Source organism: Agromyces indicus (genome assembly GCF_031432295.1).
Classification (GTDB): domain Bacteria; phylum Actinomycetota; class Actinomycetes; order Actinomycetales; family Microbacteriaceae; genus Agromyces; species Agromyces indicus.
This window is the reverse complement of record NZ_JAVKGS010000004.1, coordinates 1-57,671: the sequence shown is the minus strand read 5'-3', so window position 1 is coordinate 57,671 and position 57,671 is coordinate 1. Positions and strand designations below refer to the sequence as shown.

Genomic DNA, 57,671 nt, shown 5'->3' with positions numbered 1-57,671 from the left:
CATCGGCCTCGGCGTGATGCCCATCTACCGCTTCGGCACCGACGAGCAGCGCGCGAAGTGGATGCCCGACCTCGTGGCGGGCCGCGCGCTCGCGGGCTTCGGCCTCACCGAGGCGAACGCCGGCTCGGACGCGGGCGCCACCGAGACCACGGCCGTGCTCGACGGCGACGAGTGGGTCATCAACGGCTCGAAGCAGTACATCACCAACTCCGGCACCCCGATCACGAAGATCGTCACGATCATCGCCGTGACGGGCGAGGAGACCCGCCCCGACGGGTCGGTCAAGAAGGAGCTCTCGGCCATCATCGTGCCGAACGGCACCCCCGGCTTCGAGGTGCTGCCGGGCTACGACAAGGTCGGCTGGAACACCTCCGACACGCACCCGCTGAAGTTCACGAACGTGCGCGTGCCGAAGGAGAACCTCGTGGGCGAGCGCGGTCGCGGCTACGCGAACTTCCTCCGCTGCCTCGACGAGGGCCGCATCGCGTTCGCGGCGCTCGCGACGGGCGCGGCGCAGGGCTGCCTCGAGCAGGCGATCATCCGCGCCAAGGAGCGGATCGTGTTCAACACGCCGATCGCGACGCACCAGCACATCCAGTTCATGATCGCCCGCATGCAGGCGCGCGTGCACCAGGCCCGGCTCGCCTGGTACGACGCGGCCCGCAAGATGGACGCCGGCCTGCCGTTCAAGATGGAGGCGTCGCTCGCCAAGCTCATCTCCAGCGAGGCCGCCATGGCCAACGCCCGCGACGCGTCGCACATCTGGGGCGGTGCCGGCTTCCTCAACGAGAACGTGGTCGCCCGCCACTACCGCGACTCCAAGATCCTCGAGGTCGGCGAGGGCACCACCGAGGTGCAGCTCATGATCATCGCGCGCGAACTCGGCCTCGCCGGGTAGCGTTCGAGACGAGCGGATGCCGCGGCGGCCGTCGCGGCGGAAGGGAGCCAGCGATGGCGGGTGCGACCCCCACGGCGAACGAGACCCCCGGGATCCCCGAGGTGACGAACGAGGTCGTGCAGCGCGGACTGTGGTTCGAGGAGTTCGAACCCGGCACGCGGTACCTGCACCGGCCGGGCCGGACCGTGACCGAGGCCGACAACGTGCTGTTCACGACGCTGACGATGAACACGCAGGCGCTGCACCTCGACGCCGCGTGGTCGGCAGGGCAGCCGTTCGGCGAGCGGCTCGTGAACTCGATGTTCACGCTCGCGACGATCGTGGGCGCGTCGGTGACCCAGCTCACGCAGGGGACCATCGTGGCCAACCTCGGGTTCAGCGAGGTCGCGTTCCCCGCGCCGCTGCACCACGGCGACACGCTGTACAGCGAGACGATCGTGGTCGACAAGCGGGAGAGCTCGTCGCGGCCCGGGCAGGGGATCGTCACGCTGCACCACATCGGGCGCAACCAGGACGGCGTGGTGGTCGCGAAGGCGACGCGCAACGTCATGATGTGGTTGCGCGAGGCGGGGGAGCGCCAGGCGGGGGCGGGCGCATGAGCCACCCCGCGTTCCCGTTCGGCCCGGCGCTGCTGTTCTGCCCGGCCGACCGACCCGACCGCTACGCCAAGGCGGCCGAGCGGGCCGACGCGGTGATCCTCGACCTCGAGGACGCGGTCGCCGAACCGGCCAAGTCGGCCGCGCGCGAGTCGCTCGTGGCGAACCCGATCGACCCCGACAAGGTCATCGTGCGCGTGAACCCGGCGTCGACACCGCATCTCGTCGACGACCTCCAGGCGCTCCGTCGCACCCCGTACCGCACGGTGATGCTCGCCAAGGCCGAGGGCACCGCCGACCTCGTCGGCCTGCACGGCTACGACGTGATCGCCCTGTGCGAGACCGCGCGCGGCGTGCTCGCCGCCGCGGAGATCGCGCACGTGCCGATCGTCTCGGCGCTGATGTGGGGTGCGGAGGACCTGGTCGCGTCGCTCGGCGGCGGGTCGAGCCGGCACGCCGACGGCCGGTATCGCGACGTCGCGCAGCACGCCAGGTCCCAGGTGCTGCTCGCGGCGGGCGCGCACGGCGTCGCCGCGATCGACGCGGTCCACCTCGACCTCGCCGACGCCGAGGGCCTCCGGGCCGAGGCGGAGGACGCCGCAGCGCTCGGGTTCCGGGCGACCGCGTGCGTGCATCCCGACCAGGTCGCGGTCGTTCGCGAGGCGTACGCTCCCGACCCGGAGCGGCTCGCGTGGGCACGGGCGCTGCTGGCCGAGGCGGCGGTGCGCGAGCGCGACGGCGTGTTCTCGTTCCGGGGGCAGATGGTCGACGCGCCGCTCATGCGCCAGGCCGAGGCCGTCGTGCGGCGGGCGCGGGCGTAGCCGACGGATGCCGCGACGCGTCGCCCGTGTGCGGGGCGCGCGCCGCGGCATCCGTTCTCGGTCACACCGCCACGTCGCGGCGGCGGAACACCAGCCAGCCGAGGACCAGCAGCACCGTGGACACGGCGAACAGCAGCCAGGTCAACTCGCTCCAGCCGTTCTCGAGCGGCGCGTCCGCGTACGCCCAGCTGTACGGCGACCAGTCGTGCAGCCACCGGACGTCCTCGCCCTGGTTGCCGAGCGCGTTCATCGCGTAGCCGTACACGGCGATCCCCGCGCCCGCGCCGAGCGACCAGGTGCGGCGGCCGGTCAGGCCGCCGACCGCGATGGCGGCCGCGGCGCTCAGGGCGACGAGGCCGAAGTAGGCCACGGCGGTCGCGACGAGGTCGCCGAACTCGATGCCGAGCTCGGACGGCTCGTTCAGGATCATCACGACGACGACGCTCACGAGCGCGAGCCACGCGAGCTTGACGAGCACGGCGGCCGTCCGCTCGGCGTAGAGCTGCCCGCGGGTCACGCCGTGCGCGAGGGTGAGCTCGAGCTGGCCGTTCTCCTCGTCGTTCGCGATGGCGCCGGTGCCCCAGCCGACCGCGGCGATCGTCGCGAGCACGAAACCGATGAGCCCGTAGAACGTCGCCTGGACGTATCCGGGGCCCGAGCCGATCTGGTCGTACCCGAGCGACTGCACGAGCTCCGGCGGCATCATGTCGACGATCTCCTGCAGCTGGCCGTTGCCGCCGAACGACGGGTAGAGCGGCAGGTACAGGAACAGGGCGACGAGCAGGCCCCCGGTCCAGCCGAGGAGCCCGCGCCAGCCGTCGGCGAGCGAACGCCGGAAGAGGGGGAGGACCGTGTTCATCGCCGCGCCCCCTTCCGCGTCGTGCCCTCGGCGTCGTCGCCGGCGTCGGCGTCGGCCGTGAGGTCGGTGCCGTAGTAGGCGAGCACCATCTCCTCGAGATCGGGCTCCTCCACCGTCAGGTCGACCACGTCGAGCCGGGCGACGGCCTTCACGAAGGCGTCGACGTGGGCGTCGAGGGTGGCCGAGAACGCGACGGTGCCCGGACCGTCGCCCGCCGGGGCCACGCCGCTCACGCCGGGCAGCGCGTCGAGCGTCGCACGGGCCGCCGCGGCATCCGCTTCGGCCACGACGAGTCGGACGTGCCGCACCGCGTCCTCGCGGAGCGCGGCGACCGTGGACCGCTCGACGATGCGCCCCTGCTTCAGGATCGCGATCTCGTGCGCGGTCTGCTGCACCTCGCTGAGCACGTGCGACGACAGGAAGACGGTCTGGCCGTTCGCCTTCGCCTCGTGCAGCATCGCGTGGAACTCCTGCTGCACCAGCGGGTCGAGCCCGCTCGTCGGCTCGTCGAGCACCAGCAGCTCCGGCTCGTGCATGAAGGCCTGGATGAGGCCGATCTTCTGCTTGTTGCCCTTCGAGAGGCTGCGGACGGGACGGCCGAGGTCGACGCCGAGCCGGTCGGCGAGCGCGTCGACGGCACCGGGACGCACGGGCCCCGAGATCTCGGCGTAGTGCGCCAGGAGCTCGCGCCCCTTCACCCGCGTCGCCAGGTGCAGCTCACCGGGCAGGTATCCGATCCGTCGGCGGAGTGCGGCCCCGCCGAGGCGCGGCGTCTCGCCGAGCACCCGCAGCTCGCCGGCGCTCGGCCGCAGGATGTCGAGCAGCAGGCGCATCGTGGTGGTCTTGCCGGCGCCGTTCGGTCCGATCATGCCGAAGACGCTGCCGCGCGGGATGTCGAGGTCGATGCCGTGCAGGGCGGTGTTCGCGCCGTAGCGCTTGACGAGGCCGCGCGTGGTGACGGCCGCGTCGGTGGTGGTGTCCATGGAGGTCCCTTCGAGTCGATGACGAGAGCGGATGCCGCGCCTCAGTGGCGCGCGGCGTCGTCACCGGTCGGCGGGTCGGGGTCCTGGTTCGGGTTGCCGGGGCCCTTGTCGGAACGCACCCGGTCGGCCGGGACGGCCGCCTCGGGGTGGGCCACCGCGTGGCCGTCGCCGACGTCGGCGATCGCCGAGCGGGCCGCATCGAGGATGCGGGTGTCGGCGTAGAGGCCGTGGGTGTAGAGCTCGAGCGTCGGCAGCGTCATTCGCCGTACGGTCGCGGGGTCGTCGAGCGGGGCCCCCAGCACGCGCGCGAGGTGCTCGCGCAGCAGCAGCGGGGCGAGCCCGTGCACGGTCACGAGCACGGCCCGGAGCTCGGGGTCGGAGCTCTCGCGCATGGCGCCGGAGGCGACCCCCTCCTCGAGCATGGCCCGGGTCTCGGCGAGCAGGAGGTCGAAGAGCCGGTCGCCGCCGCCCGTGCCGTCGGCGAGCATCATGCCGACGTAGTCGAGGTAGCCGCGGAAGCGTCCGGGGTCGTCGAGCCATTCCCGGATCGTGGAGGCGACCTCGGTGTCGCCGAGGCGGGCCTTCTCGCCGATCAGCTGCGCGACCATCCACTCGTCGCAGGCGCGGCGCAGTCCCTCCTTCGAGCCGAAGTGGTGGATGACGAGGCCGGCGCTCACGCCCGCGTCGCTCGCGATCTCGCGGACGCTCGTGCGCGCGAAGCCGTGGCGTCCGAACCGCGCTACGGCGGCGGCTCGGATGCGTGCGACGGTGGTCGCGTCGGCGGCGGGGATTGAACGCACGTTCAGGATGCTAAACGCTTGTTCAATGCACCGCAAGAGGCGTTCGGCCCGCGTGCGCCCGCGCGGTCAACCGAACGGACGATGCGGCTCCGGACCGCCTCGGGGACCGTGTTCACCAACGTTTCGATAACGCTTCACCCGATCCGTCGGGGGTCGCTCCGAGACGCCGCCTACTGTCGAAGGCAATCCTGGGGAGGAGGATCGCGTGGCGCGGAAGCACGCACAGCACGGAGCACGGCGGGCCGGGGGCCGGCCGGGCGCCGCCACGGCGTGCGCCGCCGACGAGCTGGATCGCGTGCCGGCCGAGACCTCGGAGCCCAGCACCGCGGAGCCGCCCACCACCGCGGAGATCCAGACGAACCCCGTCTCCGGCCCCATCACGGTGCCGTATCGCGTCGAGCTCGGCGACTCGGGCGTCGAGGTGCACTCGCTCGGGCTGAGCACCGGGGCGCTCGACCGGGGCGCCGATGCCCACGCCGCCGACCTCCTCGACCGCTTCGCCGGCCTGGGCGGAGACCTCATCGCCGTCGCCGACGGGCCGGCGGACCCGGCCGCGGGTGAACGCCTCGTCGGCGCCTGGCTCGCCTCGCGGGGCACGCGCGACCGCGTGCGCCTCATGACCCGGGTGCGACGCAGCCCTGGACCCGCCCGGCCCACGACCCGCAAGATCACCGACGCGGTCGACGCCTCGCTCGGACGTCTCGGCACCGACCGCATCGACCTCCTCGCCTACCACGACGACGACCCCGAGACGCCCCTCGAGGAGATCCTCGGCGCGCTCGACGCGCTCCTCGCCTCCGGCAAGGTGCTCGCGCTCGCCGCCGCGGGCTGCTCGCCGGAGCGCCTCATCCAGGCGCGCGTGCTCGCCGCCGACGGCCTGCCCCGCTTCCAGGCGCTGGCGACCCCGTACCACCTCCTGGCACGCCGCGGCTTCGAGGGCGCGCTCGGCGTCGTCGCCCGGGCGCAGGGGCTCGCGGTCCTGCCGCAGTCGCCCCTCGCGGGCGGCGTCCTCGGCCGGCGGTTGCACCGACGCGGCGAGCCCCACGACGCGACCGCGGCACGGCACCAGCACCGGGCGGGGCGCCGCGCGACCCGCGTGCTCCGGGTGCTGGGCGAGGTCGCCGCCGCCCACGGCACCGATCCCGCCGCGGTCGCCGTGGCGTGGCTGCTCGCGCGGCCGGCCGTCGCCGCCCCGGTCGTCGCCGTGCGGCGCCCCGACCAGGTGGACGCCCTCATGCGCGCCGCGTCGCTGGTCCTCACCCGGTCGGAGCTCGTCGAGCTCGACCGGGCCTCGGCCTGAGTGCGAGCCGGGCGTGCTCCGCCGCGCCGTGGCCTAGGCTGGGTGGCGTGAACGGCGCCGTCGACCTTCCCCTCGGTACGCCCGAGCTCGAGTTCCGGGCCGCCGGAGACACCCTCGTCCGCCGTTCGGTCCTGCCGTCCGGCATCCGCGTCCTCAGCGAGCGCGTGCCCGGCAGTCGGAGCGCGACGATCGGCTTCTGGGTCGCCGTGGGCTCCCGCGACGAGCACCCGTCCGACTCCGGTCACCCCGCCACGTTCGGCTCCACGCACTTCCTCGAGCACCTGCTCTTCAAGGGCACCGCCGCGCGCACCGCGCTCGACATCGCCGTCGCGTTCGACGCGGTCGGCGGCGAGCACAACGCCGTCACGGCCAAGGAGTACACCTGCTACTACGCGAAGGTGCAGGACCGCGACCTCCCCATGGCGGTCGAGGTGCTGGCCGACATGTTCACCTCCTCGCTGCTCGACCCCGACGAGTTCGAGAGCGAGCGCCGCGTCATCCTCGAAGAGCTCGCGATGGCGGGCGACGACCCGGCGGATGTCGCGAGCGAGCGCTTCTTCGAGGCCGTGCTCGGGCGGCATCCGCTCGCCCGACCCATCGGCGGCGACCCGGAGACGATCGGCGCTGCGACGCGTGACGCCGTCTGGGAGCACTACCGCGCGAACTACCGTCCGCAGGACCTCGTCGTCACCGTCGCCGGAGCCGTCGACCACGACCGCGTCGTCGCGGACCTGAGCCGCGCGCTCGCCGCAGCCGGGTGGCGGCTCGACGACGAGGGCGCCCCGGTCGAGCGGCGCGACGGCGGGCCCGCGACGCTCGTCGCCACCACCGCGCTCACGGTCGTCGAGAAGCCCAACGAGCAGGTGAACCTCGTGCTCGGGGTACCCGGTCTCGTGGCGACCGACGACCGCCGCGCCGTGCTCAGCGTGCTGAACACGGTGTTCGGCGCGGGCATGTCGTCGCGGCTGTTCCAGGAGGTGCGGGAACGGCGCGGCCTGGCCTACTCCGTCTACTCCTTCGCCCCCGGCTACTCCGACGCGGGCGTGTTCGGCATGTACGCCGGCTGCGCGCCACGCAACGCCGCCACGGTCGCCGCGCTCATGCGCACCGAGCTCGAGCGCCTCGCCCACCACGGCGTCACGCCCGACGAGATGGAACGCGCCGTCGGCTACCTCGGCGGCGCCTCGGCGCTCGCGCTCGAGGACAGCGACACGCGGATGTCGCGGCTCGGTCGCGCCGAGCTCGCGCTCGGCGAGTTCGCCGACCTCGACGAGGCGCTCCGTCGCGTCGCCCGGGTCACGGCCGACGACGTGCAGGCCCTCGCAGCCGATCTCGCCGCGCGTCCCGTGTCGCTCGTCGCGGTCGGGCCCGTCGACGAGCACGCGTTCCGATCGGTCGTCGACCAGCCCGAACCCCGAACCGACGTCGCCTGAGCGACGCCCGACCCCCAGGAACCCACGTGCCCCACCACCTGTACCTCGTCCGCCACGGCGAACAGCTCGACGCCGAGCACGGCCTCCCGGACGGGCCGCTGTCGCCGCGGGGCCGACGGCAGGCGGAGCTGCTCGCCGAACGGCTCGGCGGGATCCCGTTCGACCACGCGTGGCACTCGCCGCTGCAGCGCGCTGCTGAGACCGCGAAGATCATCGCGGGCAAGCTCCCGGCCCTGCACCCGGAGCCCTCGGCCCTGCTCTTCGACTGCGTGCCGTCCGGTCCCGGGCCCGACACGCCCTCGGCGTACGCGCCGTTCTTCGGCTCCTACTCGGAGCTCGACTTCGAGGCCGGGCAGGCGCAGATGGCCGACGCGCGGGCGGAGTTCCTCAGCTCCCACCGCGAGGACCGCCACGACCTGCTCATCACCCACAACTTCGTGATCGGCTGGTTCGTGCGCGAGGTGCTCGGCGCACCCGAGTGGCGCTGGGTCACGATCAACCAGGCCAACTGCGGCCTGACGGTGCTCACCCAGCGAGCGCCGGGCCGGCCGTGGAGCCTCGTGGTGCACAACGACCTCGCCCACCTGCCGCCGGAGATGCGGACTGGGCTGCCCGACCTGTACTCGCTCTGACCGGTCAGGCGCGAACGCGCTTGCCGTACCAGTTCGTCGCGTTCGGGTTGGCGTTGTAGGGCGGGATGTCGACGTAGCCGCTCGATCGGTAGAGCCCGCCCGCGGCCTCGAGGCTCGCGTTCGTGTCGAGGACGAGCTCAGCGGCGCCGAAGCCGACCGCGCGCCGCTCGAGCTCGAGGAGCAGGCGGCGGCCCTCGCCGCGGCCCCGACCCGCGGGCGCCAACCAGAGGTGCTTGACCTCGAAGCGCACCGTGCCGTCGTCGGCGTCCGCGATCCGCCGCACGCCGCCGCAGCCCACCGCCTCGCCGGACTCGTCCTCGACGATGAGGAAGACGCCGGCCGGCGGAGTGAACTGGGCCGGTTCCGGCCACGTCGGGCGGTACGCGCCCTGCTCGGGCGGGAAGCCCTCGGCGCGCTCGGCGAAGTACGCGTCGAGCAGGCGGTGCGCGTCGGGGTCGGTCACGTCGGCGTCGCGGAAGCGCAGCATCCGCTCAGCCTACGACCGCGGGGACCCGCACTCGGACGTCCGCTGCGACGGGCGGACCGCGGCGGCGCGATTGCTAGGGTGATCGACGTGACGATCAGGGTGGCGGTGGCCGGAGCGACCGGGAAGATGGGGCGGCTCGCCGTCCGGCTCATCGAGGAGGCCGACGACCTCGAATTGCACGCCGGGCTCGACTCCGCATCGAACCTCGACGAGCTCGACGGCGCCGACGTGGTGCTCGACGTCACCCACCCGGCCGCGAGCCAGGGCATCGTCGAGGCGGCCATCGAGGCGGGTGCCGCGGTCGTGGTCGGCACCTCGGGATGGTCGAACGAGCGCATCGCCGAGGTCGAGCGCCGGCTCCGCGACCTCGACGAGGCGCCCGGCGTGATCTTCGTGCCGAACTTCTCGGTCGGCAGCGTGCTCGGGTCCGCGTTCGCCGCGTTCGCCGCGCAGCACTTCGACTCGATCGAGATCGTCGAGGCCCACCACGCCGGCAAGGTCGATTCACCCTCTGGCACGGCCGTCCGCACGGCCGAGCTCGTCGCGGCCGCACGCGGCGACGCCGGCCCGGTCGCCGCACCGCACGCCGACCAGCGTGCGCGCGGGCAGCTCGTCTCCGGGGTGCCGGTGCACAGCCTGCGCATGTCGGGCCTGCTCGCCGAGCAGCGCGTGATCCTCGGCGGCGACGGCGAGACGCTCACGATCGCGCACTCCACCATCTCCTCGTCCGCCTACGAGACCGGCATCCTGCTCGCGCTCCGTCGCGCCGCGACGTCGGAGGGCGTGACGGTCGGGCTCGACGCCCTGCTCGGCCTCGAACTGCCCGGCGCGCGATGAGCGGAGCGAAGCTCGGCGCCGTCGTCATGGCGGTGCTGCTCGGCGTCTACCTCGTGCTCGTCGGATGGCGCGCCGTGCAGTTCGTGCAGACCGGCGAGCCCGTCGCCGTCGTCATGGGCGTCGCCCTCATCGTGCTGCCGGTGCTGGCGGCGTGGGCCATCTGGCGCGAACTCCAGTTCGGCGCGCACTCGCAGCGGCTCGTGCGGCAGCTCGAGGCGGAGGGTGCGCTCGACCTGGGCATGCCGCTCCGGCCCAGCGGGCGCCCCGAGCGGGCGGCGGCGGATGATGCGTTCCCCGCCTTCCGCAGCGCGGTCGAGGCGGAACCCGACTCGTGGCGTGCCTGGCTCCGGCTCGGCCTGGCCTACGACGCGGCGGGGGATCGGCGCCGAGCGCGCCGGGCCGTGCGGCGGGCTATCGAGCTGGAGCGCGGTCGAGGTTGAGCATCGCGTCGATGGCCGACTCGACCGTCACGTGGCGGAACCGGTAGCCGTCGTCGATGAGGCGCTGCGGGCGGACCTTCTGGCTGGACAGCAGCAGGTCGTCGGCCGCGTTGCCGAGGCCCAGTTCGAGCAGCTTCTCCGGCACGGGCAGGCCGTAGGGCCGGTGCATCCGCTCGGCGAGCGCCGACATGATCCGGTCGGCGGTCGCGGGCGTCGGACCGACGAGGTTCACCGCGCCGGACAGCTGCGAGTCGAGCAGGTGGACGATCGCCCCCACCTCGTCGTCGATCGCGATCCACGGCCAGTACTGGCCGCCGGTGCCCAGCCTGCCCGAGACGCCGAAGGTCGTGAGCGTGCGCACGCGCTGCATCGCCCCGCCGCGTCCCACGACGATGCCCGTGCGCAGGAGCACGGTGCGCGTCTCGTCGGGTGCGAGCTTCGCCGCCGCCTCCCACCGGCCCACGACGTCGGCGAGGAATCCCTCGCCCGGGCTCGAGTGCTCGGTGAGCAGCTCGCCGGGGCGGTCGCCGTACACGCCGACGGCCGAGCCGCTGAGGAAGACGGCGGGCGGGCGCTTCGCCTTGCGCATCGCGTCGGCGAGGGTCCGCGTCGCGGTCACGCGCGACTCGAGGATCTCGTCGCGCCAGCGCCGCGTCCACGGCAGCCGGGCGAGCGAGGCGCCCGACAGGTTGAGCACCGCGTCGACGCGCTCCATCACGGTGAAGTCGATGATGCCCGATCCGGGAGACCACGTGACCTCGTCGTCGCTCGTGGCCCGTCGCCGGACGAGGCGCACGACCTCGTGGCCCGCATCGGCGAGGCGGGCCGTGACGGCGGAGCCGATGAAGCCGGACGCGCCGGCGACGAGGACGCGCACCGCTACGCGAGCTCCGCTTCGATCGTGATCGCGGTGCCGGCGAGGGCCTTGGAGATCGGGCAGTTGGCCTTGGCCTCGTCGGCGATGCGCTCGAACTCGGCCTCGGAGATGCCGGGCACCCGGGCGCTCACGAGCAGGTGGCTGCCCGTGACGCCCTCACCCGGCTGGAAGGTGACGGCCGCGGTGGTCTGGATGCTCTCGGGAGCGTGCCCGGCCTCGGCCAGCGCCAGCGAGAACGCCATTGAGAAGCAGGCCGAGTGCGCGGCGGCGAGCAGTTCCTCGGGATTGGTGGTGCCGGCCTCGCCCTCGGAGCGGGCCTTCCAGTTGACGTCGAACTCGGCGAGCTTCGAGGAGTCCAGGCGCGTCGTGCCCGATCCCTCGAAGAGCGTGCCCGTCCAGACCGTGGTCGATTCGCTCGTCAGTGCCAATTGGTCCTCCTCCTCGAGCCGGTGCTCCAGCCTATCGAGCGGATGCCGCGCGCGGCAGTGGCCGCGGTCCGCGCGTCACGCGTGACGGATGACGCGGGCCCGGACCAGCAGCAGGTACACCTGGCATCCGAGGCAGTAGGCGAACGCGGCATTGAGGAACGCGGCGAGGAACGCGACGGCGGCGGCCACCGGCACGGCGAGCGGCAGGCCGACGAGGCCGAGCACGACGCCGGTCCCGGTGACGATGAGGCCGATGAGCTGCGCGAAGGTCGGAGGACGCGGGTCCTCGAGCTCGTCCGGCGGGTCGAGGCGCGGCCGAACCGCGGCGCGGAACAGCAGTCCGAACGGATGCCGCGCCACCCCGGCGATCGCACCCCACGCGAACAGCAGCGCGATCGCGGCGAGGAGCGCGAGCGCCACGGCATCCGCACCGCCGAAGCCGAGCACCGCGGTCACGAGCAGCAGCACCGCCGTGAGCGCCGCGGCGAACCGGGGACCGCGAGGGTCGATGCCGCGCGGCGAAGCCGCCGGGCCGTCGGTCGGCGAGTCAGGCGCGCTGGGGGACACGGTTCCTCCGGGTGAGGTCGTCGATGAGGGTGCGGAGCTCGCCGGTCCGCGGCACGCCCGCGATCCGTCCGGCGATCCGCCCGGCAGCGTCGAGCACGAGGACGGTCGGGGTCTGCCGGACGTCGAAGCGGTCCGCGAGCGGGGCGTCGTCGGTGAGGTCGATCTCGACGTGGCGCACGTCGGCGTCGTGCGCGTCGGCGAGGTCGCCGAGCGCCCGCGCGGTGCCGGGGCACCGGCTGCAGTACGACGTCGAGAACTGCACGAGCGTCGCATCGGTTCCGAGCGCGTCGGGCGCGAGGCCGAGCGCCTCCGCCGCGCCCGAGGTGCCCGGCGTGCGGGAGCCCGCCCGGAGGCGGCCGTCGCGCGACCGGACGACCAGCCCGATGAGCGTCGCGAGGGCGGGCAGGCCGATCCCGGCGACGAGGGCGGGCACGAGATCCATGCGCAGGATCGTACGCGCGCGCGGCTCGGAGGATCCTGCGTGTGACACCGGGTGACGGGGCCGCGCGAGGCGGACCGTCGCGGGAGTCGCCGCGTCGCGGCATCCGCTCGCCCGACCGGGCGTAGCCTTGACGCCGTGGCCAGCGCGATCCCGACTCCGTACGAAGACCTGCTCCGCGACGTGCTCGAGCACGGCACGCCGAAATCCGACCGGACCGGCACGGGCACCCGCAGCGTGTTCGGCCGGCAGATCCGGTTCGACCTCGCGCAGGGCTTCCCGCTCATCACCACCAAGCGCGTGCACTTCAAGTCGATCGCCTACGAGCTGCTCTGGTTCCTGCGCGGCGACTCGAACGTGCGGTGGCTGCAGGAGCACGGCGTCACGATCTGGGACGAATGGGCGGATGCCGCGGGCGAGCTCGGCCCCGTCTACGGCGTGCAGTGGCGCTCGTGGCCGACGCCGTCGGGCGAGCACGTCGACCAGATCGCTCAGGTGATCGAGCAGATCCGCACGAACCCCGACTCGCGTCGCCTCATCGTGTCGGCGTGGAACCCCGCCGACATCCCCGACATGGCGCTCGCGCCGTGCCATGCGCTGTTCCAGTTCCACGTCGCCGACGGGCGCCTGTCGTGCCAGCTGTACCAGCGCAGCGCCGACCTGTTCCTCGGGGTGCCGTTCAACATCGCCTCGTACGCGCTGCTCACGCACATGGTCGCGCAGCAGGCCGGGCTCGAGGTCGGCGACTTCGTCTGGACGGGCGGCGACTGCCACATCTACGACAACCACGTCGATCAGGTTCGCGAGCAGCTCTCCCGCGATCCGTACCCGTACCCGACGCTGCGCCTCGCACGCCGGCCCGAGTCGATCGACGACTACCGGTTCGAGGACTTCGAGGTGCTCGGCTACGAGCACCACCCCGCCATCCGCGCGGCCGTCGCCGTATGAGCGCCACGCACTCGGGTGCCGCGGGCGAGCCGCCCCGGATCGGACTGGTCTGGGCCGAGGCGCACGGGGGAGTGATCGGCGCGGGCGGCGGCATGCCGTGGCACGTGCCCGAGGACCTGGCGCACTTCAAGCGCACCACCGTCGGCGCACCCGTGCTGATGGGCCGGCGCACCTGGGACTCGCTGCCGCCGCGCTTCCGGCCCCTGCCGGGACGGGCCAACATCGTGGTCACCCGGCAGGCCGACTGGCATGCCGAGGGCGCCGTGCGCGCGGCATCCGTCGACGAGGCGCTCGCGCTCGCGGCATCCGATGCCGACGAGTGGATCTGGGTCATCGGCGGAGCCGAGCTGTTCGCCGCCACGATGGGCGTCGCCGACCGCCTCGTGGTCACCGAACTCGACCTCGACGTCGACGGCGACACCGTCGCGCCGGGGCGCGGGCCCGAGTGGCGCGTCGTCGCCGCCGACCCGGCCGACGGATGGCGCACCTCGACGAGCGGCATCCGCTACCGCTTCCTCACCTACGAGCACTGACCCGCCGCCGCACGTCACCGCGCGCGCTGAAGGAGAACCCGGTCGACACGCCGCCGGCGCGACGGCGCGCCGCCCCGGATCTCCTTCGCTGCGCACCGCCGACCCGTCCTCCACATCCCGCCGTCCGACGCTCGGACGGCGCCGGCTCCGCCCTCGGCCGGTGGCCCGGTGCGCTGGCGCGCCACACTCGGCACGTGCCACCGTCATGTCCGACTCAGCGTGCCTGCGACGATCTCGGCGGCGTGGCGCGCACGTCCGACGTCCTGCGACGCGCAGGCGCCACCCGACGAGACCTCGACCGCGCCTTGCGCGACGGTCGGCTGGTCAGGCTGAGAACCGGGTGGGTCGCGCTCCCCGGCGTCCCGGCGGCGATCGCGACGGCCGTGGCGCACGGCGGCGCGCTCGGGTGCGTCTCGCGCCTGCAGCTCGACGGGTTGTGGTTGCTAGCCGAGCACCCGCGGGTGCACGTGGCCATGCGCCCGAACGGCCGCGCTCACACGCACACGTCCTGCGCGTGCGTCGCTCACTGGCACGACGTGCCGCATCGGGCAGGTCGGGTGTCGCTCGTCGACGCGTTGACCCAAGCCCTCGGATGCCTCGGGGCCGAGGAGTTCTTCGTCGCGCTCGAGTCGGCGATGCGGAAGCGGCTCCTCACCGCGCGGTCCCTCGCGACGCTGCGGGCCCGCATGCCGGTCGACCGCCGATGGCTGGTCGACTTCGCCCGGTGGGACGCGGACAGCGGCCTCGAGTCCCTCCTCCGCCTCCGCCTGCGGCGCCACGGCATCGAGCTCGCGTCGCAGGTGCACGTGCCGGGCGTGGGCATCGTCGACTTCGTGCTCGGCGACCGGCTCATCCTCGAGCTCGACGGGAAGCGGAACCACGACGGGGCGAGCCTGCGGCACAAGGACCTGGTGCGTGATGCGGTGGCGGCATCCCACGGATTCGACACCCTCCGGTTCGACTACGCGATGCTGGTGCACGAATGGGACCTCGTGGAGGCCGCGATCCTCGCCAAGCTCGATCACCGCCTGCACCTTCGCCCCCGGCCAGCCCGTCGGCGGCGCAAGGTGGAGGAGATCTCGAGCGGCGCGCCGAGCGGCGACGGCGCGCCGCGCGACATCTCCTTCGGTGTGCACGACGCCGCCGCCGCACGCGGTGGGCACGGCGCCGACTCGGCCCGGCGGGGCCGCACCCGATAGCCTGTAGGGCGTGACTGCAGAGAACCCGTTCGGCCAGGTGCTCGTCGCGCTCGTCACGCCCATGACGGCGGACGGCGAGGTCGATTGGCCCGCCGTCGAGAAGCACATCGACGACGTGATCGTCGCCGGCGCCGACGGCATCGTGGTCACCGGCACCACGGGCGAGACGTCCACGCTCACCGACCCCGAGAAGATCCGCCTCGTCGAGGTCGGGAAGGACGTGGCCGGCGGCCGCGCGAAGATCATCACGGGCGGCGGCTCCAATGAGACCGCGCACGCCATCGAGCTCTACAAGAAGAGCGAGGCGGTCGGCGCCGACGGCATCATGATCGTCACGCCGTACTACAACAAGCCGACCCAGGCCGGCATCCTGACCCACTTCCGGCTCGTCGCCGACGCGACCGACCTGCCGGTCATCCTGTACGACATCCCGGGCCGCACGGGCGTGCCCATCAAGTACGAGACCATCCTGCGCCTGGCCAAGCACCCGAACATCCTCGCCGTGAAGGACGCCAAGGGCGACTTCAGCGAGGTGAGCCGGGTGCTGAACCAGACCGACCTCATGTACTTCTCGGGCGATGACGCGAACGTGCTGCCGCATCTCGCGATCGGCGCCACGGGACTGATCGGCGTGACCGCGAACATCGCGCCCGCGCCGTACCGCACCATCGTCGACGCCGTGAACCGCGGCGACCTGAAGACCGCGACCGCCGAGCACCAGCGGCTCGAGCCGCTCGTGCGCGCCGTCATGACGCACGTGCCCGGCACGGTCGCGGCGAAGTACATCCTGCACGGCCTCGGCCGCATCGGCAGCCCGCGCGTGCGCCTGCCGCTCGTCGGTCCCGAGGAGTGGGAGGCCGCGCTCATCGAGGACGAGATCGACCTCGTGCAGGGCATCCCCGGCGTCGACTTCCACAACTTCCGTCCCGACCGCAACGCCGCCGCCGGCGGCGCACTGCCGAAGGTGGCGGGCACCACGCGCTGACGACGGCGCCGGCGCGACGCGTCCGAGCGCGCCGTCCGCCCCGAGACATCCGCGGCCCCGAGGGTCGCACCGAACTGAACACCGTGAACGTGAGGAGGGCACATGCCCGACGAAGTCATCGACCCCGCACCGCTCGACCCCGGGACGCTCCGCGTCATCCCGATCGGCGGCCTCGGCGAGGTCGGCCGCAACATGACGCTCTTCGAGATCGACGGCAAGCTGCTGATCGTCGACTGCGGCGTGCTCTTCCCCGAGGAGCACCAGCCGGGCGTCGACCTGATCCTGCCCGACTTCGGGTTCCTGCGCGACCGCCTCGACGACGTCGTCGCCGTCGTGCTCACGCACGGCCACGAGGACCACATCGGGGCCGTGCCGTACCTGCTGAAGCTCCGCGCCGACATCCCGCTCGTGGGCTCGCAGCTCACGCTCGCGCTGGTGGAGGCGAAGCTCAAGGAGCACCGCATCCAGCCGTACAGCCTCACGGTGAAGGAGGGGCAGCGCGAGAAGCTCGGGCCGTTCGACCTCGAGTTCATTGCCGTGAACCACTCGATCCCCGACGCGCTCGCCGTCGCCATCCGAACGGATGCCGGACTGGTGCTCGCCACGGGCGACTTCAAGATGGACCAGCTGCCTCTCGACGGCCGGCTCACCGACCTGCGCGAGTTCGCACGCCTCGGCGAGGAGGGCGTCGACCTGTTCATGGTCGACTCGACCAACGCCGACGTGCCGGGCTTCACGCCGCTCGAGCGCGCGATCGGGCCCGTGCTCGACGAGGTCATCGCGCGCTCGCCGCGTCGCGTCATCGTCGCGAGCTTCTCGAGCCACGTGCACCGCGTGCAGCAGGTGCTTCACGCGGCGCACCAGAACGGTCGGCGCGTGGCCCTCCTCGGCCGCTCGATGGTGCGCAACATGACGATCGCCGCCGAGCTCGGCTACCTCGACGTGCCGCCGGGCGTCCTCGTCGACTACAAGAAGGCGGGCGACATCCCCGACGACCGCATCGTCTACATGTCGACGGGGTCGCAGGGCGAGCCCATGGCCGTGCTCTCGCGCATGGCGAACCGCGACCACCAGATCGAGGTGGGGGAGGGCGACACGGTCATCCTCGCCTCGAGCCTCATTCCGGGCAACGAGAACGCCGTCTACCGAGTCATCGACGGGCTCACGAAGCTCGGCGCGAACGTCGTGCACAAGGGCAACGCGAAGGTGCACGTCTCCGGCCACGCCGCCGCGGGCGAGCTGCTCTACTGCTACAACATCCTGCAGCCGCGCAACGTCGTGCCGATCCACGGCGAGTACCGGCACCTCGTGGCGAACGCCCGCCTCGCGCAGGACACCGGCATTCCCGCCGAGCGCACGTTCCTGGGCGAGAACGGCACGGTGTTCGACCTGCGCGACGGTCGCGTCACCGTGGCGGGCCAGCTCGACCTGGGCTTCGTCTACGTCGACGGCTCGACGGTCGGCGAGATCACGGACGCAGACCTGAAGGACCGCCGCATCCTCTCCGAGGAGGGCTTCATCTCGGTCATCATCGTGGTCGACGCCAACACCGGCAAGGTCATCGTCGGCCCCGAGATCCACGCGCGCGGCTTCGCCGAGGACGACGCGGTGTTCGAGGACGTCAAGCCGAAGATCGTGGCCGCGCTGGCGGATGCCGCGCACCACGGCGTGCGCGATCCGCGCGCCCTGCAGCAGACGGTCCGCCGCACGCTCGGCAGCTGGGTGAACCGGCGCCTGCGCCGTCGGCCCATGCTCGTGCCGCTCGTCATCGAGGCGTAGCCGGTTCGTCGGCGACGAGCGGATGCCGCGGCATCCGCTCACTCGAAACATCGCCGTAACACCTCGCGCGTACCCTCCGCGCATGGCGGAGTTCACGATCCGGCCCGCCGCGCCGGCCGACGGCGGGTTCCTCGCCGACATGGTCGTCGAGGCGGCGAACTGGCGCGCTGGCGCGAGCCGGCCACGTCCCGTCGTGCTGGCCGATGCGCGGCATGCCGCGTACGTCTCGGGCTGGCAGCGTCCGGCCGACCGCGGGGTCGTCGCGGTCGACGCCGACGATCGCCCGGTCGGGGCGGCCTGGTACCGCCTGTTCGGCGCGGACCGGCCCTCGATGGGCTTCGTCGCGACCGGCGTGCCGGAGCTCGTCATCGGCGTGCGCCCGATGTGGCGCGCGCAGGGCGTGGGCCGGGCGCTGCTTCGCGCCCTCGCCGACGACGCCCGCACCGACGGGTACGCCCGGCTGGCGCTCAGCGTCGATCACGACAATTTCGCGCGCGACCTCTACCGCTCGGAGGGGTTCGCCGTCGTGGCCGCCGACGCCGGACGGGTGACGATGGTGCGCCGACTGCGCTGAGCACCGGTCGCCGTCTGTCGCGCGGGTGCGCGCCGCTCCGGGCGACACTCGACCGGCCTGCCGGGCCGCGTCGGCGGCGGGCCGTAACGTGGAACGCATGGCTACGAGCACCAAGTCGAACGGGCGCGCCTCGGGCGCGTCCGGCCGCGGCTCGTCGACGCGCACCGCGCCCACCAAGAAGCTGCCGGCGCAGCGATCGTCGACGCGCACGACGCGGACCGCGACGCCCGCCGCCGAGCAGCCCGGGCTGCTGGTGCGGGCCTGGATGGGTCTCGCCCACCTCACGGGCGCCGCGGCGAGGGCGCTCGGCCCCGAGACCCTCGCCCGCGAGGAGCGGCGCGACGGCCTCCCGTTCTTCCTGGTGCTCCTCGCGATCACGGGTGCGATCGTCGAGTGGTTCCTCATCAACGACCCGGTCGCTCGCACGCTCGACGCCTACACCTTCGGCGGGCTGTTCGGTCGCGTGGCGTTCGCGCTGCCCGTGATCATGCTCATGTTCGCCGTGTGGCTGTTCCGCCACCCGAGTTCGGTGCACGACAACACGCGCATCGGCATCGGGCTCGGCATGCTCCTCATCACCGTGTCGGGGCTCTGCCACCTGCTGGGCGGTCGACCGTCGCCGAGCGCGGGCATGCCAGAGCTCGCGACCGCGGGCGGCATCCTCGGCTGGATGCTCGCCCAGCCGCTCATCTTCCTCATCACCGACGTCGGGGCGGGCATCGTGCTCGCGGCACTCGGCCTGCTGTCGCTGCTGATCCTCACCAAGACCCCGCCGAACCGCATCCCGCAGCGGTTCCGGCAGCTGTACGAGTGGCTGTTCGGCGCGGCCGAGCACGGCGAGGCCGAGCCCGCGACGGCCGAGGTCGCCGAGAAGCCCAAGCGACGGTCGAAGAAGGACCGCGCCGAGCAGGTCGAGCTCGACGGACTCGACGGCGACGATGACGAGCAGCCCGGCGGCGGGCTGCTGCCGTGGTGGCGCCGCAACTCCTCCAACCGAGAAGAGGATCCGGAGTTCGACGGCGGCGGCGTGGACGGGCTCACCGACGTCTTCGGCGAGGGATCGGCCGCCGGCAGCTTCGACTCGCCCCTCGAGGGCGAGCGGGCCACCTCCGACGCCTACGGGGCGGGCGTGCTCGACGACCTCGAGCGCGCCGAGTCCGCGCTCCAGCGGTTCACGGGCGAGGTGCCGCACGGCGGCACGGGCCTCCGCGGCGACGACGCGGGGGCGACGCAGGCGATCGTCGGGCTCGAACCGGCGGTGGCGGCCGGGGTCGTGTCCGTCGGCGGCGACGGGGCGGGCGAAGCGGATGCCGCGGCATCCGTCGACGCACCGCCGGCCATCGAACCCGACCGCCCGTACCACCTGCCGGCCGCCTCGACGCTCGCCGCCGGCGCACCCGCCAAGACCCGTTCGGCGGTGAACGACGAGGTCGTCCGGCAGATCACGGGCGTGCTCGAGCAGTTCGGCGTCGACGCGAAGGTCACCGGGTTCTCGCGGGGCCCGACCGTGACGCAGTACGAGATCGAGCTGGGGCCGGGCGTCAAGGTGGAGCGCGTGACCGCGCTGTCCAAGAACCTCGCGTACGCGGTCGCGTCCAACGAGGTACGGATCCTCTCGCCGATCCCCGGGAAGTCGGCGATCGGCGTCGAGATCCCGAACGCCGACCGCGAGACGGTCACGCTCGGCGACGTGCTCCGATCGGGCGCCGCCGTGAACGCGAAGCACCCCATGACGATCGGCGTCGGCAAGGACGTGGGCGGCGGCTACGTCGTCGCGAACCTCGCGAAGATGCCGCACCTGCTCGTCGCCGGTTCGACCGGCTCCGGCAAGTCCAGCTTCGTGAACTCGATGATCACCAGCCTGCTGATGCGGGCCAAGCCCTCCGAGGTGCGGATGGTGCTCATCGACCCCAAGCGCGTCGAGCTCGCGCCGTACGCGGGCGTCCCGCACCTGATCACCCCGATCATCACGAACCCCAAGAAGGCCGCCGAGGCGCTCCAGTGGGTCGTGAAGGAGATGGACATGCGGTACGACGACCTCGCGTCGTTCGGGTTCCGCCACATCGACGACTTCAACAAGGCCGTGGTGAACGACGAGATCGTGCTCCCCGCCGGGTCGGAGCGCAAGCTCAAGCCGTACCCGTACCTGCTCGTCGTGGTCGACGAGCTCGCCGATCTCATGATGGTCGCCCCACGCGACGTCGAGGATTCGATCGTGCGCATCACCCAGCTCGCGCGCGCGTCGGGCATCCACCTGGTCCTCGCCACGCAGCGGCCCTCGGTCGACGTGGTCACGGGCCTCATCAAGGCCAACGTGCCCTCCCGCCTCGCGTTCGCGGTGACGAGCGTCACCGACTCGCGCGTCATCCTCGACCAGCCCGGGGCCGACAAGCTCATCGGCCAGGGCGACGCGCTGTTCCTGCCGATGGGCGCGTCGAAGTCGATCCGCGTGCAGGGCGCCTGGGTGACCGAGACCGAGATCGACCGGGTGGTCAAGCACGTCACCCGCCAGGCGCGGCCGGAGTACCGCAACGACGTCGCCGCCGCGGTCGAGAAGAAGGAGATCGACTCCGACATCGGCGACGACCTCGAACTCCTGCTCGCCGCAGCCGAGCTCGTGGTCTCGACCCAGTTCGGCTCGACCTCGATGCTCCAGCGCAAGCTGCGTGTCGGCTTCGCCAAGGCCGGCCGGCTCATGGACCTGCTGGAGTCGCGCGAGATCGTCGGGCCGTCCGAGGGCTCCAAGGCGCGAGACGTGCTCGTCACCCCCGAACAGCTGCCCGGGGTGCTGGCGAAGCTCCGCGGCGAGGAGCCCGCCGCCCCGGCGGCTCCGCCGGCCCCGCCGGCGCCGCCGGTCGCGGCACCGGGCTCAGTGTCCGGAGCGTCCGCACCCGTCGCGCCGTCGGCCGCGCCGCCGGCGGAGGACGACCGCTACGACGACCCCGTGGGACGCGCGACCGACGGTCTCGAAGAGGTCGAGGGCGGATCCGACGAGGACGCGTGGGGGCTCACCGGCCGTGACTGAGTCACGGGCCGGAGGGCCCGAGGCGGAGGGCGACCGCCGCACTAGGCTGTGGCCATGACCTCACCGGCCGCACCCGCACGCTCGGCGAACTGGAACCTGCCGAACGCGATCACGGTGGTCCGGATCGTGATGGCGCCGGTGTTCTTCTGGCTGCTGCTGGCCGACGCGGGGGCCGACGGGCCGATGCGCTGGTGGGCGGCAGCGATCTTCGTCGTGGCCATCTCGACCGACTGGGTCGACGGCTGGCTCGCCCGCCGCAACGGCCTCGTGACCGACCTCGGCAAGATCCTCGACCCCATCGCCGACAAGCTCCTCACGAGCGGAGCGCTCGTGTGCCTGTCCGTCCTCGGCGAGCTGCCGTGGTGGATCACGCTCGTGATCATCGTGCGCGAGGTCGGCATCACCGTGTGGCGCCTCGTCGAGCTGCGTCGCGGAACGGTCGTCCCCGCCTCCTCGGGCGGCAAGCTGAAGACGCTCACCCAGGCCATCGCGATCTCGCTGTTCCTGACTCCGCTCTGGACGCTCGTGGGCGACTGGATCGTCTGGGTCAACTGGACCTTCATGATCCTCGCGCTGGTGCTCACCGTGTGGTCGGGCCTCCTCTACGTGCGCGACGCGTTCCGGCTCGCCCGCGAGCACCGGGCCGAGGCGCGGTGACCGGGCCGGCCGAGGTGGGGCCCGAGGCGCCGGCGACGGATGCCACGGCGCTCATCACCCGGCTCGTGGCATCCGGCCGCACCGTCGCGTGTGCCGAGTCGCTCACGGGCGGCCTGCTCGCGGCGACGCTCGTCGACGTACCGGGGGCATCGAACGCGTTCCTCGGCGGCATCGTCGCCTACGCCACGGAACTCAAGCGCGCCCTCGTGGACGTGGACGCCCACCTGCTCGAGGAGCGCGGACCCGTGGACCCCGAGGTGGCCGAGCAGCTCGCCGACCACGTGCGCACGCTCTGCGCGGTGGACGGTCGGCCCGCCGACCTGGGGATCGGCACGACCGGCGTCGCCGGCCCAGACCCGCAGGACGGCCATGCGCCGGGCACGGTGTTCGTCGGGATCGCGTCGCCCCGCGGCATCCGCTCGGTGCGCCTGACCCTCGCCGGCGACCGTGCGGACGTGCGCCGTTCGACGGTGGCCCGCGCCCTCGCCGAGGCGCTCTCGGAGCTCGACGAGATCGGTGCCCGAGCCGCGGAATAGCGGACGTGAACAGCCTGTTACAGCAGTCAGGTTCACAAGAAAAGTCCAGTGTGCGACGCTAGGCTCGGTACATCGGGAAGAGGCGCTAGACTGACCTCCCCGCACCGGCCCGCGAGGGCCGCAGGCATTTGAGAGGGAGGTTCCGATGGTTCTGGTTCGACAGGAGATCGGCGACGTGCTGAGGGACTTCCGCCTGCAGAAGGGCCGCACCCTCCGTCAGGTCGCCAGCAAGGCGAGCGTCGCGCTCGGGTACCTCAGCGAGGTCGAGCGCGGACAGAAGGAGGCCTCGAGCGAGATCCTCGCGTCGGTGGCCGAGGCGCTCGACACGCCCATCTCGGTGATCATGCACGAGGTCGGCGACCGCATCGCGGTCCTCGAGGGTCTGAGCACCCCGTCGGTGCCCGACAGTCTGCCCGACGACCTCGTCGCCGAGTTCGACGCGGACATGATGGTCCGCTGACTCGCACGTCCATCCAAGCCCGATCACTGCGGCCGGTCCTCGGACCGGCCGCAGTCATGTCCGGAGGGGTCCAGTGAGGCGGAGCGAGTTCAACCTGGCCGTGGAGCAGGAGTTCGGCGCGGGGTACGGGAGCGTCGTCGTGAACGACCTGGTGCTGCCCGAGGTCGGCGGACGCACCGCGGCCGAGGCGCTGGACGCCGGCGCGGCGCCGCGCGACGTGTGGCTCGCGCTGTGCCGCGCCACGGATGTGCCGGAGTCCCGGTGGTACGGCGCCGGCCGTCCCGTCCCCGGGGACCGCCGCTGAGCATGCCGAAGACGCGTTCGACACGCCGTGCGCGGTGTCGAACATCCGTTCGGATGCCGCCTAGGCTCCTGCACAACGGGAGGGATGTCGCATCCACCCACATCGGGCGCCCGGTCGGGCGCCGGATGTCGGTGGCCGGCCATACGGTCGAAGCGTCGGAACACACCGCCAACGCCTTGTCGCGAGACGTGCCGGGTCACGGCCCGGCACGCGGACCGACAGCCTAGAGGCAGCCGCAAACGACCCATGAAGGAGCACCCGATGCCATCCCCTGCAGACCGCGAGAAGGCCCTCGAGACCGCACTCGCCCAGATCGATCGACAGTTCGGCAAGGGCTCGGTGATGCGCCTCGGGAGCGAGGAGCGCGCGCCGGTCGAGGTCATCCCCACCGGCTCGATCGCGCTCGACGTGGCGCTCGGCGTCGGCGGCCTGCCGCGCGGTCGCATCATCGAGATCTACGGTCCCGAGTCCTCCGGTAAGACCACGCTGACCCTCCACGCGATCGCCAACGTGCAGCGCGCGGGCGGCATAGCCGCGTTCATCGACGCGGAGCACGCACTCGACCCCGAGTACGCCAAGAAGCTCGGCGTCGACATCGACTCGCTCCTCGTCTCGCAGCCCGACACGGGTGAGCAGGCGCTCGAGATCGCCGACATGCTGATCCGCTCGGGCTCCATCGACCTCGTCGTGATCGACTCCGTCGCCGCGCTCGTGCCCCGGGCCGAGATCGAGGGCGAGATGGGCGACTCGCACGTCGGCCTCCAGGCTCGGCTCATGTCGCAGGCGCTCCGCAAGCTGACCGGTGGCCTGAACCAGACCAAGACCACGGCGATCTTCATCAACCAGCTCCGCGAGAAGATCGGCGTGTTCTTCGGCAGCCCCGAGACGACCGCGGGTGGAAAGGCGCTGAAGTTCTACGCGTCCGTGCGACTCGACATCCGTCGTATCGAGACCCTGAAGGACGGCACCGAGGCGGTCGGCAACCGGACCCGCGTGAAGGTCGTGAAGAACAAGATGGCTCCGCCGTTCAAGCAGGCCGAGTTCGACATCCTCTACGGCGTCGGCATCTCCCGTGAGGGCAGCCTGATCGACTACGGCGTCGACCAGGCCATCGTCAAGAAGTCGGGCGCCTGGTACACGTACGACGGCGACCAGCTCGGCCAGGGCAAGGAGAACGCGCGCAACTTCCTCCTCCAGAACCCGGACATCGCGGCCGACATCGAGCGCAAGATCCTCGCCAAGCTCGGCATCGGGCAGGCCGCGGGCGGCGCAGCGCCCGTGGCGCCGGTGGCCAACGTCGAGTCGATCGCGTCCAAGCGCAAGGGCGCCTGAGTCCGAGTCCCGGTCGCATGGGCGAGCAACGGAACGAGGGGCTGGCACCGGTCACGTACCTGCCGTGGGCCGTGCCGTCGTCGGGTGAATCCGACGGCGGTGCGGCCCCGCCCGATCGCGCCGCTGACGCGGAGCGAGTCGAGCCGGCGGCGGCCCGCGTGAGCCCGCGGCATCCGGCCGGGCGCGGTCGCTCGGGTCGAGCGTCGAACGACGAATCGCGTTCGGTCGATCGCGGCGGGCGCCGCAAGGCCCGGGGTCTGGCCGTCGTGGGCGACGCCGCGCCACCCGAGACCGGGGTCGAGCGCGATGAGCGCATCGATCGACTCATCGTGTCGCGCCTGCGCCGCGCCTCACTGTCGATCGCCGAGGTCCGCGCCACCCTCGCCGAGCACGGTCTCGACGATCACGAGATCGAGGAGTGGATCGAACGCTACGTGCGGCTCGGGTACCTCGACGACCGACGCCTCGCCGAACAGCTCGTGCACAGCCACGGCGTGCGCCGGGGCCGGGGGAGCGGTGCGCTCCTCCACGAGCTCGGTCGGCGGGGCATCGACGGCGAGCTCGCACGCTCGGCGCTCGAGGCGCTCGATCCCGACGTCGAGCTCGAGCACGCCACCCTCATCGCCGAGCGGCGCGCCCGCCAGCTCGCCGGACTGGATCCCGCGGTCGCGCACCGGCGGCTCACCGCCTTCCTCCTGCGACGCGGCTACGGAAGCGAGGTCGTCCGCGAGGCCGTGCGCGCGGCCCTCGACGGCGACGATGCGGGGTGACGGCTCGTAGACTGGTGCGATCATGAGCACCATCCACGAGGCGACGCGCGCTGCCCACGGCGTGGTCGCGCCCGCCGCGCCGCGCACCTACGAGGTCCGCACCTACGGGTGCCAGATGAACGTGCACGACTCCGAGCGGTTGAGCGGTTCGCTCGAGGCCGCCGGATACGTCCGCGCCGAGGGCGTCGAGCCGGATGTCGTGGTGATCAACACCTGCGCGGTGCGCGAGAACGCCGACAACAAGCTCTACGGCAACCTCGGGCACCTGGCCGGCGTGAAGCGCCGGCACGCGGGCATGCAGATCGCGGTCGGCGGATGCCTCGCGCAGAAGGACAAGAACGTCATCCTCGAGAAGGCCCCGTGGGTCGACGTGGTGTTCGGCACGCACAACATGGGTTCCCTGCCGAGCCTCCTCGAGCGAGCACGCCACAACGACGAGGCGCAGCTCGAGATCCTCGACGCGCTCGAGGTGTTCCCGTCGACGCTGCCCACCAAGCGCGACTCGACGTACTCCGGTTGGGTGTCGATCTCCGTCGGCTGCAACAACACGTGCACCTTCTGCATCGTCCCCGCCCTCCGCGGCAAGGAGAAGGACCGCCGCCCCGGCGAGATCCTGGCCGAGATCCAGGCGCTCGTCGACGACGGCGCGATCGAGGTCACGCTGCTCGGGCAGAACGTGAACTCCTACGGCGTCGAGTTCGGCGACCGCCGGGCCTTCGGCAAGCTCCTCCGCGCCGCCGGTGGCATCGAGGGCCTCGAGCGCATCCGCTTCACGAGCCCGCACCCGGCCGCCTTCACCGACGACGTCATCGATGCGATGGCCGAGACGCCGAACGTCATGCCGCAGCTGCACATGCCGCTGCAGTCGGGCTCCGACCGCATCCTCAAGGCCATGCGGCGCTCGTACCGGTCGGAGAAGTTCCTCGGGATCCTCGACCGCGTCCGGGCCCGGATCCCGAACGCCGCGATCTCGACCGACATCATCGTCGGCTTCCCCGGCGAGACCGAGGAGGACTTCCAGGAGACGCTCCGGGTCGTCGAGGCGGCCCGGTTCGCCTCGGCCTTCACCTTCCAGTACTCCATCCGTCCGGGAACCCCCGCGGCGACGATGGAGGACCAGGTCCCCAAGGAGGTCGTCCAGGAGCGCTACGACCGCCTCATCGCCCTGCAGGAGCAGATCTCGTGGCAGGAGAACCGCACGCTCGTCGGCACCGCGGTGGAGGTCCTCGTCTCGACCGGCGAGGGCAAGAAGGACGCCGAGACGCACCGCCTGAGCGGTCGTGCCGAAGACAGCCGGCTGGTGCACTTCGAGGTCCCCGCCGGTTCCGAACAGCCGCGCCCCGGCGACGTCGTGTCCGTCACGATCACGCAGGCCGCGCCGTTCCACCTGCTCGCCGACTCGGTCGACGGCGCCCCGCTGCGGATCCGGCGCACGCGCGCGGGCGACGCGTGGGATCGCGCGCAGGCCGAGAGCTGCGGCGTCCCCGCCGCGAGTGGCGGAGCGGCATCCGCCCCGGGCCGGGTCTCGCTCGGACTGCCGACGCTGCGCGTCGGCCCCGAGCCGCTGACCGCCCCCGGCGTCGGCACCATGCCGATCTACGACCCGACCGACGGCCAGCGCTGACGTGACCCTCATCGCGATCGTCGGCGCCACCGGCACCGGCAAGTCGCGCTTCGCGCTCGACGTGGCCCATGCCCTGGCCGATCGAGGCGGGTTCGCCGAGGTCGTCAACGCCGACGCCATGCAGCTCTACCGCGGCATGGACATCGGCACCGCCAAGCTCGGCGTCGACGAGCGCGAGGGCGTCCCGCACCACCTCCTCGACGTGCTCGACGTCACCGACGAGGCCTCCGTCGCCGCCTACCAGCCCGCGGCCCGCGCCGCCGTCGACGACATCATCGCGCGCGGCGGCGTGGCCCTCCTCACGGGCGGCTCGGGGCTCTACGTCTCGAGCGTGATCCACGACCTGCGGTTCCCCGGCACGGATGCCGCGATCCGTGCGCGGCTGGAGCGCGAGCTCGACGAGGTCGGGCCGGGACTGCTGCACCGTCGGCTCCGCGAGCTCGATGCCGAGACCGCGGCATCCGTCGACCCCCAGAACGGCCGCCGCATCGTGCGCGCCCTCGAGGTCATCGAGCTGACGGGCGAACCCAAGGCCGCGCGCCTCCCCGACGAGCCCGTGCCGTGGCGGCCGCACCGGATCGTGCACCTGCGCGCGGAGCGGGCACGGCTCGTGGAGCGCCTCGACGCGCGCGTGCTCGACATGTGGGCCGCGGGCCTCGTCGACGAGGTGCGGTCGCTGATCCCGCTCGGGCTCGAACGCGGGGTCACCGCGCGCAAGGCCATCGGCTATGCGCAGGCCCTGGCCGAGATCCACGGGCGGATGCCGCAGGCCGAGGCGATCGCGGAGACGCAGGCGCTCACGCGCACGTACGCCCGCCGGCAGGTGGGCTGGTTCCGGCGCTATGCCGCGGCATCCGTCGTCGACGCCGACGACCGGGCGGCGGTCGCGGCCGAGGTGGCGCGGCAGGCGACCGGCGACTGAGCCGCATCCGGCGGGGCGGTGGCGCACCGCACGCCTGGCGCGGTCGTCCGGAGCGATGCCCGTGCGTCCCTAGACTGGTGCGATGGCGTTCGATCTCCGCTTCACCAAGGGCCACGGCACGGGCAACGACTTCGTGCTGTTCAGCGACCCCGAGGGCGAGACGGAGCTCACGCCGACCCGCATCGCCGCCGTCTGCGACCGCCACTTCGGCGTCGGCGCCGACGGCATCATCCGCGCCGTGCGATCGGACCGCCTGCCCGACGGCGCGGCCGCCCTCGCCGAGGACCCGGCGGCGACGTGGTTCATGGACTACTGGAACGCCGACGGCAGCCCGTCGGAGATGTGCGGCAACGGCATCCGCGTCTTCACCCGCTACCTCGTCGACCAGGGCCTCGTCGAGCTCGGCCCCGACGAGTGGATCGCCATCGGCACCCGCGCCGGCGTGCGCCGGGTTCGGGCGCTCGGCAACGGCGGATTCGAGGCCGATCTCGGCACGTGGCGCCTCGACGGCGGCGAGCCGCTCGTCCGCGCCAAGAACCTGCCGGTGGCCCGCCCGGGCCTCGGCATCGACGTGGGCAACCCGCACGTCGTGGTGGCCCTCGCCGACGACAGCGAACTCGACGGCCTCGACCTGGCGTACCTGCCGATCCTCGAGCCGCAGCCGCAGGCCGGCGCGAACGTCGAGTTCGTCGTCCCCGCCGAGCCCCTCGTCGAGGGCGGTCGCGGCCGCATCCGGATGCGCGTCCACGAGCGCGGATCGGGCGAGACGCTCTCGTGCGGCACCGGCGCGGTCGCGTCGGCGCTCGCCGTGCGGCACTGGGCCGGGAGCGGTGCCCCCGACGAGTGGGTCGTGCAGGTGGCCGGCGGCGTGGTCGGCGTGCGCATGGCGGCCGAGGCCGACGGCGAGCACGTCCTGCTGGCCGGTCCGGCCGAACTCGTCTTCGACGGCGTGCTGAGCCTCGCCTGAACCGGGCGGATGCCGCGGCGGCTCGCCGCCCGCCCGCCCGACGCGACGGTCAGGCGTCGCGCGTGACCGTCAGGATCCGGAAGCCCTTCGACGAGGCGGCCCGCGCCACGGTCCACCCGTCGCCGAACTCCTCGGCCAGCCAGCGCTGCAGCGAGTCCGAGCCGAGATGCTTCTGCACGACCAGCCACGCGGTCGCGCCGACGTCGAGGCGCGGCAGCCACCGCCGGAGCAGCGCGTGCAGCTCGGCCTTGCCGATCCGGATCGGCGGGTTCGACCAGATCGCCGCGAAGCGGACGTCGTCGGGAACATCGTCGGGCATCGCGGCGTTGACATTGACGAGGCCGAGACGTCGGGCGTTCCGACGCACGAGGTCGAGCGCCCGCTCGTTGACGTCGACGGCCCACACCGTGGCATCCGGCGACTCGAACCCGAGGGTGATCGCCACCGGCCCCCATCCCGACCCGAGGTCGAGCAGGTGGCCGGATGCCGGAGGCTCGGGCACCTCGTCGAGCAGCACCTGCGTGCCGGCGTCGACGTGGCCCGGACTGAACACGCCGCCCGCCGTGAGCACCTCGACGTCGCGACCGGCGAGGCGGACGGGGATGGTGCGGAGCGAGCCGTCGTCGGCGGGCTTCGACGAGAAGTACTGCTCCTGCGGCATACACGGGAACCTATCGCACGAACGGAAGTAGGCTGGACCAGATGAGCGACGCTGCACACGAGACCTCCGACGATGCCGTCGAGCGCGTGCTGCGCAGCGCCGAGACGCGCGCCGGCATCGCACGCTTCGGCGGCGGCGACGCCACCGCCATCCAGCGCGACGGCCTCGACCGGCCGGGCGACGGCGACGGCTACGACGGCGAGCAGTACGACCGCGAGGAGCGCGCGGCGCTCCGCCGCGTGGGCGGCCTCTCGACCGAGCTCGAGGACGTCACCGAGGTCGAGTACCGGCAGCTGCGGCTCGAGAACGTGGTGCTCATCGGCGTGTACGCCCAGGGCTCCCTCGAGGACGCCGAGAACTCGCTGCGCGAACTCTCGGCGCTCGCCGAGACCGCGGGAGCCCGCGTGCTCGACGGCGTGCTGCAGCGCCGCCCGCACCCCGACCCCTCCACCTACCTCGGGCGCGGCAAGACCGAGGAGCTCCGGCACATCGTGGCCGCGCTGGGCGCCGACACGGTCGTCGCCGACACCGAGCTCGCGCCCAGCCAGCGGCGTGCGCTCGAGGACGCGGTCAAGGTGAAGGTGATCGACCGCACGGCCGTGATCCTCGACATCTTCAGCCAGCACGCCAAGAGCCGCGAGGGCAAGGCCCAGGTCGAGCTCGCGCAGCTCGAGTACCTGCTCCCGCGCCTCCGCGGCTGGGGTGAGTCGATGTCGCGGCAGGCCGGCGGCCAGGTCGGCGGCGCCGGTGCGGGCATGGGCTCCCGTGGTCCCGGTGAGACGAAGATCGAGCTCGACCGCCGCCGCATCCACTCGCGCATGGCGCGCCTGCGCAAGCAGATCGCGGGCATGAAGCCGGCGCGCGACGCCAAGCGGGCCAACCGCAACCGCAACGCGGTGCCGTCGGTCGCGATCGCCGGGTACACCAACGCGGGCAAGTCCAGCCTGCTGAACCGCATCACCGGCGCGGGCGTGCTCGTCGAGAACGCCCTGTTCGCGACGCTCGACGCCACCGTGCGGCGCAACACGACGGCCGACGGCCGCGTCTACACGATCGCCGACACGGTCGGCTTCGTCCGCAACCTGCCGCACCAGCTCGTCGAGGCGTTCCGGTCGACCCTCGAGGAGGTCGCGGACGCCGACCTCGTGGTGCACGTCGTCGACGCCGCCCACCCCGACCCCGCGAGCCAGATCGCGACCGTCCGCGACGTCATCGGCGAGGTCGGTGCGCGCGACATCCCCGAGCTCGTGGTCTTCAACAAGGCCGACCTCATCACGCCCGAGGACCGCCTCGTGCTGCAGGGGCTCGAGCCGAACGCCGTGTTCGCCTCCGCGCGAACGGGCGAGGGCGTCGCCGAGGTGCTCGAGGCGATCAGCCGCATGCTGCCCGACCCGGCCGTCGAGGTCGACCTGCTCGTGCCCTACGACCGGGGCGACATCGTGTCCACGCTCCACGAGACCGGTCGCGTCCTCTCGACCGAGTACGTCGAGGACGGCACGCGCATCCGCGCGCTCGCCTCGCCCGAGCAGGCCGCGCAGCTCGCGGAGTTCCGGATGGGCGCGCTCGCGTAGCATCCGCTCACCCGACGGCCCGGTCAGACCATCGCGTCGACCGGGCCGTCGTCGTGTCGGCGGCGATGCGGGGCCGACCGGTCACGCGTCGTAACAACCCGGGCGGATGCCGCGCGCCGGGCGTATCGTCGCACCAGATCGTGGCGAGCGGCCGGATGCCGCCCGCCTGGAGCGACCGCCGAGCCCGGCACCCGCCCGCGAGACCCACCCGCCGTGACGGCCGGTCGGGCGCGGCGTGCCGTGCTTCGACCGACCGGTGCGGCATCCGTCACCTGGAGCACCATGACCGGAACCGGACCCGACGACGGCGACCGTCGGCCTCGGCCGGCGATCTCGTTCGAGCTGTTCCCGCCGCGGACCGACGCCGCCGCGCTCGCGCTCGGCCGCACGATCGACCGGCTCGCCGAGGTCGACCCGGCGTTCATCTCGGTGACGTTCGGTGCCGGCGGGTCGTCCCGCGACCGGTCGCTCACGGTGCTGCGGTACATGCTCGAGCACACCGACGTCGAGCCGATGGCGCACCTCACGTGCGTCGGCTCGAGCCACGCCGAGGCGAACCGGCTCGTGCGCGAGTTCCTCGATGCCGGGGTGACGAGCTTCCTCGCGCTCCGCGGCGACCCGCCCGCGGGCGCCGGACCGGACACGGGTCTCGGCGACCTGCGGAGCGCGGCTGAGCTCGTGCAGCTCATCCACCGGGTGCAGGAGGAGCGCGAGCCGTTCGGCCAGGTCGGGATCCCCGGGATCCCCGGAGCGACCCGCATCCTCGACCGCCCGCGTCCGGAGCGGGTCGCCGTCGCGGCGTTCCCGACCGGGCACCCGCGATCGCGCGGGATCGGGCAGGACGTCGACGTGCTCCTCGCCAAGGAGGTCGCGGGCGCCAACCTCGCGATCACCCAGCTGTTCTGGCACGCCGACGACTACCTCGGCTTCGTCGAGCGCGCCCGCGCCGGCGGCGTGACCATCCCGATCCTGCCGGGGATCATGCCCGTCACCACGCCGGGACGGCTGGCCCGCCTGCAGGAGCTCACGGGCGTGCCCGCGCCGAGCGAGCTCGCGATCCCGCTCGAGATCGAGCCCGACGCCGATGCCCTGTTCGACCTCGGGGTCGACTTCGCCGCCGACCTCGCCCGCGAGGTGCTCGACGGCGGCGCACCCGGTCTGCACCTGTACACCTTCAACCGCCACGAGGCCGTGCTCGCCGTCCTGGACCGGCTCGGCATCCGAACCCCCGCCCATGCGGGCACCGAGAGGAACACGAGAGAACGATGACCGCACCCGCCTTCCCCGCCGGAACGATCCTCGGCTACCCCCGCATCGGGCGGCGCCGCGAGCTCAAGCACGCCGTCGAGGCGTTCTGGGCCGGCCGCATCGACGCCGACGAGCTCGAGCGCACCGCCGCCGGGCTCCGCGCCGCCACGCGCGAGCGACTCGCCGCGCTCGGCCTCGGCCGCACCGACTCGGCGATCCCCGAGAGCTTCTCGTACTACGACCAGGTGCTCGACGCCGCGGTCGCGGTCGGCGCGATCCCCGCGCGCTTCCAGCGGCTGCTCGACGCCGACGGGCGCCTCGACCTCGCCGGCTACTTCACCGTCGCGCGCGGCGAGGGCGCCGACGCGCCGCTCGAGATGACGAAGTGGTTCGACTCGAACTATCACTACCTCGTGCCCGAGATCGGTCCCGACACGGCGTTCGCACCCCACGTGGAGGCGCTCGTGGCGCAGGTCCGCGAGGCCCGGGCGGCCGGGTTCGCGACCCGGCCGGTGCTCGTCGGCCCGGTCACGTTCCTCCTCCTGGCCAAGGCGGCGGATGACGCGCCCGAGAGCTTCCGCCCCATCGATCGCCTGGCCGACCTGGTGCCCGTGTACCAGCAGCTCCTCGACGAGCTCGCCCGCGCGGGTGCCGAGTGGGTGCAGCTCGACGAGCCCGCCCTCGTGAGCGAGAGCCTCGACGAACCGCGCGAACGAGTCCTCGAGGCGGTCGGGATCGCCTACGACGCGCTCGGCGCGCGCGACGACCGCCCGGCGATCCTCGTCGCCGCTCCGTACGGGTCGCTCGACGACGCCCTGCCCGCGCTCGCGTCGACCCCGGTCGAGGCGATCGCGTTCGACTTGGTCCGCGGCGACCTGCCGGACCGGCTCGACGCGGTGACGGAGGAGGCGCTCGCCGGGAAGACCCTGGTCGCGGGCGTCGTCGACGGCCACAACATCTGGCGCGGCGACCTCGAGCGCGCGTTCGAGCGCGCGGAGGCGCTCCGGTCGCGTTCCGGCTCCGTCGCGGTGTCCACGTCGACGTCGCTGCTGCACGTCCCGCACGACGTGGAGGACGAGTCCGCGCTGGACGCCCGCCTCGTGAGCTGGCTCGCGTTCGCCGACCAGAAGGTCGCCCAGGTCGCGGTGCTCGCGCGCGGTCTCGCCGAGGGCCGCGAGTCGATCGCGGCCGAGCTCGACGCGGCATCCGTCGCCCTCGCCGACCGCGCCGCCACCCCGGGCGTGCGCGTGCCGGCGGTCCGCGACCGCCTCGCCGCCCTCGACGCCGGCGCCTTCGCCCGCGCCGCCTACGAGGCCCGCGTCGCCGCGCAGGAGGACCTCGACCTGCCCGCGCTGCCGACGACGACGATCGGGTCGTTCCCGCAGACGGCCGACATCCGTCGCGCCCGCGCCCGGCTGGTGAAGGGCGAGCTGACGGATGCCGCCTACCGCGAGCTCATGCGCGAGGAGATCGCGCGTGTCATCCGCCTGCAGGAGGGCCTCGGCCTCGACGTGCTCGTGCACGGCGAGCCGGAGCGCAACGACATGGTGCAGTACTTCGCCGAACTGCTCGACGGCTTCGCGGTCACGCAGCACGGCTGGGTGCAGTCGTACGGCTCGCGCTGCACGCGCCCGTCGATCCTCTGGGGCGACGTGTCGCGTCCCGCGCCCATGACGGTCGAGTGGTCGGCGTACGCGCAGTCGCTGTCGGGCAAGCCCGTGAAGGGCATGCTCACCGGTCCCGTGACGATCCTCGCGTGGTCGTTCGTCCGCGACGACCAGCCGCTCGGCGACACCGCGCGTCAGGTGGCCCTCGCGCTGCGCGATGAGATCGCCGACCTCGAGGCCGCCGGCATCCGCGTGATCCAGGTCGACGAGCCGGCCCTGCGGGAGCTGCTCCCGCTGAAGCGCGCCGACCAGCCCGCCTACCTCGACTGGTCGGTCGGCTCGTTCCGGCTGGCCACGGGAGGCGCCGCGCCCGCGACGCAGGTGCACACCCACCTCTGCTACTCCGAGTTCGGCGTGGTCATCGACGCGATCCGCGAGCTCGACGCCGACGTGACCTCGATCGAGGCGGCGCGCAGCCGCATGGAGGTCGTCGACGACCTCGCCGCGAGCGGCTTCGACCACGGCGTCGGACCGGGCGTCTACGACATCCACTCGCCGCGGGTGCCGAGCGTCGAGGAGGTCCGCTCGCTGCTCGAACGCGCCGTCGACGGCGTGCCGGCCGGTCGCCTGTGGGTCAACCCCGACTGCGGGCTCAAGACCCGCGGGTACGACGAGACGGTGGCGTCGCTCACGAACATCGTCGAGGCCACGCGCGCGGTGCGGGAGGGGGTCGCGGTCGGCGCGACCGCCGGCTGAGCGGAGCAGCGGGGCGGATGCCGCGGCGCGCGCTGCGGCATCCGCCCCTCGCCATGCCCGGTGCCGGGCCTCGACCGATGTCGGACGGGTCGGAGCTCAGACCGCCCGCAGGACCGCGACGACCTTGCCGAGCACCTCGGCCTGATCGCCGAGGATCGGCTCGAACGCCGTGTTGCGGGGGAGCAGCCAGGTGTGACCGTCGCGCTGGCGGAAGACCTTGACGGTCGCCTCGCCGTCGAGCATCGCCGCGACGATCTCGCCGTTCTCGGCCGTCGGCTGCGAGCGCACGACGACCCAGTCGCCGTCGCAGATCGCGGCATCGATCATCGAGTCGCCGACGACCTTGAGGATGAACAGCTCGCCCTTGCCGACGAGCTGGCGGGGGAGCGGGAACACCTCTTCGACCTGCTGCTCGGCCGTGATCGGCACGCCCGCGGCGATGCGCCCGACGAGCGGCACCATCGTGGCGTCGCCGACCGACGGCGCCTCGGCGACCGTGGGCTGGCGCGACTCGGTGCCCGGGGCGTCGATGAGGATCTCGAGCGCACGCGGACGGTTGGGGTCGCGGCGCAGGTAGCCGGCGAGCTCGAGTTGGTTGAGCTGGTGCGTGACGCTCGAGAGCGACGAGAGGCCCACCGCGTCGCCGATCTCGCGCATGCTCGGCGGATAGCCGCGTTCGGCGACCGAGCCGCGGATCACCTCGAGGATGGCCAGCTGCTTGGCGCTCAGCCCCTTGCGCCGCCGCGATCGACCGCTCGCGCCCGGTGCCCGGTCGATGTCGATGCTCACGTCGTGGCCTCTCGTCGGGGCCGCCGTGGCCCGGATGTCGGTGGTCGGTGTTCGACTGTCGTCGGACATTCGAAACTGTATCCGCCTGATGCGCTCGCGACAAACATCCGTTCGAGTGTGTCGCGCGATCCGGGGCCGAAACTCCCACCCGCGGTCCTTGCAGGTGCGAATGTTCGAAGATATATTCGGAACACAGCTTCGCATCCGGCCCTCCCGGCCGAGGGCCGGATGCGGGCTCTCCCGAGGAGGTGCGGAATGAGTGCAGTGGTCATTGGGCCCACCGGTGGTCCGTCGGTGCCGGCGTTCGGCGCATCCGGCGTGCGCACGCGGCTCCGGCTGACGCGTCGTGGTCGGGTCGTCCTGACCGGGCTCGCCGCCGTGCCGATCGTCATCGCCGTGCTCGTCGGGGCGCTGTCCTCCGGCGGTGCCGTCGCCGGCATCGACGACGGGGTCGCGCCGGTGGCCTTCGAGACGGTCGTCGTCGGGGCGGGCGACACGCTCTGGGGCATCGCCGAGACGGTCGCCCCGTCGGAGGACCCCCGCGAGGTGATCCTCGAGATCATGCGGCTGAACGGCCTGGCGACCGCGGTGGTCCAGCCCGGTCAGGAACTCGCGCTGCCCGTCGTCGACTGAATCCGGGCGCCGCGTCACCCGCGGTCGCACTCGGCCCTCCGGGATCGGCGCGCGGATAGCATTGATCGGTGACGAGTCTCGACGACCTGCCCATCCGCGACGACCTGCGCGGCAAGTCCCCGTACGGTGCGCCGCAGAAGCACGTGCCCGTGGCGCTGAACGTCAACGAGAACACCCACCCGATCCCGGAGGACGTCGCCCACGACATCGTCGCCCGGGTCGCCGCCGCGATCATCGGGCTCAACCGCTACCCGGACCGCGAGTTCAGCCGCCTCCGAGTCGCACTCGCCGAGTACCTCGGCCACGGCCTCGCGCCCGAGCAGCTCTGGGCGGCGAACGGGTCGAACGAGGTGCTGCAGCACGTCCTGCAGGCCTTCGGCGGACCCGGGCGCACGGCGCTCGGCTTCGGCCCCACGTACTCGATGTACGGGCTCCTGGCGTCGGGCACCGGCACCGGGTGGATCACCGCCGACCGCGACGCCGACTTCGAACTCACCCCCGAGACCGCCGTCGCGGCCATCGAGCGCCACGACCCCGACATCGTCCTCCTCTGCTCGCCGAACAACCCCACGGGCACTCCGCTCACCCTCGAGACGATCGAGGCCGTCGCCGACGCGGCGCGCGGCGTGGTCGTCGTCGACGAGGCCTACCAGGAGTTCGCCGATCCCGGCTCGCCGAGCGCGCTGACCCTGCTGCCCGGTCGGCCGCGACTGCTCGTCTCGCGGACGATGAGCAAGGCCTTCGCGTTCGCCGGGGCCCGCGTCGGCTACCTCGCCGCCGACCCCGCCGTCGTCGATGCGCTCCGGCTCGTGCGCCTCCCGTACCACCTGTCGGCCCTCACCCAGGCGGCCGCCCTCGGGGCGCTCGCGCACGCCCACGAGATGCTGGCGATGGTCGACGAGATCCGCGCCCAGCGCGATCGCATCACCCGCGAACTCACGGCGCTCGGCTACCGGCCGTACCGCAGTGGCGCGAACTTCGTGCTGTTCGGCGGCGTGGACGACCCGCACGCCGTGTTCGAGGCGCTGCTCGAGCGCGGCATCCTGATCCGCGAGATCGGGCTGCCCGGCTGCCTGCGGGTGACCGCGGGAACCGAGGCGGAGACGACCGCGTTCCTCGAGGCGATGGCGGCGTTCGCGCCGGCGGCATCCGCTTCGACCCCCTGACCACCGCCCGGGCATCGCACGGGCTGCCTGAATAGGATGACCGCATGACCACCGACCGCCCCGCGCGCACCGCGCGCGTGCAGCGCGAGACCAGCGAGTCGAGCATCGACCTCTCGATCGACCTCGACGGCACCGGCCGCAGCGACATCGAGACCACCGTGCCGTTCTACGACCACCTGCTCACGGCGTTCGCGAAGCACTCGCTGACCGACCTCACCGTGCGCGCGAAGGGCGACATCGAGATCGACGTGCACCACACCGTGGAGGACGTCGCCATCGTCCTCGGCACCGCGATCCGGCAGGCGCTCGGCGACAAGCGGGGCATCTCCCGCTACGGCGACGCGCTCGTCCCGCTCGACGAGGCGCTCGCCCAGGCCGTGGTCGACATCTCGGGGCGGCCGTACCTCGTGCACACGGGCGAGCCGGCCGGATACGAGTTCCACCTCATCGGCGGGCACTTCACCGGCTCGATGGTGCGGCACGTGTTCGAGGCGATCACGTTCAACGCGGGACTCACGGTGCACGTGACGGTGCTGGGCGGGCGCGACCCGCACCACATCGCCGAGGCCGAGTTCAAGGCATTCGCACGCGCGTTCCGGCAGGCCAAGGCGCACGATCCGCTCGTGAGCGGCATCCCCTCGACCAAGGGCGCGCTGTGAGCCGCACCCCTCGCGTGGCGGTGCTCGACTACGGCTCGGGCAACGTGCACTCGGCCGCGAAGGCCCTCGAGCGCGCGGGTGCGGAGGTGCAGCTCACCGCCGACCGGCGCGCCGTCATGGAGGCCGACGGGCTGCTCGTTCCCGGCGTGGGCGCGTTCGCGGCCGTGATGGACGGGCTCCGGGCCGTCCGGGGCGACGAGCTCATCGACCGGCGCCTCGCCGGAGGTCGCCCGGTGCTCGGCATCTGCGTGGGCATGCAGGTGATGTTCGAGCACGGCGTCGAGCGCGGCGTCGACACCGAGGGGCTCGGCGAATGGCCGGGCACCGTGCGCGAGCTGCCCTCCGAGGTGCTGCCGCACATGGGGTGGAACACGGTCCGACCCGACGAGGGGTCCGTGCTGTTCCAGGGTCTCGAGGGGGAGCGCTTCTACTTCGTGCACTCCTACGCCGCGCAGGAGTGGCACCTCGACGTCATGCCGCCGTTCCCGCAGCCGAGGCTGACCTGGGCCGAGCACGGCGGGCGGTTCCTCGCCGCGGTCGAGAACGGCCCGCTGTCGGCCACGCAGTTCCATCCCGAGAAGTCGTCGGATGCCGGCATCCGACTGCTCGCGAACTGGATCGGCTCGTTCGCCTGACGGCGGTGGGCCTTCGGTTCGTCATGACCGGCACGCAGCGGGCTAGGATGCTGTGACTGTGCCGAAGTCGCGATTCTCGCGGCATCCGATTCGAGGACAGTGATGAGTGAGTTCAGCAAGAGCCCCCGCCTGGTACTGCTTCCCGCAGTCGACGTCGCAGGGGGCAAGGCGGTCCGCCTGACGCAGGGCGAGGCGGGCACCGAGACCAGCTACGGCGACCCCGTGGACGCCGCGGCGGACTGGGCCGACCAGGGCGCCGAGTGGATCCACCTCGTCGACCTCGACGCCGCGTTCGGTCGCGGGTCGAACGCCTCGGTCCTGAAGAAGGTGATCAAGCAGGTCCGCGGCGTGAACGTCGAGCTCTCGGGCGGCATCCGCGACGACCGGTCGCTCGAGCATGCGCTCGCGATCGGCGCCAAGCGCATCAACCTCGGCACGGCCGCGCTCGAGAACCCGGAGTGGGCGGCGTCGGTCATCGCCCAGTACGGCGAGGCCATCGCGATCGGCCTCGACGTGCGCGGGCACACGCTCGCGGCGCGCGGGTGGACCAAGGACGGCGGCGACCTCTGGCAGGTCATGGATCGCCTCGAGGAGGCGGGCGCCGCCCGCTACGTCGTGACGGACGTCACCAAGGACGGCACGCTGCAGGGGCCGAACGTCGAGCTGCTCCAGCAGATCATGGAGCGCACGCGTCGGCCCGTCATCGCGTCGGGCGGCGTCTCGAGCCTCGACGACATCGCCGCGCTGCGCCAGCTCGTGCCGCAGGGCCTCGAGGGCGCCATCATCGGCAAGGCCCTCTACGCGGGCGCGTTCACGCTGCCCGAGGCGCTGGATGTCGCATCCCACTGACCCTGCCGCCGACTCGGCCGGGCGCCCGTGGGCCGGCCGGTCGTTCCAGTCGAACCCGCACGCGGGCGATGACGGGCGGATGCCGCCGGAACTCGGTGCCGCGCTCGAGCGCTTCCGCTCGGGCGACGGGGGGCAGGCCGACGTGGTCGCCGCGTTCGGCGGCACGCGCCTGCTGATCCCGCTGCTCGCCGAGCTCGGCGACGGCGGCACCGAGGTCGGCGCCCACGGCCATGCGGTCGACAAGAGCCAGGAGCTCTCGATCGTCACGGTCGAGGGTCCGGACGGTCGGCGCGTCCTTCCCGTGTTCGCGTCCGTCGAGGCGATGTCGCGCTGGAATCCCGAGGCCCGGCCCGTCCCGGCGGACGGCGTTCGCGTCGCGCTGGCGGCCGCCGACGACGGCACCGAGCTCGTCGTGCTCGACCCGGGGAGCCCCACCGAGTTCGTCCTGCGCCGACCCGCCGTGTGGGCGGTCGCGCAGCAGCAGCCGTGGCGGCCGCCGTTCGAATCGGCCGACGTGCGCGAGGCGTTCGAGCGCTCGGTGTCCGGGGAGCTCGCCGTGGTCGGGGTCGACCTCCTGGCCGGCGACGCGGACGCGCGGCTGCGCGGCCCCGAGCTGGTCGTCAGGTTGCGGCTCGTGGCCGGCCTCACCCGCGCCGAGCTCGACGCCGTCACCACGCGGCTCGCGCGCCGATGGGCGGCCGACGACGCGATCGCCACCGGCGTGGACTCGCTCACCGTGCGACTGACGGGCGACGTGGCGGAGCCCCCGTCGCCGGGGAGCCTGCCGTAGGCTGACGACATGACCGACGCCTCCGGGGGGAACGAGCGTCCACCGAAGACCGACGATGCGCGCGGTAGCGCCGACGAGCCGGCTCCGCCCGAGCGGCCGAGCCTCGTCGACGAGCGGCGTCCGCCGGTCATCAAGGCGGTGCCGCCGCCGCGATCGGTGAAGACCTCGCGCGTCCTGTGGCTCCTCAGCTTCACCCTGTCCGCTGCGACCATGCTGATCGCGTTCCTGTCGCAGGAGTCGATCTCGACCGAGCTCCAGGAGACGATGCTCCGCCTTTCGCCCGGGTACGACGAGGCGGAGGTGTCCACGCTCGTCGACGTCATCTACTGGGTCTGCCTCGCGGGGATCGGCATGGTCGTCACGCTGGAGGCGATCCTCCTCGCCATGATCCTCAATCGACGCGGCGGCGCACGCTGGGGTCAGCTCGTCCTACTCGTGGTGCACGCCGGCGTGGCGCTCGTCGGGAGCGCCTTCCTGACGGTGGCCGAGTTCGGGATCCTCGTCGAGGTGCTGCTCCTCGGCGGATTCGCGCTGGCCCTGGCCGGGTGGATCGCCGGGATGTTCCCCGGTGCCGGGCACTGGTTCCGGACTGCGGGCGAGGTGCAGCCGGCGGCGCTCGACTGACGTCGGACCAGCGGCGACCACGAGCGCCTCGCAGCTGCGGGTGACCACGTCGCAGGCCTCGGCCGCGGAACGATCGAGGAGCGGACTGCCGGCGAGCGCGCGCCAGCGCTGCAGCGACATCGTCGCCGCTCGGTGCACCTCCTCGCGCGGGGCATCGGGCGCCAGACCCAACCGGTCCTCGACGCTCGTGCCCCCGGCACCGATCAGCCGCTCCGCCTCGGCGGTCTCCGCAGGGCCGAGACCGAGCCCCGCCGTGCGCGCCGCCGAGAGCAGGGCGAGTTCCCGCAGTTCGTGGGCGTTCGATTCGAGGCGTTCGACCGACCGTTCGATGAGGGATGCCGCAGCCGGCGGACGTTCCTCGAGCAGCGCGCGCAGCGCCGCCAGCGCCGAGCGGACCTTCAGCGCGTCCGACCGCGACCGGAACTGCCCGCCGACCAGGTGGATGAGGTCGTCCATGCCGGAGCGCCGGTAGAGCTCGTCCGCCAGCGCGGTCGCGTCGTGGTGGCCCGACCTGATGGAGACCGCGGCCATCCTGATGCCGAACATCCCGAAGCGCTGGAGGAGGTTCCGCCGGTCGTCCACGGCCACGTCGATGGGCGCGTCCTCGCGGACGAACCGGTCGACCGACAGGAGGATGCGCTCGCGGTCTGTCCGTCCCAGGCGCGCCAACCGGCGCAGGGCGTCGAACTCCTGCTCGCGCAGCGTGCGGGCCGACTGGGCCAGCAGTCCGGCGATCGGCACGACGTCGAGCGCGAGCGAACGCAGCGAGCCGTCCGTCCGGTAGCGCTCGGCGATGGAGCGCGCCGACAAGAGCGCATCGATCCGGCCCGCCCCGATCTCGTCGGCGCGGGAGAGGACGGCGATCGCGTTCACCGTGCCCGATCGCGCGACCGCCGGGTCGTGGAAGGCGGAGAGGAAGCCGACGTCCGCCGAGTGCATGTGGCGCGTCAGGTAGATGACGGCGTCGGCCTCGGACGGCGTGGCATCCGGGGTGAGGAACGCCGCGGAACGGGCGGAGATGTCCGAGGAGAGCGACGCGATGCCTGGCGTGTCGATGAGCGTGACGTCCTCGAGGCGGCCGGACGGCCACTCGACGATCACGCGCTCGACCTCGTCGGGCGTCGACGGCTCCAGGTCGATGACGAGCCGCCCGTCGACCCGGCGGACGGGCAGGCTCCGGGTCCCTCCGTCGCGCAGGTGCACCGTGATGCTCGGCGCGGCGCCATGCCGGTACCAGACGATGACCTTCGTGCACTCGCCCGCGTCGGTCGGTGCGATCTCCTCGCCGATCACGGCATTCAGCAGCGTCGACTTGCCCGCCTTGACCATGCCCGCGATGGCCACGCGCAGCGGCTCGTGGAGACGCGCGCGCTGCTCCCGGATGCGGGCGAGCGCGACGGTGTCTCCCGCGCAGTGCTCCGCCGCGAGTTCGAGCAGGTCGTCCGCCTGGTCGAGGAGACGCGCACTCACGCCGGGCCACCCCCGGCCGCCGCGGACGACGCGGCGTGCCGCGCTCGGTTCGAGGCCTCGACGCCCTCGATCGACTTCGCCCTGCTCGACAGCGCATCGACCTGCTTGAGATCGGCGCGCAGCTGCTGGATGCGACGGTCCCGGTCGCTCGCGTACATGTTCGCGGCCTTCTGGGCCGCGAGCACCGAGTCCGCGAGGGACCGGTGGTGCTCCTCGGCGATGGCGGTGAAGTGGTCTCTGGTGATGCGCTGCACGAGCCGGAGGCGGTCGCGGAGCTGCTTGCCCACCTGGAAGATGATCTCGTCGACCTGCCGGCGAATGAGGTTCTTCGCCTCCGCCCGGCGACGCTGCAGCCGGTTCTCGACGTCCTCCTTGTAGGCCTTCCGTCCGATCACCGCGCCGGCCGCCAACGAGAGCGGGTTGATCAGCGACATGCCCACGATGCTCGTGATGATGCCCACCATGAGCACGCCGCCGTAGGAGCCGCGGAGCCCGATGTAGAACTTCTGCATCGGCCCCAGGCGGCCCGGATCGAGCTCCGACATGTCGTCGACGGCGTCGAGCACCTCGTGCGTGTCGTCCACGTGGATCTGGGGGAGCGTGACCTCCTCTTCGTTGAAGTGGCGCGCCACCTTCGCCGAGAGCCACTGCGCGCGCTCCTGGGTCCACACGAACGTGTCGGTGACCGCCGACGAGACGCGCTGCTCGAACCAGTCCACGAGTTCGTCCCAGACGGGCCCGGGATCGCCCTCGTCGATGGACTCCTCGGCCTCTCTCTGGATGGTGCGCAACCGATCGCGCAGGTCGTGCTCCATGTCGGCGATCAGGTCCGTGGCGCCGTCGTTCAGGGTCGTGTGCCAGCGCGACGAGTTGCGCCGGAGCTCGTCGGCGCGGGCCTTCGTCGTCTCGAGCTTGGCGACGATCTCCGGCGTCTTCTCGGGGCTGAGGAGCGCGCTCAGCTCGGAATCGATCGACAGGCGCAAGTGCTCGGTCGTCGACACGAGATCGGCGGCGGCCGACCGTCGCTGCAGCAGCTCGGCCTTGCCGACGACGTCGCGGCGGAGGTAGGCGACGAGCTCGGTGAAGCCGGACTCCGCGTTGAGCTCGGGGTCGGAACCCTGGAGCGCCGTCAGACGGAGGTTCGAGGAGAGGGGGAAGATCGGGATGTCCGGGTCGATCGCGGCCAGATGGCCGCGGTCCAGCTCCTCGACCTGGCGCCACTCGGGGTACAGGTCGATCTTCGTGAGCACGCACGCGACGTTCGGTGAGATGCGCATGGCGTGGCGGAGGAACTGGATCTCGGGCTCGGTGAACTCCTGCGAGGCGTCCGAGACGAACAGCATGGCGTGCGCCGAGGGCAGCGTCGCGAGCGTGGTGATCGCGTGTGCCGAGTTGAGCCCGCCGACGCCGGGGGAGTCGATGAGCGTGAGCCCGCTCTTCAGGAGCTTGCGCGGAAGCACGACCTCGGCCGCGGCGACATCCGTCTCGGTGCCCCGGCCGCCGCGCTCGGACACGTACCTCGCCAGCTCCGTGATCGGGATCTCGGTGCGCTGGGAGCGTCCGTCGGCCTCGAGCGTGCCGCCGATCGCGCCGGTCGACAGGACCGAGGCCGACGCGCGCTCGCCGTAGCGGATGGTGGTGGGCACGGCGGTCGCGATGTCATCGTCGACCGGACAGACCGGGGCGTTCACGAGGGCGTTGATCAACTGGCTCTTGCCCTGCTTGAACTCGCCCACGACCATGACGCGGATGTTCGGGTCGCGGAGTCGTTCGCGGGTCTGCTCGAGACGTCGGCGCAGGTCGGGCCGGTCTCCGGTTCCAGCGAGGGCGATGCCCCGGTCCACGAGTTCGATGAGCTGCTGCACCGTTGCACTTCCCGTTCGACGTCGTTCGATTCGGATGGGCGGACAGCCGGTTCGGCCCGGTGCACTCGGTGCTCCGGGCCGAACCGCCTGTCAGAGCGTCATACCGGGAAGGGGTCTGCGTCGACCTCGATCTCGACCTCGGTGAGGTCGCCGGGGCCGGACTCGACGTTGTTCCCGTTGAACGACTCCTCGACCTCGACCTCGTTGAGGTCGCCGGGGCCGGACTCGAGGTTGTTGCCGTTGAAGGAGTCCTCGACGTCGACCTCGACGTCGGTCTCGACCGAGTTGTCGACCGAGTTGTCGACCGAGTTGTCCTGGAACGAGTCCTCGATCTCGACGTTGACGAGGTCTCCGCCGCCCTGCTCGACGTTCGCGCCGTTGAACGAGTCGACGTTGAGGTCACCGCCGCCCTGCTCGTTGTAGGTGTCGTTGTCCTCGTTGAACGAGTCCTCGATGTCGACGTCGATGTCGGTCTCGTCGTTGTACGAGTCCTCGTTGAACGAGTCCTCGATGTCGACCTCGATGTCGGTCTCCGTGTTGAAGGAGTCCTCGATGTCCACTTCGGTCGAGTTGTCGGTGTTGAACGAGTCGATGGCGACATTCGTCGTGTTGGTCGAGTTGTCCTCGTTGAACGAGTCCTCGATGTCGATCTCGGTCTCCTCGTTGAACGAGTCCTCGATGTCGACGTCGATGTCGGTGTTGTACGCGTCGACGACCGCGTTCCCGCTGGCGGCGATCGCGCCGTCGCCGGAGGCGGTGGTCGAGTTGTTCTCCACGTTGTTCTGGACGGCGACGAGGCTGTCGTTGGCCCAGATGTTCGTGTTGACCGACTGGTCGTTGATCACGTCGCGGTCGTCGATGTACGAGTAGTTCGTCACGACGTTCATGATCTTCTGCACGGCGGAGTAGTAGTCGCCGTCGCCGCCGCCGTGGTGGTGTCCGCCACCGCCGCCGCCGTGGTGGTGTCCGCCACCGCCGCCGCCCCAGCTGCCGCCGCCGCCGCCCCAGCCACCGCCGCCGCCGCCCCAGGCTCCGCCGGAGGCGCCGCTGTCGATGCTGTTGCCGCCCGTGTTGTACTCGCGGTTGCCGACCGGCGAGAAGTCGAGAGCGACCGGCAGGACCGCGTCGACGTCCGCCGCGCAGATGCCGTTCAGGCCGGCGTTGGTCAGCGCGGTGTCCGGGTCGGCCCGGAACTCCGACGCGGCCTCCGGGTCGCGCAGCAGGCTCATCAGGAAGTCCAGCAGCGCCGTCGTGATGTTCGACATGATCGATCTCCTCCATACGTTGAGATGGCGATGACCGACATCCGCGCCGGTCCCCCGAGAGCAAGCTTCGTCGTCGTGCGTCCCACGGTCATCGGGGAGGGTCCCCGCTCTTCGAGGGCGCCCGATGGGGGATTAGGGGATTCGATCGGTGTCCGTTAGGGGATCCGTCGGGCGCGGCGATGGGGGAGCCCGGGACGACACCGCGTGACCCGCGCGCGCGTTCGGTGAGGCTCACCGGGAATCGCCGTTCTCGAGGGCCGCGCGGAGCTTGGCGATGAGGTCCGAGCGGTTCGTCGCGCCCAGCCGGCGCCGGATGCGGGCGATGTGATGCTCGGCAGTCCGCGGGGAGATGAAGATCGCCTGCCCGATCTCGGCATAGGTCTTGCCCTCGAGCACGAGCCGCGCGACCTCGCTCTCACGCGCGCTCAGGCGGCCCTCGTCGTGCACGGAGACCCCGATCCCGGCGGCCGTGAGCTCGATGCCGGCGGCGGGGCCCTGCGGACTCGCGGACCGCACCTCGTCCGGATGCAGGCTGCGGGCCAGCGCGAGGAGCCGCAGCGAATCCTGGTGCTCCGCAGCCCGGCCCGCCGCATGACCGGCGAGGCGGGCGGCATCCCACGGGTAGCCCGCCGCGTCGAGATCGCGCGCGGCGCGTTCGACGGCCTCGACCTCGACCAGACCGCCGAGCGCGGCGGCCCACACGCGCGCCGCACGGCCGAGGCGCTGCGCCGTGCGATCCCCGTCGCGTGATTCCAGCGCCTCGACGTGCAGCCGGACCGCGGCGGGGTCGTTCCGCAGGAGTCCCGACTCGATCTCGGTCCAGTGCAGGCCCGTGGCGAGCGGCGCGGGAAGACCCGCGCGGTCGAGGAGCTCCCACGCCGCGGACAGGTGCGGCGCCACCAGGTGCGCCTCCCCCAGACGGGCGGCGGCGACGACGAGTTCGGCGAGCGCGGGCAGGTTCGTGACGTCCGGCCGCATGCCGGCGATGGCGTGCCGCGCCGCCTCCCACGCGCGGACCAGGCCGGGGATCTCGCCCTGGTGTCGCGCCAGGCCGACCCGGACCGCGCTCGCCAGGAGCTCGTCGCGCAGGCCGAGCGGTCGGAGTGCGGCATCCGCGCTGGCGGCAGCCAGGTGCTCGCGCGCGTGCAGCGGCCGGTCCGAGCGCAGGGCGACGAGCGCCCGCATGAGCTGCAGGCGCGGTGCGAACGCGGGGCCGCCCTGCGCGGCGGCGATGGCGGAGGACAGGACCTCGTCGGCGATGCGCAGCTCGCCGGTCGACAGCGCGACCTGCGCCGCGAGCACCGCCGGCACCTCGGGCAGCGGCATGACGGCATCGGCCTCCGACATCACGTTCGAGGCGGTGAGCAGCGAACCGAGCGCACGATCGGCGTCGCCGTCGAGCAGGCGGAGGACACCGTCGGCCATGAGGTCGACCGCCACGTGCGACGACGTCGGGTAGGCGACGCGCCCGCCCTGGGCGCGGAGGGCGCGGGCTCGGTCCGGCTCGCCCGTCGCGGCGAGGGCGAGCATGGCCAGTGGCGCCATCGCGCAGTCCTCGCCCGAGAGCCGCTCGTAGGCGTCGGCGCTGCGGGCGAGCAGGCCCTGCCGGGCCCAGACGGCCGCCGCCACCCCGACGCCGCGGCAGACGTCCTCGGCATGGGGTCGTGCCAGGAACCGGTCGACGAGGCGCTCCGCCTCGCGGACGTCGCCCGCGGCCCACGCGGCGTGGGCGCGCCGGGCCTCGAGCGCGACCCGGTCGGCTCCCGCCTCGACCGCCGCGGCGTAGCGGCGTGCTGCCTCGGCGGCGTCCACGGACAGCAGCTCGTCACCGGCGCGCTCGAGTTCCGACGCGATCCGCGGATCGCGGAACCCCGCTGAGGCGAGGTCGAGCGCCGCTTCACCGAGCGGGACGCCCGCCGACTCCATGGCGTCGACCAGCTCACGACGCAGCGACCACGCCTCATCGGGCATCGCGATGCGGAGCACGGCCTCGCGCACGATGGGCGCGAGGCGGCCGTCCGCACGGGCGAGCCCTGCGGCCCGCGCTGCCTGCATGAGGGATCGGGTGTCCGCGTGGGCGAACCTCGGCGCGGTGGCCAGCGCCGGGCCCGAGGCGGAGAACCCGACCGCGAGGGCGAGCGCGAATTCCCGGGCCGCTCGCGGCAGGCCGTCGATCTCATCGGCCAGCTGGGTCAGCATCGGCGTCGGCACGTCGTGCGGGTCGGGATGCCAGTCCTCGTCGCGCAGCGCGTGGAGGCCGAGGTCGACCAGCCGCGGGTTGCCTCCGGTGAGCTCCCGGATGCGCGCCACGTCCGCCGGGTCGATCGCGGCGCCGATGACTTCCTCCGCGCGGTCTTCCGTGTCGGCGGGGGAGAGCGGGTGCAGCAGCAGGGTCGAGTGCCGGCGACCGGCGCGCTCGAGCACCTCGACGATCGGCGCGGCGGGTGACGGTCGGAACGCCACGAGGAGGTGGGCGCGATCCTCGGCGATGACGCGATCGATGACGGCGAGCTCGCCGGGAGCGAGCTGGTGCGCGTCGTCGACGAGGATCACGACGGGAGCGCCGTCGCCGTCGCCCTCGTCGTCGTGTCGGTCGGCGTCCGCGCCGCGCACGATGCGGGCGCCGCCGGTCCGGAGCGCCGACGCCATCCGATCGAGCAGCAGGCTCTTGCCGGCTCCGCCGGGACCGCTGATGCCGGAGATCACGCGATCCGAGCCGTTCAGGATCCGCCGCACGAGGGCTTCGCCTTCGGGCCAACCGACGGGGCGCGCCGGGTGGAGCTCGTGCGGAACGCGCGCGGGCGGACTCATGGCGCCGTCGCGGGCTCCGTCGGCTCCGACGTGGACTCGGGAGTGACGGTCGGCTCGGGCGCCGGTTCGGGCTCCGGCGCCGGGTCGGGTGCGGGTTCGGGTGAGGGTTCGGGCGCCGGTTCCGGTGCCGGCTCCGGTGCCGGCTCCGGTGCGGGTGCCGGGTCGGGCGCCGGTGCGGGGTCCGGTGCGGGCGCCGGGTCCGGTGCCGGCGCCGGTGCCGGGTCGGTCGTCGGGCTCGGCGACGGCGACGCCGTCGACCCGGTGCTCGGCGCCGTGGACGAGGTCCCGGGCGCCGGTCCGGAGGCGGTCGTGCCCCCGCTGGACGAGCCGGGGGCGGCGGACGAGGCGGACGAGGTGCCCGACGTGCTCGACTTGCCGGGCTTCAACGGCCCAGTCGACTGCTCAAGCTTCGATTCGTCGGCTCGGGTGAGCGGGTCGTCGGCGCTCACCCGCCCCGCCGCGCCGCCCTGACCGGCGGAGCCGCCCACGACGTAGCGTCCGGCGGCGTAGGTCCCCGCATCCTCGAGTTCCGCCGCATCCCCGGATGACTCGCCAGGGTCCCCACCCGCGCCGAGCGGCGTGATCGGCACCAGGATGCCGAGCAGGGCGGCGGCGGCGCCGGCGAGCAAGGTGGTCCGCAGCCCCATCGACAGTCGGGGCGCCTCGCCCGGGCGGCGGAGCCACGCGGGCATCGTGCTGTGCCCCTGCTCGGTGGTGTCCTCGTCGGGCCGGTCGGCCGCGGCTGGGTCCGCGTCGATGGTCGCGGCTTCCGCGTCGACCGTCGCGGCATCCGGTTCGATGCGGGGTGCCGGCTCGAGCGCCCGTGCGGCTGCGATCGCGGCGCCGTGGCTGATGGACGCCTTCGGATCGGCATCGATGGCAACCGGCAGGCCGAGTTCGGACGAGATCAGCTGGGTCACGGCGGGGATGCGGGACGACCCGCCGATGAGCAGGACGGCGTCGAGGTCGTCGAGTTCGAGCCCGGCCGCGTCGATCGTCTCGCGGAGCGTCTCGACCGTCCGTCGCAGGTCCGGCTCGATCATCTGCTCGAACTCGCTGCGGACGAGCCGTACGCGGGCGTGCCCGCCGGGCAGCGCCACCGGCACGCAGGTCTCCGCGTCGAACGAGAGCGCCTCCTTCGCCTCGGTGCATTCGCGACGCACGCGCGCCAGGGCGACGGCCGCATCGGCCGTATCCTCCTCGAGGTCGCCGAACGCATCCTCCGCCGACGTCCGGACGTGGTCGAACACGAGCTGGTCGAAGTCGGTTCCCCCGAGCCGGTCGATGCCCCGGGGGGCGCCGACGAGTTCGAGTCCGTCCTCGCCGCTGCGTCGCAGGAGCGCGACGTCGAACGTCCCGCCGCCGAGGTCGTAGACGGCGATCACGCGGCCGTCCTCCAGGTGGTGCTCGGAGAGGTACTTCAGTCCGGCGGCCTCCGGCTCGCTCACCAGCTCGGCGTGGCCGAGGCCCGCGGCCTCGAGGGCGCCGCGGATCGACTCGATGCGGTGCGCGCCCCATGCCGCCGGGTGCGAGATCGTGACGGAGGCGGGCGGCCCGCCCTCCTGCTCCTCGGCGCGCTCGACCACCCATCGGGCGAGCAGCGCGAAGAGCTCCTCGGGTGCGACGGCGAGGTCCCCGACGATCAGGGGCGTCTCGTCGCCGATGCGGCGCTTGAATCCGCGCACGACCCGGTCGGGCGCGTCGATGGCGCGCCGCTCGGCAGGTTCCCCGACGACCACGGCGCCGTCATCCGCCAGGTAGACGACGGTCGGCATGGCGGCCTTCCGGCTGCCGAGCTCGAGCGCCGTGCCGCCGAGCGCACCGCCCGTTCCCCGCCGGGTGATGCCGGCGGCGGTGTAGGTCGTTCCGATGTCGATTCCGAGCGCGTACGAGTTCAAGGACTCTTACCCCCCTGCGCGACACCGGCGTGAAGCCGTACGAGTCCGTGCCGCGACGGGTCGATTGTCCTCCTCGACCCGAAGCGCGGCAACCGGGGTTCGGACCCCGATTCGGGGGACATTCGCGTCGTTCACCGGTCGGATCCGCGTCAGACCGGGGATCCGCCCGGGGGACACTGCGGCGTAGTGCCGATCACCCCAGTACGGGGGTCGGCGGAACGGATCATTCCGTGGATACTGGCCGCCATGGGTCGGGCACCGAGGGGGGTCGTGCTCGCGGTCGCCGCAGCGGCATCCGTCGGCATCGCCGTGAGCGGCACGGGCTGCGGGCTGTCGACGTTCTTCCCGGTCGTGGACGAATCCACGCCGACTGGCGAGAAGGTGGATGCCGCGCTCCAGCCCTTCTACGGCCAGGTGCTCCGGTGGGAGGACTGCGGCGACTTCCAGTGCGCCACGGCCGTCGCGCCCCTGGACTGGGACGCGCCCACGGCGGGCGAGATCGAGCTCGCGATCATCCGCCAGCCCGCGCGCGGGGAGCGCATCGGGTCACTGCTGATGAACCCCGGCGGCCCCGGCGTCTCGGGGTACGACGCGGTCGCGACCTCCCTGGACGTGGCCGTCACCGACGCGCTGCAGGACCGCTACGACATCGTCGGGTTCGACCCGCGCGGGGTCGGCCGGTCCACGGCGGTGGACTGCTTGGCGCCGAAGGAGCTCGACCAGCTCCTCTACGCGCCGGCTCGCGGCGTCCGCGGCACCAACGACTGGCTCACCTCGCAGAACGAACTCACCCACCGCTTCGGCCAGGCGTGCCTGCGCAACACCGGCGACCTCCTCGCGAACGTCGACACCGCGAGCTCCGCACGAGACCTCGACATGCTGCGCGCCGCGCTCGGCGAGGAGCAGCTCGCCTACCTGGGCTACTCGTACGGGGCGTACCTCGGCACCGTGTACGCCGGCCTGTTCCCCGAGAAGGTCGGCCGCCTCGTGCTGGACGGCCCGATCGACCCGTCGCTCACCAGGGCCGCGATCACGCTCGCCCAGGCCATCGGCTTCGAGACGGCGCTGCGCTCATATCTCGCGGCGTGCATCCCGGCCGCATCCTGCCCATTCCAGGGCACCCCCGACGACGCGTTGCCCGTCGTCCGCGAGATCCTCGATGCGGTCGCGAGGAACCCGATCCCGTCCACCGACGGGCGGGTGCTCAGCGTCGACTCGCTGCTCATCGCGATCGCCGCGCCGCTGTACCTGAAGGAGACCTGGCCGGTGCTCGACACGGTCTTCACGACGGTCCTCGCAGGGCAGGCGGAGGTCGCGCTCTCCGTCGTCGACGGGTACTACGGCCGGAACCCGGACGGCGACTACTCCGGCAACCTCCCCGAGGCGATCCGCGCCGTGAACTGCCTGGACCACACCGCCCAGAACAACGTCGAGGTGATGAAGGAGGAGGCCCGGCAGCTCAGCAAGTCGGCGCCGCACCTGGGCGTGTACTTCGCGTTCGGCGACGTCTCGTGCCTGTCCTGGCCGTTCCGGTCCGACCTCGAACGTGTCGCGATCGCCGCACCGGGCGCCGCGCCGATCCTCGTCCTCGGTACGACCGGCGACCCGTCCACCCCGCACGCCTGGGCGGTCGCGGTGGCGTCGCAGCTCGAGAGCGGCGTCCTGGTCACGCGAACCGGCGAGGGGCACACGGCGTTCAACAAGGGCGACCCGTGCGTGGATGCCGCGGTCGAGCAGTACCTCGTCGACGGCGTCGTCCCGCCTGCCGACGTCACCTGCCCCGCCGCGTGAGGCCGCCCGGATCGGCGTTGACTCGCGCGGCGACCGGGAGCATGATCGGGGTGCGCGGTACGCGCGGAATCCAGGTGGACCATGCCAGATCGACTCGATGAGACCTCCGCGATTGCCCGGACGACGCCGTCCGGCGGGGCGGGCGGAGCGGCGCACCGGCCGTACGACGAGGCGCTCCTCGCCCTCGCGCACCGACGCGCGGCCGACTGGCTCGACGGGCTCGCCGAGCGGCCGATCCCTCCGCGGGCGACGGTCGACGAGGTCGGCGACGCCCTCGGACGCGACCTCCCCGAGCACGGCGAACCGGCCGCGGAGGTCATCGAACGCCTCGCGGAGCGCATCGAGCCGGGGCTCATGGCGATGGGCTCGCCGCGATTCTTCGGGTGGGTCATCGGCGGCACGCAGCCCGTGGCGCTCGCGGCGGACTGGCTCGTCTCGACCTGGGACCAGAACAATGGCCTCCGCAACGTCACGCCCGGCACCGCCGCGGTCGAGGAGATCGCCGCGGCCTGGGTCCTCGAGCTGCTCGGCCTGCCCACGGAGAGCGAGGTCGGCTTCGCGACGGGCGCGACCACGGCGCAGTTCGCGTGCCTCGCCGCGGCGCGCGACGAGGTGCTCCGGCGCGCCGGTTGGGACGTCGCGCGGGACGGGCTCGCGGGAGGTCCGCGCGTCCGCTTGGTGGTCGGCGCCGAACGCCATGGCACGATCGACCTGGCGGGCCGCTACCTCGGACTCGGCACGCCGATCGAGGCGGCCGCCGACGAGCAGGGCCGCATCCGGCCGGAGGTGCTCCGCGAGGTGCTCGCCGCGGGGGAGGGACCGGCGATCGTGTGCCTCCAGGCGGGCAACATCCACTCCGGCGCGTTCGACCCGTTCGCCGAGGCGTGCCGCGTCGCCCACGAGGCGGGCGCGTGGGTGCACGTCGACGGGGCGTTCGGCCTCTGGGCTGCGGCATCCCCCCGGCTGCGCCCGCTCACCGAGGGGCTCGCCGACGCCGACTCGTGGTCGACCGACGCGCACAAGACGCTCAACGTCCCGTACGACTGCGGCATCGCGATGGTCCGCGACGGCGCCGCGATGCGGCACGCGCTGACCCTGCACGCGAGTTACCTGCAGGCCACGACCGAGGGCGCCGACCCGCACGAGAAGGTCGCGGAACTGTCGCGGCGGGCGCGCGGCGTTCCGACGTGGGCGGTGCTGCGCCACCTCGGTCGCGAGGGCGTCGCCGACCTCATCGACCGACTGGCCGGCTCCGCCCGGATCATCGCCGAGGGCGTCGCGCGACTCCCAGGCGTCTCGGTGCTGAACGAGGTGGCGTTCACCCAGGTCTGCATCGCCCTCGAGGACGACGCGGCGACGCAGGCGCTCAGCGCGCGACTGCTCCTGGACGGCGAGGTCCTCGCGATGACCTCCCGGTGGCACGACCGCGCCGTGGTCCGCTTCTCGGTCAGCAACTGGGGCACGGATGCCGCGCAGACGCGCCGCACGGTCGCGGCCGTGGAGCGCGCGCTCGCCGAGGTGCGCGCTGCGGGCTGAGCGCAACCCGGCGACGGTGTCGGTGGCATCCGCTTGAATGGTGGGATGACCGGCGCACTCGACGAGTTCGCGCCTGCGACGCGGGCGTGGTTCACCGAGTCGTTCCGCGAGCCCACCGCCGTGCAGGATGCGGCGTGGCGGGCCATCGCCCGCGGCGAGCATGCCCTCGTGGTGGCGCCCACCGGGTCGGGCAAGACGCTCGCGGCGTTCCTCTCGGCCATCGACCGACTCCACCACGCCCCGCTGCCGGCGGTCGACGCGGCGACCGGCGAGGTGACGGATGCCGCGCCCCGCGCCACGCGCGTCGTCTACGTGTCGCCGCTCAAGGCCCTCGGCGTCGACGTCGAGCGCAACCTGCGCGCCCCGCTCGTCGGCATCGCGCGCACCGCCGCGGCGATGGGCGTCGAGGTGCCCGAGGTGACCGTGGGGGTCCGGTCGGGCGACACCTCGCCGGCCGACCGGCGGGCCCTCGTGAAGCGTCCGCCCGACATCCTCATCACGACGCCCGAGTCGTTGTTCCTGATGCTCACCTCGCAGGCGCGCGAGACGCTCGCCGGCGTCGAGACGGTCATCATCGACGAGATCCATGCGCTCGCCGGCAGCAAGCGCGGCGCCCACCTCGCCCTGTCGCTCGAGCGCCTCGACGAGCTGCTCGCCAGGCCGGTGCAGCGCATCGGCCTGTCGGCGACGGTCCGGCCGCACGACGAGGTGGCGCGCTTCCTCTCCGGCACCAGGCCCGTGTCGATCGTCGCGCCGCCGTCGGGCAAGCGGTTCGACCTGCGCGTGACGGTGCCCGTCGACGACCTCGCCGACCTCTCCGGCGACCAGGGCGGCTCGGTGTGGCCGCACGTCGAGGAGGCGATTCTCGACGAGGTGCTCGCGCATCGCTCGACCATCGTGTTCGCGAACTCCCGCCGACTCGCGGAGCGGCTGACGGCCCGGCTCAACGAGCTCTGGGCCGAGCGCACGGCGCCGCCCGAGGGCGAGGGCGACGACGGGGTGGCCGGCGACGGGCTCGTCGGCGCCGAGGTCTCCGCGGCATCCGTGACCGTAGCCTCGGCCGGCGCGGCCTCGTCACCCGGCCCGGCTGCGGTGACGCCGCGGCGCCCGCCGGCCGAGCTCGTGGGCTCATCCGGGCTCACGGCCGGCGCCGAACCGGTCATCGCCCGTTCGCACCACGGCTCGGTGAGCAAGGAGGAGCGCGCGCTCGTCGAAGCCGATCTCAAGGGCGGCCGCCTGAAGTGCGTGGTGGCCACGTCGAGCCTCGAACTCGGCATCGACATGGGCGCGGTCGACCTGGTGATGCAGGTCGAGTCGCCGCCGTCGGTCGCGAGCGGCCTGCAGCGCATCGGCCGAGCCGGCCACCAGGTGGGCGAGGTCTCGAAGGGGCTCATGTTCCCCAAGCACCGGGCCGACCTCCTGCACTCCGCCGTCGTCGCCGAGCGCATGGTCGCGGGCGGCATCGAGCCGCTCCGCATCCCGGCGAACCCGCTCGACGTGCTCGCCCAGCAGACCGTCGCCGCGGTGGCCGTCGACGAGTGGGAGGTCGAGCACTGGTTCGACGTGGTGCGACGTGCGGCGCCGTTCCACGCGCTGCCGCGTTCGGTGTTCGACGCGACGCTCGACCTGCTGGCCGGCCGGTACCCGTCCGACCGGTTCGGCGAGCTGCGGCCGCGCATCGTCTGGGATCGCGACGCGGGTACCATCACGGGTCGCCGTGGCGCGCAACGTCTGGCCGTCACCTCGGGCGGCACCATCCCCGATCGCGGGCTGTTCGGGGTCTTCATGATCGGCGACGCCGGTCCGGGGCGCCGGGTGGGCGAGCTCGACGAGGAGATGGTCTACGAGTCGCGCGTGGGCGACGTGTTCGCGCTCGGCGCCACGAGCTGGCGCATCCAGGAGATCACCCACGACCGTGTGCTCGTCTCGCCCGCGTTCGGCGAACCGGGCCGCCTGCCGTTCTGGAAGGGCGACGGCATCGGCCGTCCCGCCGAGCTCGGCGAGGCGATCGGCGGGTTCATCGGCGAACTCGCCGGCGCCGACGCGTCCGCGGCGCTCGAGCGGTGCGCCGCCGCGGGTCTCGACGAGCGGGCGGGCGCCAACCTCGTTCGCTTCATCGCCGATCAGCGCGAGGCGACGCGGGTCGTGCCCGACGACCAGAGCCTCGTGGTCGAGCGCTTCCGTGACGAGCTCGGCGACTGGCGCATCGTCCTGCATTCCCCGTACGGCATGCGCGTGCACGCGCCGTGGGCGCTCGCGGTGGATGCGCGGGTGCAGGAGCGGTTCGGGCTCGAGTCGCACGCCGTCGCGAGCGACGACGGCATCGTGCTCCGCCTGCCCGACACGGCCGACGAGCCGCCGGGCAGCGAGCTGTTCGAGTTCGAGCCGGCCGAGCTCGCGCAACTGGCGACCGAACGGGTGGGGGACTCCGCGCTGTTCGCGTCGCGGTTCCGCGAGTGCGCGGCCCGGGCGCTCCTGCTGCCTCGGCAGAACCCCGGCAAGCGGTCGCCGCTCTGGCAGCAGCGGCAGAAGGCGTCGCAGCTGCTCGAGGTCGCGCGCGACTTCCCCGACTTCCCGATCGTCCTCGAGGCGGTGCGCGAGTGCCTGCAGGACGTCTACGACCTGCCCGCGCTCACGGCCATCGCCGAGCGCATCCGGGCGCGCCGCATCCGCTTCGTCGACGTCGCCACCGAGACCGCGAGCCCGTTCGCCGCGAGCCTCCTCTTCGGCTACGTGGGCGCGTTCATGTACGAGGGCGACGCGCCGCTCGCCGAGCGGCGCGCTGCGGCGCTGTCCCTCGACCCCGGCCTCCTCGCCGAACTGCTCGGCACCGTCGAGCTGCGCGAGCTCCTCGACCCCGCCGTGGTCGAAGACACGGAGCGGATGCTGCAGCGGCGGCATCCCGACCGGCTCGCCAAGGGCGAGGAGGGCGTCGCCGACCTGCTTCGCGAGCTCGGGCCGATCACCTTCGCCGAGATCGCCGAGCGCGTCGACGAGCAGACGGATGCCGCGGCATCCGTCGATGCGCTCGTCACCGCCCGGCGCGCCGCGCGGGTCCGCTTCGGCGGCGGCGACTGGGTCGTCGCGGTCGAGGACCTCAGCCGGCTCCGGGACGCCCTCGGCGTGCCGATCCCGCCCGGGCTGCCCGAGGTGTTCGGCGAGGCGGTGCCCGACCCGCTGGGCGACCTCGTCAGCCGCTACGCGCGCACGCACGGGCCGTTCACGACCGCCGCGGTCGCCGAGCGGTTCGGCATCGGCGTCGCGATCGCGCAGGCCGCGCTCGCACGCCTCGCCGGCGATCGCCGCATCGTCGAAGGCGCCTTCCTGCCCCACGGCTCCGGCACCGAGTGGTGCGACGCCGAGGTGCTCCGGCGCCTCCGCCGACGCTCGCTCGCCGCGCTCCGAGAAGAGGTCGAGCCCGTCGCGCCGCGGGAGTTCGCGCGGTTCCTGCCCGACTGGCAGCACGTCGGCGGGCGACTGCGCGGGGTCGACGGCGTCGCAGCGGTCATCGAGCAGCTCGAGGGCGTGCGCGTCCCGGCATCGGCCTGGGAGACGTTCGTACTGCCCGCCCGGGTGGGTGACTACCGTCCCGACATGCTCGACGAACTCACGGCGAGCGGCGAGGTGCTCTGGGTGGGGCAGGGCTCGCTGTCCGGCGACGACGGATGGGTCAGCCTGCACCTGGCCGACACCGTCAAGCTCACCATGCCGGCCCCGACCGACCAGCCGCTCGACGCGATCGAGACCGAGCTGCTCGCGGTGCTCGGCGGGGGCGGGGCGTACTTCTTCCGGCAGCTCGTCGACGCGGTCGGCGGCACCGACGATGCGGCGGTGCTCGACGCGCTGTGGCGACTCGTGTGGGCCGGGCTCGTCACCAACGACACCTTCGCGCCGGTGCGCGGCCTGCTCACCGGCGGCGGCGCGCACAAGACCAAGGCCTCGGCGCCGCGCGCGCGCCTGCGCGGGCGCTCCCTCTCGCGGCGGGCGCTCGCGTCGGCCGCGCCCGCCGCGGAGGGGGGCCCCGACCGCGGCCCC

51 protein-coding genes (1 of these 51 running past the window's edge) are annotated in these 57,671 nt (G+C 72.9%); 36 read left to right on the top strand and 15 right to left on the bottom strand.

Going from position 1 to position 57,671, the window contains the following annotated elements:
• The 3 genes in view from RH861_RS13570 to RH861_RS13560 are tightly spaced (at most 53 nt apart) and all read left to right on the top strand, a layout consistent with a single transcriptional unit that may run on beyond the window.
• Nucleotides 1-898, top strand: the 3' portion of a protein-coding gene (locus RH861_RS13570) for an acyl-CoA dehydrogenase family protein (protein ID WP_067949308.1). 269 nt of this gene lie to the left of the window's left edge; 898 of the gene's 1,167 nt are visible here — the last part of the coding sequence; its start codon lies off the left edge, out of view; the stop codon is at nucleotides 896-898.
• A gap of 53 nt (nucleotides 899-951) precedes the next feature.
• On the top strand, nucleotides 952-1,497 hold the full coding sequence (locus tag RH861_RS13565; protein WP_310521433.1) for a MaoC family dehydratase: 546 nt from the start codon (nucleotides 952-954) through the stop codon (nucleotides 1,495-1,497).
• Nucleotides 1,494-2,315: an HpcH/HpaI aldolase/citrate lyase family protein gene (locus tag RH861_RS13560; protein WP_310521432.1), complete on the top strand. Its 822-nt coding sequence runs from the start codon at nucleotides 1,494-1,496 to the stop codon at nucleotides 2,313-2,315. Before RH861_RS13565 ends, RH861_RS13560 begins: the two co-directional genes overlap by 4 nt.
• Before the next feature lie 61 nt (nucleotides 2,316-2,376).
• Here the strand turns inward: RH861_RS13560 and RH861_RS13555 are convergent, their stop codons facing one another.
• The 3 genes from RH861_RS13555 to RH861_RS13545 are packed head-to-tail and all read right to left on the bottom strand — an operon-like array spanning nucleotide 2,377 to nucleotide 4,957.
• Nucleotides 2,377-3,174 (bottom strand): efflux permease Rv1217c-related protein, encoded by a 798-nt coding sequence (locus RH861_RS13555; RefSeq protein WP_310521431.1) that lies wholly within the window; start codon nucleotides 3,172-3,174, stop codon nucleotides 2,377-2,379.
• On the bottom strand, nucleotides 3,171-4,157 hold the full coding sequence (locus tag RH861_RS13550) for an ABC transporter ATP-binding protein (RefSeq protein ID WP_310521430.1): 987 nt from the start codon (nucleotides 4,155-4,157) through the stop codon (nucleotides 3,171-3,173). Before RH861_RS13550 ends, RH861_RS13555 begins: the two co-directional genes overlap by 4 nt.
• A gap of 41 nt (nucleotides 4,158-4,198) precedes the next feature.
• Nucleotides 4,199-4,957 carry a TetR/AcrR family transcriptional regulator gene (locus tag RH861_RS13545; RefSeq protein WP_310521429.1) on the bottom strand — a complete coding sequence of 253 codons (759 nt, stop codon included), beginning with the start codon at nucleotides 4,955-4,957 and terminating at the stop codon, nucleotides 4,199-4,201.
• 205 nt (nucleotides 4,958-5,162) lie between these two features.
• On the opposite strand from RH861_RS13545, the gene RH861_RS13540 reads away from it, so the two are divergent.
• The 3 genes from RH861_RS13540 to RH861_RS13530 are packed head-to-tail and all read left to right on the top strand — an operon-like array spanning nucleotide 5,163 to nucleotide 8,322.
• Nucleotides 5,163-6,257, top strand: a complete 1,095-nt coding sequence (locus tag RH861_RS13540) for an aldo/keto reductase (protein ID WP_310521428.1) — start codon at nucleotides 5,163-5,165, stop codon at nucleotides 6,255-6,257.
• 47 nt (nucleotides 6,258-6,304) lie between these two features.
• On the top strand, nucleotides 6,305-7,690 hold the full coding sequence (locus tag RH861_RS13535; RefSeq protein WP_310521427.1) for a M16 family metallopeptidase: 1,386 nt from the start codon (nucleotides 6,305-6,307) through the stop codon (nucleotides 7,688-7,690).
• A 26-nt stretch (nucleotides 7,691-7,716) separates the two neighbouring features.
• The gene (locus tag RH861_RS13530) at nucleotides 7,717-8,322 is read left to right on the top strand and encodes a histidine phosphatase family protein (protein WP_067949273.1); all 606 of its coding nucleotides are present in this window, start codon (nucleotides 7,717-7,719) and stop codon (nucleotides 8,320-8,322) included.
• Nucleotides 8,323-8,326: 4 nt separating this feature from the next.
• Here the strand turns inward: RH861_RS13530 and RH861_RS13525 are convergent, their stop codons facing one another.
• Nucleotides 8,327-8,809, bottom strand: a complete 483-nt coding sequence (locus RH861_RS13525) for a GNAT family N-acetyltransferase (protein ID WP_310521426.1) — start codon at nucleotides 8,807-8,809, stop codon at nucleotides 8,327-8,329.
• Between the two features lie 87 nt (nucleotides 8,810-8,896).
• On the opposite strand from RH861_RS13525, the gene dapB reads away from it, so the two are divergent.
• Both dapB and RH861_RS13515 read left to right on the top strand, forming a co-directional pair.
• Nucleotides 8,897-9,646 (top strand): 4-hydroxy-tetrahydrodipicolinate reductase, encoded by a 750-nt coding sequence (gene dapB, locus RH861_RS13520; protein WP_310521425.1) that lies wholly within the window; start codon nucleotides 8,897-8,899, stop codon nucleotides 9,644-9,646.
• A complete protein-coding gene (locus RH861_RS13515; protein WP_310521424.1) occupies nucleotides 9,643-10,086 on the top strand; it encodes a tetratricopeptide repeat protein in 444 nt (147 codons plus the stop codon). The genes dapB and RH861_RS13515 overlap by 4 nt, the downstream gene beginning before the upstream one ends.
• Here the strand turns inward: RH861_RS13515 and RH861_RS13510 are convergent.
• The 4 genes from RH861_RS13510 to RH861_RS13495 form a co-directional block, all read right to left on the bottom strand.
• Entirely contained in the window at nucleotides 10,058-10,963 is a 906-nt protein-coding gene (locus RH861_RS13510) for a TIGR01777 family oxidoreductase (RefSeq protein WP_310521423.1), read from the bottom strand. The genes RH861_RS13515 and RH861_RS13510 overlap by 29 nt on opposite strands.
• 2 nt (nucleotides 10,964-10,965) lie before the next feature.
• Nucleotides 10,966-11,391 carry an OsmC family peroxiredoxin gene (locus RH861_RS13505; protein WP_310521422.1) on the bottom strand — a complete coding sequence of 142 codons (426 nt, stop codon included), beginning with the start codon at nucleotides 11,389-11,391 and terminating at the stop codon, nucleotides 10,966-10,968.
• A gap of 75 nt (nucleotides 11,392-11,466) precedes the next feature.
• A complete protein-coding gene (locus RH861_RS13500) occupies nucleotides 11,467-11,958 on the bottom strand; it encodes a DUF4395 domain-containing protein (protein ID WP_310521421.1) in 492 nt (163 codons plus the stop codon).
• The gene (locus tag RH861_RS13495) at nucleotides 11,939-12,400 is read right to left on the bottom strand and encodes a TlpA family protein disulfide reductase (RefSeq protein WP_310521420.1); all 462 of its coding nucleotides are present in this window, start codon (nucleotides 12,398-12,400) and stop codon (nucleotides 11,939-11,941) included. Before RH861_RS13495 ends, RH861_RS13500 begins: the two co-directional genes overlap by 20 nt.
• Nucleotides 12,401-12,535: 135 nt before the next feature.
• Here RH861_RS13495 and RH861_RS13490 point away from each other — a divergent pair, with 135 nt between their 5' ends.
• The 16 genes from RH861_RS13490 (at nucleotide 12,536) to dapF (ending at nucleotide 29,012) form a co-directional block, all read left to right on the top strand.
• Nucleotides 12,536-13,345 carry a thymidylate synthase gene (locus tag RH861_RS13490; RefSeq protein WP_248599581.1) on the top strand — a complete coding sequence of 270 codons (810 nt, stop codon included), beginning with the start codon at nucleotides 12,536-12,538 and terminating at the stop codon, nucleotides 13,343-13,345.
• Nucleotides 13,342-13,878, top strand: coding sequence for a dihydrofolate reductase (locus RH861_RS13485; protein ID WP_310521419.1), 537 nt, complete (start codon nucleotides 13,342-13,344; stop codon nucleotides 13,876-13,878). Before RH861_RS13490 ends, RH861_RS13485 begins: the two co-directional genes overlap by 4 nt.
• A 242-nt stretch (nucleotides 13,879-14,120) precedes the next feature.
• Entirely contained in the window at nucleotides 14,121-15,077 is a 957-nt protein-coding gene (locus RH861_RS13480; protein WP_310521418.1) for a DUF559 domain-containing protein, read from the top strand.
• Between the two features lie 10 nt (nucleotides 15,078-15,087).
• Nucleotides 15,088-16,062, top strand: a complete 975-nt coding sequence (gene dapA, locus RH861_RS13475) for a 4-hydroxy-tetrahydrodipicolinate synthase (RefSeq protein ID WP_082847209.1) — start codon at nucleotides 15,088-15,090, stop codon at nucleotides 16,060-16,062.
• A gap of 102 nt (nucleotides 16,063-16,164) precedes the next feature.
• Entirely contained in the window at nucleotides 16,165-17,841 is a 1,677-nt protein-coding gene (locus tag RH861_RS13470; protein WP_310521417.1) for a ribonuclease J, read from the top strand.
• A gap of 82 nt (nucleotides 17,842-17,923) precedes the next feature.
• A complete protein-coding gene (locus tag RH861_RS13465) occupies nucleotides 17,924-18,415 on the top strand; it encodes a GNAT family N-acetyltransferase (protein ID WP_067949256.1) in 492 nt (163 codons plus the stop codon).
• A 97-nt stretch (nucleotides 18,416-18,512) separates the two neighbouring features.
• Entirely contained in the window at nucleotides 18,513-21,440 is a 2,928-nt protein-coding gene (locus RH861_RS13460) for an FtsK/SpoIIIE family DNA translocase (RefSeq protein WP_310521416.1), read from the top strand.
• A gap of 54 nt (nucleotides 21,441-21,494) precedes the next feature.
• Nucleotides 21,495-22,097 (top strand): CDP-diacylglycerol--glycerol-3-phosphate 3-phosphatidyltransferase, encoded by a 603-nt coding sequence (gene pgsA, locus RH861_RS13455; protein ID WP_310521415.1) that lies wholly within the window; start codon nucleotides 21,495-21,497, stop codon nucleotides 22,095-22,097.
• On the top strand, nucleotides 22,094-22,633 hold the full coding sequence (locus RH861_RS13450) for a CinA family protein (protein ID WP_310521414.1): 540 nt from the start codon (nucleotides 22,094-22,096) through the stop codon (nucleotides 22,631-22,633). The genes pgsA and RH861_RS13450 overlap by 4 nt, the downstream gene beginning before the upstream one ends.
• A 145-nt stretch (nucleotides 22,634-22,778) precedes the next feature.
• Nucleotides 22,779-23,093, top strand: a complete 315-nt coding sequence (locus RH861_RS13445) for a helix-turn-helix domain-containing protein (RefSeq protein WP_067949248.1) — start codon at nucleotides 22,779-22,781, stop codon at nucleotides 23,091-23,093.
• A gap of 73 nt (nucleotides 23,094-23,166) precedes the next feature.
• Nucleotides 23,167-23,397 (top strand): DUF3046 domain-containing protein, encoded by a 231-nt coding sequence (locus RH861_RS13440; protein WP_067949246.1) that lies wholly within the window; start codon nucleotides 23,167-23,169, stop codon nucleotides 23,395-23,397.
• A gap of 261 nt (nucleotides 23,398-23,658) precedes the next feature.
• Nucleotides 23,659-24,729, top strand: a complete 1,071-nt coding sequence (recA, locus tag RH861_RS13435) for a recombinase RecA (protein WP_067949300.1) — start codon at nucleotides 23,659-23,661, stop codon at nucleotides 24,727-24,729.
• A 17-nt stretch (nucleotides 24,730-24,746) separates the two neighbouring features.
• Complete coding sequence (locus RH861_RS13430; RefSeq protein WP_310521413.1) at nucleotides 24,747-25,499, top strand: regulatory protein RecX; 753 nt, start codon at nucleotides 24,747-24,749, stop codon at nucleotides 25,497-25,499.
• 22 nt (nucleotides 25,500-25,521) lie between these two features.
• Complete coding sequence (gene miaB, locus RH861_RS13425; protein WP_310521412.1) at nucleotides 25,522-27,123, top strand: tRNA (N6-isopentenyl adenosine(37)-C2)-methylthiotransferase MiaB; 1,602 nt, start codon at nucleotides 25,522-25,524, stop codon at nucleotides 27,121-27,123.
• 1 nt (nucleotide 27,124) lies between these two features.
• Nucleotides 27,125-28,045 carry a tRNA (adenosine(37)-N6)-dimethylallyltransferase MiaA gene (gene miaA, locus RH861_RS13420; RefSeq protein ID WP_310521411.1) on the top strand — a complete coding sequence of 307 codons (921 nt, stop codon included), beginning with the start codon at nucleotides 27,125-27,127 and terminating at the stop codon, nucleotides 28,043-28,045.
• 82 nt (nucleotides 28,046-28,127) lie between these two features.
• Nucleotides 28,128-29,012: a diaminopimelate epimerase gene (gene dapF / locus RH861_RS13415; protein ID WP_310521410.1), complete on the top strand. Its 885-nt coding sequence runs from the start codon at nucleotides 28,128-28,130 to the stop codon at nucleotides 29,010-29,012.
• A gap of 49 nt (nucleotides 29,013-29,061) precedes the next feature.
• Here dapF and RH861_RS13410 read toward each other — a convergent pair whose 3' ends face one another.
• Nucleotides 29,062-29,673, bottom strand: a complete 612-nt coding sequence (locus tag RH861_RS13410; protein ID WP_310521409.1) for a class I SAM-dependent methyltransferase — start codon at nucleotides 29,671-29,673, stop codon at nucleotides 29,062-29,064.
• A 41-nt stretch (nucleotides 29,674-29,714) separates the two neighbouring features.
• Between RH861_RS13410 and hflX the strand changes: the two genes are divergently transcribed.
• The 3 genes from hflX (at nucleotide 29,715) to metE (ending at nucleotide 34,855) form a co-directional block, all read left to right on the top strand.
• On the top strand, nucleotides 29,715-31,244 hold the full coding sequence (gene hflX / locus RH861_RS13405; protein ID WP_310521408.1) for a GTPase HflX: 1,530 nt from the start codon (nucleotides 29,715-29,717) through the stop codon (nucleotides 31,242-31,244).
• Between the two features lie 240 nt (nucleotides 31,245-31,484).
• Complete coding sequence (locus RH861_RS13400) at nucleotides 31,485-32,513, top strand: methylenetetrahydrofolate reductase (RefSeq protein ID WP_310521407.1); 1,029 nt, start codon at nucleotides 31,485-31,487, stop codon at nucleotides 32,511-32,513.
• The gene (gene metE, locus RH861_RS13395) at nucleotides 32,510-34,855 is read left to right on the top strand and encodes a 5-methyltetrahydropteroyltriglutamate--homocysteine S-methyltransferase (RefSeq protein WP_310521406.1); all 2,346 of its coding nucleotides are present in this window, start codon (nucleotides 32,510-32,512) and stop codon (nucleotides 34,853-34,855) included. Before RH861_RS13400 ends, metE begins: the two co-directional genes overlap by 4 nt.
• 96 nt (nucleotides 34,856-34,951) lie before the next feature.
• Here the strand turns inward: metE and lexA are convergent, their stop codons facing one another.
• Nucleotides 34,952-35,644 (bottom strand): transcriptional repressor LexA, encoded by a 693-nt coding sequence (lexA, locus tag RH861_RS13390; RefSeq protein WP_369798143.1) that lies wholly within the window; start codon nucleotides 35,642-35,644, stop codon nucleotides 34,952-34,954.
• A gap of 255 nt (nucleotides 35,645-35,899) precedes the next feature.
• Here lexA and RH861_RS13385 point away from each other — a divergent pair, with 255 nt between their 5' ends.
• The 6 genes from RH861_RS13385 to RH861_RS13360 all read left to right on the top strand — a co-directional run bounded on the left by RH861_RS13385 (nucleotide 35,900) and on the right by RH861_RS13360 (nucleotide 40,376).
• Nucleotides 35,900-36,277, top strand: a complete 378-nt coding sequence (locus RH861_RS13385; protein ID WP_310521405.1) for a LysM peptidoglycan-binding domain-containing protein — start codon at nucleotides 35,900-35,902, stop codon at nucleotides 36,275-36,277.
• A 68-nt stretch (nucleotides 36,278-36,345) separates the two neighbouring features.
• On the top strand, nucleotides 36,346-37,443 hold the full coding sequence (locus RH861_RS13380) for a histidinol-phosphate transaminase (RefSeq protein ID WP_310521404.1): 1,098 nt from the start codon (nucleotides 36,346-36,348) through the stop codon (nucleotides 37,441-37,443).
• Between the two features lie 44 nt (nucleotides 37,444-37,487).
• A complete protein-coding gene (gene hisB, locus RH861_RS13375; RefSeq protein ID WP_067949228.1) occupies nucleotides 37,488-38,102 on the top strand; it encodes an imidazoleglycerol-phosphate dehydratase HisB in 615 nt (204 codons plus the stop codon).
• Nucleotides 38,099-38,737: an imidazole glycerol phosphate synthase subunit HisH gene (gene hisH / locus RH861_RS13370; protein ID WP_310521403.1), complete on the top strand. Its 639-nt coding sequence runs from the start codon at nucleotides 38,099-38,101 to the stop codon at nucleotides 38,735-38,737. The genes hisB and hisH overlap by 4 nt, the downstream gene beginning before the upstream one ends.
• Before the next feature lie 102 nt (nucleotides 38,738-38,839).
• A complete protein-coding gene (gene priA, locus RH861_RS13365) occupies nucleotides 38,840-39,586 on the top strand; it encodes a bifunctional 1-(5-phosphoribosyl)-5-((5-phosphoribosylamino)methylideneamino)imidazole-4-carboxamide isomerase/phosphoribosylanthranilate isomerase PriA (RefSeq protein WP_310521402.1) in 747 nt (248 codons plus the stop codon).
• The gene (locus RH861_RS13360; RefSeq protein ID WP_310521401.1) at nucleotides 39,570-40,376 is read left to right on the top strand and encodes an SseB family protein; all 807 of its coding nucleotides are present in this window, start codon (nucleotides 39,570-39,572) and stop codon (nucleotides 40,374-40,376) included. Before priA ends, RH861_RS13360 begins: the two co-directional genes overlap by 17 nt.
• A gap of 429 nt (nucleotides 40,377-40,805) precedes the next feature.
• On the opposite strand, the gene RH861_RS13355 is transcribed toward RH861_RS13360, so the two are convergent.
• From RH861_RS13355 to RH861_RS13335, 5 genes are all read right to left on the bottom strand, one after another.
• Nucleotides 40,806-42,470 carry a dynamin family protein gene (locus tag RH861_RS13355; RefSeq protein WP_310521400.1) on the bottom strand — a complete coding sequence of 555 codons (1,665 nt, stop codon included), beginning with the start codon at nucleotides 42,468-42,470 and terminating at the stop codon, nucleotides 40,806-40,808.
• Entirely contained in the window at nucleotides 42,467-44,335 is a 1,869-nt protein-coding gene (locus tag RH861_RS13350; protein WP_310521399.1) for a dynamin family protein, read from the bottom strand. The genes RH861_RS13355 and RH861_RS13350 overlap by 4 nt, the downstream gene beginning before the upstream one ends.
• Before the next feature lie 98 nt (nucleotides 44,336-44,433).
• Complete coding sequence (locus RH861_RS13345; protein ID WP_310521398.1) at nucleotides 44,434-45,600, bottom strand: IniB N-terminal domain-containing protein; 1,167 nt, start codon at nucleotides 45,598-45,600, stop codon at nucleotides 44,434-44,436.
• A gap of 231 nt (nucleotides 45,601-45,831) precedes the next feature.
• Entirely contained in the window at nucleotides 45,832-48,336 is a 2,505-nt protein-coding gene (locus RH861_RS13340) for a LuxR C-terminal-related transcriptional regulator (RefSeq protein WP_310521397.1), read from the bottom strand.
• Between the two features lie 71 nt (nucleotides 48,337-48,407).
• Nucleotides 48,408-50,309 (bottom strand): Hsp70 family protein, encoded by a 1,902-nt coding sequence (locus RH861_RS13335; RefSeq protein ID WP_310521396.1) that lies wholly within the window; start codon nucleotides 50,307-50,309, stop codon nucleotides 48,408-48,410.
• 246 nt (nucleotides 50,310-50,555) lie between these two features.
• Here RH861_RS13335 and RH861_RS13330 point away from each other — a divergent pair, with 246 nt between their 5' ends.
• The 3 genes from RH861_RS13330 to RH861_RS13320 form a co-directional block, all read left to right on the top strand.
• Complete coding sequence (locus RH861_RS13330) at nucleotides 50,556-52,100, top strand: alpha/beta hydrolase (protein ID WP_310521395.1); 1,545 nt, start codon at nucleotides 50,556-50,558, stop codon at nucleotides 52,098-52,100.
• Between the two features lie 81 nt (nucleotides 52,101-52,181).
• Nucleotides 52,182-53,636, top strand: a complete 1,455-nt coding sequence (locus tag RH861_RS13325; protein WP_310521394.1) for a pyridoxal phosphate-dependent decarboxylase family protein — start codon at nucleotides 52,182-52,184, stop codon at nucleotides 53,634-53,636.
• Between the two features lie 45 nt (nucleotides 53,637-53,681).
• Nucleotides 53,682-57,671 (top strand): Lhr family ATP-dependent helicase (locus tag RH861_RS13320; protein WP_310521393.1); only part of this gene is annotated, 3,990 nt, incomplete at its 3' end.

Coding starts and splice junctions, on each gene's coding strand:
- RH861_RS13565 (WP_310521433.1), top strand. CDS start 952: ATGGCGGGTGCGACCCCCACGGCGAACGAGACCCCCGGGATCCCCGAG.
- RH861_RS13560 (WP_310521432.1), top strand. CDS start 1,494: ATGAGCCACCCCGCGTTCCCGTTCGGCCCGGCGCTGCTGTTCTGCCCG.
- RH861_RS13555 (WP_310521431.1), bottom strand. CDS start 3,174: ATGAACACGGTCCTCCCCCTCTTCCGGCGTTCGCTCGCCGACGGCTGG.
- RH861_RS13550 (WP_310521430.1), bottom strand. CDS start 4,157: ATGGACACCACCACCGACGCGGCCGTCACCACGCGCGGCCTCGTCAAG.
- RH861_RS13525 (WP_310521426.1), bottom strand. CDS start 8,809: ATGCTGCGCTTCCGCGACGCCGACGTGACCGACCCCGACGCGCACCGC.
- RH861_RS13515 (WP_310521424.1), top strand. CDS start 9,643: ATGAGCGGAGCGAAGCTCGGCGCCGTCGTCATGGCGGTGCTGCTCGGC.
- RH861_RS13495 (WP_310521420.1), bottom strand. CDS start 12,400: ATGGATCTCGTGCCCGCCCTCGTCGCCGGGATCGGCCTGCCCGCCCTC.
- RH861_RS13485 (WP_310521419.1), top strand. CDS start 13,342: ATGAGCGCCACGCACTCGGGTGCCGCGGGCGAGCCGCCCCGGATCGGA.
- RH861_RS13470 (WP_310521417.1), top strand. CDS start 16,165: ATGCCCGACGAAGTCATCGACCCCGCACCGCTCGACCCCGGGACGCTC.
- RH861_RS13465 (WP_067949256.1), top strand. CDS start 17,924: ATGGCGGAGTTCACGATCCGGCCCGCCGCGCCGGCCGACGGCGGGTTC.
- RH861_RS13460 (WP_310521416.1), top strand. CDS start 18,513: ATGGCTACGAGCACCAAGTCGAACGGGCGCGCCTCGGGCGCGTCCGGC.
- pgsA (WP_310521415.1), top strand. CDS start 21,495: ATGACCTCACCGGCCGCACCCGCACGCTCGGCGAACTGGAACCTGCCG.
- RH861_RS13445 (WP_067949248.1), top strand. CDS start 22,779: ATGGTTCTGGTTCGACAGGAGATCGGCGACGTGCTGAGGGACTTCCGC.
- recA (WP_067949300.1), top strand. CDS start 23,659: ATGCCATCCCCTGCAGACCGCGAGAAGGCCCTCGAGACCGCACTCGCC.
- RH861_RS13430 (WP_310521413.1), top strand. CDS start 24,747: ATGGGCGAGCAACGGAACGAGGGGCTGGCACCGGTCACGTACCTGCCG.
- miaB (WP_310521412.1), top strand. CDS start 25,522: ATGAGCACCATCCACGAGGCGACGCGCGCTGCCCACGGCGTGGTCGCG.
- dapF (WP_310521410.1), top strand. CDS start 28,128: ATGGCGTTCGATCTCCGCTTCACCAAGGGCCACGGCACGGGCAACGAC.
- RH861_RS13410 (WP_310521409.1), bottom strand. CDS start 29,673: ATGCCGCAGGAGCAGTACTTCTCGTCGAAGCCCGCCGACGACGGCTCG.
- hflX (WP_310521408.1), top strand. CDS start 29,715: ATGAGCGACGCTGCACACGAGACCTCCGACGATGCCGTCGAGCGCGTG.
- metE (WP_310521406.1), top strand. CDS start 32,510: ATGACCGCACCCGCCTTCCCCGCCGGAACGATCCTCGGCTACCCCCGC.
- RH861_RS13385 (WP_310521405.1), top strand. CDS start 35,900: ATGAGTGCAGTGGTCATTGGGCCCACCGGTGGTCCGTCGGTGCCGGCG.
- hisB (WP_067949228.1), top strand. CDS start 37,488: ATGACCACCGACCGCCCCGCGCGCACCGCGCGCGTGCAGCGCGAGACC.
- priA (WP_310521402.1), top strand. CDS start 38,840: ATGAGTGAGTTCAGCAAGAGCCCCCGCCTGGTACTGCTTCCCGCAGTC.
- RH861_RS13360 (WP_310521401.1), top strand. CDS start 39,570: ATGTCGCATCCCACTGACCCTGCCGCCGACTCGGCCGGGCGCCCGTGG.
- RH861_RS13345 (WP_310521398.1), bottom strand. CDS start 45,600: ATGTCGAACATCACGACGGCGCTGCTGGACTTCCTGATGAGCCTGCTG.
- RH861_RS13330 (WP_310521395.1), top strand. CDS start 50,556: ATGGGTCGGGCACCGAGGGGGGTCGTGCTCGCGGTCGCCGCAGCGGCA.
- RH861_RS13325 (WP_310521394.1), top strand. CDS start 52,182: ATGCCAGATCGACTCGATGAGACCTCCGCGATTGCCCGGACGACGCCG.